Source organism: Pseudomonas gingeri (assembly GCF_013385425.1).
Classification (GTDB): Bacteria; Pseudomonadota; Gammaproteobacteria; order Pseudomonadales; family Pseudomonadaceae; genus Aquipseudomonas; species Aquipseudomonas gingeri_D.
Genome location: NZ_JACAQA010000028.1, coordinates 112,524 through 169,794, shown reverse-complemented (window position 1 = coordinate 169,794; position 57,271 = coordinate 112,524). Strand labels below are relative to the sequence as shown.

53 protein-coding genes (1 of these 53 running past the window's edge) are annotated in these 57,271 nt (G+C 59.2%); 36 read left to right on the top strand and 17 right to left on the bottom strand.

What is annotated here, in order from left to right; genetic code table 11:
* Positions 1-377 precede the first annotated feature (377 nt).
* The 9 genes from HX830_RS27040 (at position 378) to HX830_RS27000 (ending at position 9,674) form a co-directional block, all read left to right on the top strand.
* Positions 378-1,091: an FCD domain-containing protein gene (locus HX830_RS27040; protein WP_177103715.1), complete on the top strand. Its 714-nt coding sequence runs from the start codon at positions 378-380 to the stop codon at positions 1,089-1,091.
* Entirely contained in the window at positions 1,088-1,999 is a 912-nt protein-coding gene (locus HX830_RS27035; RefSeq protein WP_152739837.1) for a dihydrodipicolinate synthase family protein, read from the top strand. The genes HX830_RS27040 and HX830_RS27035 overlap by 4 nt, the downstream gene beginning before the upstream one ends.
* Positions 1,992-3,509 (top strand): aldehyde dehydrogenase, encoded by a 1,518-nt coding sequence (locus HX830_RS27030; RefSeq protein ID WP_177103713.1) that lies wholly within the window; start codon positions 1,992-1,994, stop codon positions 3,507-3,509. The genes HX830_RS27035 and HX830_RS27030 overlap by 8 nt, the downstream gene beginning before the upstream one ends.
* Complete coding sequence (locus HX830_RS27025) at positions 3,506-4,852, top strand: NAD(P)/FAD-dependent oxidoreductase (RefSeq protein WP_177103710.1); 1,347 nt, start codon at positions 3,506-3,508, stop codon at positions 4,850-4,852. The genes HX830_RS27030 and HX830_RS27025 overlap by 4 nt, the downstream gene beginning before the upstream one ends.
* Positions 4,853-4,924: 72 nt before the next feature.
* Entirely contained in the window at positions 4,925-5,773 is an 849-nt protein-coding gene (locus HX830_RS27020) for a glycine betaine ABC transporter substrate-binding protein (protein ID WP_152739840.1), read from the top strand.
* A 78-nt stretch (positions 5,774-5,851) separates the two neighbouring features.
* Positions 5,852-6,970 (top strand): quaternary amine ABC transporter ATP-binding protein, encoded by a 1,119-nt coding sequence (locus HX830_RS27015; RefSeq protein ID WP_152739841.1) that lies wholly within the window; start codon positions 5,852-5,854, stop codon positions 6,968-6,970.
* A complete protein-coding gene (locus HX830_RS27010; RefSeq protein WP_152739842.1) occupies positions 6,967-7,815 on the top strand; it encodes an ABC transporter permease in 849 nt (282 codons plus the stop codon). Before HX830_RS27015 ends, HX830_RS27010 begins: the two co-directional genes overlap by 4 nt.
* Positions 7,812-8,663: an ABC transporter permease gene (locus HX830_RS27005; protein WP_152739843.1), complete on the top strand. Its 852-nt coding sequence runs from the start codon at positions 7,812-7,814 to the stop codon at positions 8,661-8,663. Before HX830_RS27010 ends, HX830_RS27005 begins: the two co-directional genes overlap by 4 nt.
* A gap of 12 nt (positions 8,664-8,675) precedes the next feature.
* The gene (locus tag HX830_RS27000; protein WP_152739844.1) at positions 8,676-9,674 is read left to right on the top strand and encodes a 4-hydroxyproline epimerase; all 999 of its coding nucleotides are present in this window, start codon (positions 8,676-8,678) and stop codon (positions 9,672-9,674) included.
* Positions 9,675-9,746: 72 nt separating this feature from the next.
* On the opposite strand, the gene HX830_RS26995 is transcribed toward HX830_RS27000, so the two are convergent.
* Both HX830_RS26995 and HX830_RS26990 read right to left on the bottom strand, forming a co-directional pair.
* Positions 9,747-10,706: a sugar phosphate isomerase/epimerase family protein gene (locus HX830_RS26995; protein ID WP_152739845.1), complete on the bottom strand. Its 960-nt coding sequence runs from the start codon at positions 10,704-10,706 to the stop codon at positions 9,747-9,749.
* The gene (locus tag HX830_RS26990; protein WP_152739846.1) at positions 10,703-11,731 is read right to left on the bottom strand and encodes a Gfo/Idh/MocA family oxidoreductase; all 1,029 of its coding nucleotides are present in this window, start codon (positions 11,729-11,731) and stop codon (positions 10,703-10,705) included. The genes HX830_RS26995 and HX830_RS26990 overlap by 4 nt, the downstream gene beginning before the upstream one ends.
* Positions 11,732-11,928: 197 nt before the next feature.
* On the opposite strand from HX830_RS26990, the gene HX830_RS26985 reads away from it, so the two are divergent.
* Positions 11,929-12,954: a LacI family DNA-binding transcriptional regulator gene (locus tag HX830_RS26985; protein WP_152739847.1), complete on the top strand. Its 1,026-nt coding sequence runs from the start codon at positions 11,929-11,931 to the stop codon at positions 12,952-12,954.
* Between the two features lie 73 nt (positions 12,955-13,027).
* Here the strand turns inward: HX830_RS26985 and HX830_RS26980 are convergent, their stop codons facing one another.
* Entirely contained in the window at positions 13,028-13,846 is an 819-nt protein-coding gene (locus HX830_RS26980) for an SDR family oxidoreductase (RefSeq protein ID WP_152739848.1), read from the bottom strand.
* Positions 13,847-13,986: 140 nt separating this feature from the next.
* Between HX830_RS26980 and iolG (HX830_RS26975) the strand changes: the two genes are divergently transcribed.
* From iolG (HX830_RS26975) to HX830_RS26960, 4 genes are all read left to right on the top strand, one after another.
* Positions 13,987-14,997, top strand: a complete 1,011-nt coding sequence (gene iolG / locus HX830_RS26975) for an inositol 2-dehydrogenase (protein WP_152739849.1) — start codon at positions 13,987-13,989, stop codon at positions 14,995-14,997.
* Positions 14,998-15,107: 110 nt separating this feature from the next.
* The gene (locus HX830_RS26970) at positions 15,108-16,160 is read left to right on the top strand and encodes a sugar ABC transporter substrate-binding protein (protein WP_177103708.1); all 1,053 of its coding nucleotides are present in this window, start codon (positions 15,108-15,110) and stop codon (positions 16,158-16,160) included.
* A 21-nt stretch (positions 16,161-16,181) separates the two neighbouring features.
* Positions 16,182-17,681 carry a sugar ABC transporter ATP-binding protein gene (locus HX830_RS26965; protein WP_152739851.1) on the top strand — a complete coding sequence of 500 codons (1,500 nt, stop codon included), beginning with the start codon at positions 16,182-16,184 and terminating at the stop codon, positions 17,679-17,681.
* Positions 17,678-18,724: an ABC transporter permease gene (locus HX830_RS26960; RefSeq protein WP_152739852.1), complete on the top strand. Its 1,047-nt coding sequence runs from the start codon at positions 17,678-17,680 to the stop codon at positions 18,722-18,724. Before HX830_RS26965 ends, HX830_RS26960 begins: the two co-directional genes overlap by 4 nt.
* Positions 18,725-18,823: 99 nt before the next feature.
* On the opposite strand, the gene HX830_RS26955 is transcribed toward HX830_RS26960, so the two are convergent.
* The 4 genes from HX830_RS26955 to HX830_RS26940 all read right to left on the bottom strand — a co-directional run bounded on the left by HX830_RS26955 (position 18,824) and on the right by HX830_RS26940 (position 23,097).
* Positions 18,824-19,693, bottom strand: a complete 870-nt coding sequence (locus HX830_RS26955; RefSeq protein WP_177103706.1) for a MurR/RpiR family transcriptional regulator — start codon at positions 19,691-19,693, stop codon at positions 18,824-18,826.
* A gap of 159 nt (positions 19,694-19,852) precedes the next feature.
* Positions 19,853-20,842 carry a hydroxyacid dehydrogenase gene (locus HX830_RS26950; protein ID WP_152739853.1) on the bottom strand — a complete coding sequence of 330 codons (990 nt, stop codon included), beginning with the start codon at positions 20,840-20,842 and terminating at the stop codon, positions 19,853-19,855.
* Positions 20,842-21,654, bottom strand: a complete 813-nt coding sequence (locus tag HX830_RS26945; protein WP_152739854.1) for an HpcH/HpaI aldolase family protein — start codon at positions 21,652-21,654, stop codon at positions 20,842-20,844. Before HX830_RS26945 ends, HX830_RS26950 begins: the two co-directional genes overlap by 1 nt.
* A gap of 12 nt (positions 21,655-21,666) precedes the next feature.
* Positions 21,667-23,097, bottom strand: coding sequence for an NAD-dependent succinate-semialdehyde dehydrogenase (locus HX830_RS26940; protein WP_177103704.1), 1,431 nt, complete (start codon positions 23,095-23,097; stop codon positions 21,667-21,669).
* 260 nt (positions 23,098-23,357) lie between these two features.
* Here HX830_RS26940 and iolD point away from each other — a divergent pair, with 260 nt between their 5' ends.
* The 3 genes from iolD to HX830_RS26925 all read left to right on the top strand — a co-directional run bounded on the left by iolD (position 23,358) and on the right by HX830_RS26925 (position 27,656).
* The gene (iolD, locus tag HX830_RS26935) at positions 23,358-25,229 is read left to right on the top strand and encodes a 3D-(3,5/4)-trihydroxycyclohexane-1,2-dione acylhydrolase (decyclizing) (RefSeq protein ID WP_177103702.1); all 1,872 of its coding nucleotides are present in this window, start codon (positions 23,358-23,360) and stop codon (positions 25,227-25,229) included.
* Position 25,230: 1 nt separating this feature from the next.
* Positions 25,231-26,124: a myo-inosose-2 dehydratase gene (gene iolE, locus HX830_RS26930; RefSeq protein ID WP_177103700.1), complete on the top strand. Its 894-nt coding sequence runs from the start codon at positions 25,231-25,233 to the stop codon at positions 26,122-26,124.
* Positions 26,125-26,294: 170 nt separating this feature from the next.
* The gene (locus HX830_RS26925) at positions 26,295-27,656 is read left to right on the top strand and encodes a carbohydrate porin (RefSeq protein ID WP_152739983.1); all 1,362 of its coding nucleotides are present in this window, start codon (positions 26,295-26,297) and stop codon (positions 27,654-27,656) included.
* Between the two features lie 95 nt (positions 27,657-27,751).
* Here the strand turns inward: HX830_RS26925 and HX830_RS26920 are convergent, their stop codons facing one another.
* The gene (locus HX830_RS26920; RefSeq protein ID WP_177103698.1) at positions 27,752-28,696 is read right to left on the bottom strand and encodes a LysR family transcriptional regulator; all 945 of its coding nucleotides are present in this window, start codon (positions 28,694-28,696) and stop codon (positions 27,752-27,754) included.
* Positions 28,697-28,829: 133 nt separating this feature from the next.
* Between HX830_RS26920 and HX830_RS26915 the strand changes: the two genes are divergently transcribed.
* From HX830_RS26915 to HX830_RS26905, 3 genes are all read left to right on the top strand, one after another.
* Positions 28,830-30,329 carry a CoA-acylating methylmalonate-semialdehyde dehydrogenase gene (locus HX830_RS26915; RefSeq protein ID WP_152739859.1) on the top strand — a complete coding sequence of 500 codons (1,500 nt, stop codon included), beginning with the start codon at positions 28,830-28,832 and terminating at the stop codon, positions 30,327-30,329.
* A gap of 87 nt (positions 30,330-30,416) precedes the next feature.
* Positions 30,417-31,739, top strand: coding sequence for an MFS transporter (locus HX830_RS26910; RefSeq protein ID WP_177103696.1), 1,323 nt, complete (start codon positions 30,417-30,419; stop codon positions 31,737-31,739).
* Between the two features lie 341 nt (positions 31,740-32,080).
* Positions 32,081-32,737, top strand: a complete 657-nt coding sequence (locus HX830_RS26905; RefSeq protein WP_152739861.1) for a hypothetical protein — start codon at positions 32,081-32,083, stop codon at positions 32,735-32,737.
* Positions 32,738-32,914: 177 nt separating this feature from the next.
* Here the strand turns inward: HX830_RS26905 and HX830_RS26900 are convergent, their stop codons facing one another.
* Genes HX830_RS26900 through HX830_RS26890 form a run of 3 tightly spaced genes read right to left on the bottom strand, consistent with a single transcriptional unit; the run spans position 32,915 to position 35,886 of the window.
* Entirely contained in the window at positions 32,915-33,838 is a 924-nt protein-coding gene (locus HX830_RS26900) for a sugar ABC transporter substrate-binding protein (RefSeq protein ID WP_152739862.1), read from the bottom strand.
* A gap of 48 nt (positions 33,839-33,886) precedes the next feature.
* Complete coding sequence (locus HX830_RS26895) at positions 33,887-35,041, bottom strand: phytanoyl-CoA dioxygenase family protein (protein ID WP_152739863.1); 1,155 nt, start codon at positions 35,039-35,041, stop codon at positions 33,887-33,889.
* The gene (locus HX830_RS26890) at positions 35,038-35,886 is read right to left on the bottom strand and encodes an SDR family oxidoreductase (RefSeq protein ID WP_152739864.1); all 849 of its coding nucleotides are present in this window, start codon (positions 35,884-35,886) and stop codon (positions 35,038-35,040) included. The genes HX830_RS26895 and HX830_RS26890 overlap by 4 nt, the downstream gene beginning before the upstream one ends.
* Before the next feature lie 122 nt (positions 35,887-36,008).
* Between HX830_RS26890 and HX830_RS26885 the strand changes: the two genes are divergently transcribed.
* Complete coding sequence (locus tag HX830_RS26885; protein ID WP_152739865.1) at positions 36,009-37,034, top strand: LacI family DNA-binding transcriptional regulator; 1,026 nt, start codon at positions 36,009-36,011, stop codon at positions 37,032-37,034.
* Positions 37,035-37,060: 26 nt separating this feature from the next.
* Here the strand turns inward: HX830_RS26885 and HX830_RS26880 are convergent, their stop codons facing one another.
* From HX830_RS26880 to HX830_RS26870, 3 genes are read right to left on the bottom strand one after another with little or no spacing between them, the layout of a single operon-like run.
* Positions 37,061-38,128 carry a maleylacetate reductase gene (locus tag HX830_RS26880; RefSeq protein WP_177103694.1) on the bottom strand — a complete coding sequence of 356 codons (1,068 nt, stop codon included), beginning with the start codon at positions 38,126-38,128 and terminating at the stop codon, positions 37,061-37,063.
* Entirely contained in the window at positions 38,103-38,546 is a 444-nt protein-coding gene (locus HX830_RS26875) for a nuclear transport factor 2 family protein (protein WP_152739867.1), read from the bottom strand. Before HX830_RS26875 ends, HX830_RS26880 begins: the two co-directional genes overlap by 26 nt.
* A 31-nt stretch (positions 38,547-38,577) precedes the next feature.
* Positions 38,578-39,414 (bottom strand): dioxygenase family protein, encoded by an 837-nt coding sequence (locus tag HX830_RS26870; RefSeq protein WP_152739868.1) that lies wholly within the window; start codon positions 39,412-39,414, stop codon positions 38,578-38,580.
* A 170-nt stretch (positions 39,415-39,584) separates the two neighbouring features.
* On the opposite strand from HX830_RS26870, the gene HX830_RS26865 reads away from it, so the two are divergent.
* The 15 genes from HX830_RS26865 (at position 39,585) to HX830_RS26795 (ending at position 54,374) form a co-directional block, all read left to right on the top strand.
* Complete coding sequence (locus tag HX830_RS26865; RefSeq protein ID WP_152739869.1) at positions 39,585-40,499, top strand: LysR family transcriptional regulator; 915 nt, start codon at positions 39,585-39,587, stop codon at positions 40,497-40,499.
* 215 nt (positions 40,500-40,714) lie between these two features.
* Positions 40,715-42,052 carry a carbohydrate porin gene (locus tag HX830_RS26860; protein WP_152739870.1) on the top strand — a complete coding sequence of 446 codons (1,338 nt, stop codon included), beginning with the start codon at positions 40,715-40,717 and terminating at the stop codon, positions 42,050-42,052.
* 166 nt (positions 42,053-42,218) lie between these two features.
* Positions 42,219-43,652, top strand: coding sequence for a sugar porter family MFS transporter (locus tag HX830_RS26855; RefSeq protein WP_177103692.1), 1,434 nt, complete (start codon positions 42,219-42,221; stop codon positions 43,650-43,652).
* A 71-nt stretch (positions 43,653-43,723) separates the two neighbouring features.
* Positions 43,724-44,620 carry an intradiol ring-cleavage dioxygenase gene (locus HX830_RS26850; protein ID WP_152739872.1) on the top strand — a complete coding sequence of 299 codons (897 nt, stop codon included), beginning with the start codon at positions 43,724-43,726 and terminating at the stop codon, positions 44,618-44,620.
* Between the two features lie 40 nt (positions 44,621-44,660).
* On the top strand, positions 44,661-45,533 hold the full coding sequence (locus HX830_RS26845) for a sugar phosphate isomerase/epimerase family protein (RefSeq protein WP_152739873.1): 873 nt from the start codon (positions 44,661-44,663) through the stop codon (positions 45,531-45,533).
* Between the two features lie 67 nt (positions 45,534-45,600).
* Positions 45,601-46,596: an inositol 2-dehydrogenase gene (iolG, locus tag HX830_RS26840; RefSeq protein WP_152739874.1), complete on the top strand. Its 996-nt coding sequence runs from the start codon at positions 45,601-45,603 to the stop codon at positions 46,594-46,596.
* A gap of 50 nt (positions 46,597-46,646) precedes the next feature.
* Complete coding sequence (locus HX830_RS26835; RefSeq protein ID WP_152739875.1) at positions 46,647-47,738, top strand: Gfo/Idh/MocA family protein; 1,092 nt, start codon at positions 46,647-46,649, stop codon at positions 47,736-47,738.
* 109 nt (positions 47,739-47,847) lie between these two features.
* Positions 47,848-48,918, top strand: coding sequence for a multiple monosaccharide ABC transporter substrate-binding protein (gene chvE, locus HX830_RS26830; RefSeq protein ID WP_152739876.1), 1,071 nt, complete (start codon positions 47,848-47,850; stop codon positions 48,916-48,918).
* Positions 48,919-48,978: 60 nt separating this feature from the next.
* Complete coding sequence (mmsA, locus tag HX830_RS26825) at positions 48,979-50,514, top strand: multiple monosaccharide ABC transporter ATP-binding protein (RefSeq protein WP_177103690.1); 1,536 nt, start codon at positions 48,979-48,981, stop codon at positions 50,512-50,514.
* The gene (gene mmsB / locus HX830_RS26820; protein ID WP_177103687.1) at positions 50,511-51,704 is read left to right on the top strand and encodes a multiple monosaccharide ABC transporter permease; all 1,194 of its coding nucleotides are present in this window, start codon (positions 50,511-50,513) and stop codon (positions 51,702-51,704) included. Before mmsA ends, mmsB begins: the two co-directional genes overlap by 4 nt.
* 36 nt (positions 51,705-51,740) lie before the next feature.
* The gene (locus tag HX830_RS26815; protein WP_152739879.1) at positions 51,741-52,043 is read left to right on the top strand and encodes a Dabb family protein; all 303 of its coding nucleotides are present in this window, start codon (positions 51,741-51,743) and stop codon (positions 52,041-52,043) included.
* 840 nt (positions 52,044-52,883) lie between these two features.
* Positions 52,884-53,258, top strand: a complete 375-nt coding sequence (locus tag HX830_RS26810) for a sigma-70 family RNA polymerase sigma factor (RefSeq protein WP_218171411.1) — start codon at positions 52,884-52,886, stop codon at positions 53,256-53,258.
* Between the two features lie 12 nt (positions 53,259-53,270).
* The gene (locus HX830_RS26805; RefSeq protein WP_152739881.1) at positions 53,271-53,585 is read left to right on the top strand and encodes a hypothetical protein; all 315 of its coding nucleotides are present in this window, start codon (positions 53,271-53,273) and stop codon (positions 53,583-53,585) included.
* A complete protein-coding gene (locus HX830_RS26800; RefSeq protein WP_152739882.1) occupies positions 53,582-53,878 on the top strand; it encodes a 4Fe-4S dicluster domain-containing protein in 297 nt (98 codons plus the stop codon). Before HX830_RS26805 ends, HX830_RS26800 begins: the two co-directional genes overlap by 4 nt.
* 289 nt (positions 53,879-54,167) lie before the next feature.
* On the top strand, positions 54,168-54,374 hold the full coding sequence (locus tag HX830_RS26795) for a hypothetical protein (protein ID WP_152739883.1): 207 nt from the start codon (positions 54,168-54,170) through the stop codon (positions 54,372-54,374).
* 1,362 nt (positions 54,375-55,736) lie between these two features.
* Here the strand turns inward: HX830_RS26795 and HX830_RS26790 are convergent.
* The 3 genes in view from HX830_RS26790 to HX830_RS26780 are tightly spaced (at most 54 nt apart) and all read right to left on the bottom strand, a layout consistent with a single transcriptional unit that may run on beyond the window.
* Positions 55,737-56,195 (bottom strand): hypothetical protein, encoded by a 459-nt coding sequence (locus HX830_RS26790; protein WP_177103685.1) that lies wholly within the window; start codon positions 56,193-56,195, stop codon positions 55,737-55,739.
* Between the two features lie 54 nt (positions 56,196-56,249).
* Positions 56,250-57,245 (bottom strand): FAD:protein FMN transferase, encoded by a 996-nt coding sequence (locus tag HX830_RS26785; RefSeq protein WP_177103719.1) that lies wholly within the window; start codon positions 57,243-57,245, stop codon positions 56,250-56,252.
* A protein-coding gene (locus HX830_RS26780; protein WP_152739884.1) for a PepSY domain-containing protein crosses the window boundary here: on the bottom strand, positions 57,235-57,271 show its 3' end. The gene runs 2,144 nt beyond the window's last position; the window shows 37 of its 2,181 coding nt (coding positions 2,145-2,181); its start codon lies off the right edge, out of view; its stop codon occupies positions 57,235-57,237. Before HX830_RS26780 ends, HX830_RS26785 begins: the two co-directional genes overlap by 11 nt.

Here is a 57,271-nt window from a genome sequence, read left to right as displayed (position 1 = left end):
CAGTTTTACATTGGCGATGACAGGTGGGCGCGGTCCTTGCGCGTTCAAAGGCATGTCGCAAACGCTGCCTGGCGTGTCGTATGGGGCCAACCGCGGCTCCACGAAAGTGCGCTTGGCAATAAGCTCTATTATCGAATGGTCTAGGAAAAAGCGTTCCAAAAACGACTCGATCCTTTCCTGTAACCGACGCTGTCGTTTTTTGAGGTTTATTATAACTTAATGAATTTAAAGGATAAGTTTCTATAAAGTACAAATTTATTATGTGTTTTCTATGTATACAACAAAAATACAATCTATTGACCGCCTCTAAAACCCATGCGAGTCTCGACTCATCGGTCAGCCGCGCCTGACCCCAAAACTACCTCAGGAGGTCGTTTGTGAAAAACGGCAAAACTTGTCTCTACGAAGACCTGAAACGGCAAATTCTGACAATGGAACTGGATCCCGACGAAGCGCTGGATGAAGTCATTCTCAGCGAACGTTATGGCTTGTCCCGAACGCCCGTCCGCGAAGTCTTCCGCCGCTTGGCCGGTGAAGGTTATGTCGATATTCGGGAAAACCGCGGTGCTCGGGTGATTCCAATGAATCACTCGACCCTGCGTAATTTCTTCCTGGTTGCACCGATGATGTATGCGGCCATCGGCCGCCTGGCGGTGCAAAATTTCAAGCCGCGTCAACTGATTGATCTGAAGGACACCCAGCACCGGTTCCGCCTGGCCACCACGTCAAGGGAGGCATTGGCCATGGTCGTCGAGAACAATCGTTTTCACGCGATCATGGGCGAAATGGCCGGCAACCAATATCTCCAACCCAGTTTGGAACGATTGCTCATTGATCACTCGCGAATCGGCAATACATTTTTCCGACCTCAAAACGAGGACATGGAAGAACGTCTTGAGCTGTCTGCGGGGCACCATGATTTATTTATCGAGGCCCTTGAGCGTCGTGATGAAGGCGCCGTCGTTGATCTGGTGTTTGAACATTGGGAGCTGTCCCGAGAAAACATGGAAATTTTTATCGCCCCGCAAGGCATCAAGGCGGACGCGCTCGTTGATCTTCCACGCAATTCATTTCCGGAGAAATCGTCTTGAAATTTGAAGGTATTTATACGCCAGCGATCACGCCTTACAAGCCGGATGGGGAAATAGACTGGAGTGTCTACTCGCAAGTCTTGGAGTCGCTGATCGAGGCGAAGGTCCACGGCATTATTATCGGCGGGTCGACTGGCGAATATTATGCGCAGACTTCAGAAGAGCGCACCGAGCTGGCCGCTTACGCAAAAGACCTCATCGGCACGCGGGTGCAACTGATCATTAGTACCGGGGCCATTCGCACTGAAGAGGCGGTTCAGTACGCGAAGGATGCCAAAGCCATCCAAGCAGACGCCATTCTCGTCACTTCTCCGCCGTACGCGCTGCCGACTTCTCAGGAAAACGCGATACACGCACTGACTGTCGATCGCGCCGCCGATTTGCCGATCATGCTTTACAACTACCCCGGTCGCATGTGCGTGTCGATGGACGAAGATTACCTCACCCGTGTGAGCCAATCGAAAAACGTGGTGGCGATCAAGGAAAGCTCCGGCGACATGGGCCGTGTTCATCTGCTGGCGCGCAAATTCCCGCAGATTGCCATGTCCTGTGGGTGGGACGATCAAGCACTGGAGTTTTTTGCATGGGGCGCCAGAAGCTGGGTGTGTGCCGGGTCTAACTTCCTGCCCAGGGAACATGTGGCACTTTATCAAGCCTGTGTGATCGAGAAAGACTTCGACAAAGGCCGCCAGATCATGTCGGCGATGATGCCGCTGATGAATGCATTGGATGCCGGCAAGTTCGTGCAGTCGATCAAGTATGGTTGCGAGCTTGACGGGCTGAACGTCGGTGACGTGCGTTTGCCGCTTCAGCCTCTCGATACAGAAGAAAAGCAAAAGCTTAAATCGGTCATCGCCGAGTTGAAACGCAACGTAGCAAGCATCGCTTCAGGAGCCAGCCATGGGTGATCTTCTGAGCAAGGCCGAATATGCCGCCATCGCCAAGGCTATTTCGTTCCCTGCCAACGCCTTCATCAATGGCGCGTTCAAACCTGCGATTTCTGGCAAGACGTTCGCCACGACCAATCCGGCGACCGGTGAGTGCCTGACCAATGTCGCCGCCTGCGCGTCGGCAGATGTCGATGATGCGGTGAGTAACGCCAAAGAGGCATTTGCGGACGGGCGCTGGAGATCGATTTCTCCCCGGGAGCGAAAAGCCGTTCTCCTGAAATTCGCCAATCTGCTTGAACACCATCAACACGAACTCGCCGTGCTTGAGAGCCTCGACAGTGGCAAGCCCGTCAGTGAATGTCAGTTGGTCGATGTTCCGGACACGATTCACACCCTGCGCTGGCACGCGGAGTTGATCGACAAGATTTATGACAACACCGCTCCAGTGGGCAATGACGCACTGACCCTGGTTGTTCGCGAGCCGATTGGCGTGGTCGGCTGCGTGCTGCCCTGGAACTTCCCGCTGTTGATGCTGGCCTGGAAAATCGGCCCGGCGCTGGCCGCGGGTTGCTCGGTTATCGTCAAACCCGCGGAGCAGACCACGCTGACGACATTGCGGGTCGCGCAGCTCGCTTTTGAGGCCGGTGTTCCCGCCGGTGTGCTCAACATTGTCACGGGTACCGGCAAGGATGTCGGCGAGCCCATTGGCTTGCATCACGACGTCGACATGGTCAGCTTCACTGGCTCGACCGCCACCGGTCGGCGGTTCCTGCATTACGCGGCCGATTCGAATTTGAAACGTATCGTCCTCGAGTGCGGGGGGAAAAATCCGGCCGTGGTGATGGACGATGCGCAAGACCTGGATCTGGTTGCCCAGCATGTCGTCAACGGCGCGTTCTGGAACATGGGCGAGAACTGTTCCGCGACCTCGCGTCTGCTTGTCCACGTATCGGTGAAGGATGAGCTGCTGCAGCGCATGGGGGCCTACATCCGCGAATGGAAAATGGGCGATCCCCTTGATCCGCAGAACCGTGTCGGAGCACTGGTCAGTCCCGAGCATTTCGCCAAAGTGAAGTCGTACCTCGAGCATGCCACCGCTGGAAAACTAGAGGTTGTGTACGGCGGCGGCACTGAAGAGGGTGCCTTTGTCGAGCCGACAGTGATTGACGGTGTCGATCGCCAGAGCCGCTTGTTCCAGGAAGAGATCTTTGGCCCGATTCTTTCGGTCACCACGTTCAGCACGATCGCCGAAGCGATTGCCCTGGCCAATGACACGGTCTATGGCCTGGCCGCGTCGGTTTACACCGGCAGCCTGCGACGCGCAATCAAACTGTCGCGAGAGATTCGCGCCGGAATCGTCACCGTGAACTGCTTTGGCGAGGGCGATGCGTCCACGCCTTTTGGTGGCTACAAGGCGTCGGGGTTCGGCGGTCGGGACAAATCGATTTTTGCTCACGATCAATACACCGAAATCAAAACCATCTGGATCGATGTGTCTGATCGGTCGGATGAAGAGACCGAAAAATGAGCACCCACACCATCAAGCGCCTTCCGGTCGATACCGGGGTTTCAGGGTGGGAGGCGATCTCCACACGCACTGCGCCTGTCCGCATGCTTGATGGAACCGTGACGGCGGATTGGCTGATTATTGGTGCCGGTTTTGCCGGCCTCTCCGCCGCTCGTCGACTGTCACAACTGCATCCCGGCGATAGCATCGCGGTCGTGGATGCCCATGAAGTCGCGAAGGGCCCGGCAGGCAGAAACTCGGGGTTCATGATCGATGTGCCTCACAGTCTTTCATCCGGGGAGTATTCGGTGGCGGGTGAGTCTGCCAGCGCATTGGAAATCGCCCAGAACCGCTTTGCTATCGCTTTTGCAGCTGACGCGGCACGTGAATACGGAATGTCCGCGCAGACTTTTGATCCGTCTGGAAAGATCAATGCTGCGGCCACGGAGCGGGGCGTGAAGCTCAATGATAACTATGCCCAGTCGCTTAAAAGCATTGGCGAGCAATACCAACTACTTGATGCCGAACAGATGCAGGCGATCACCGGCTCACGTTATTACCACAGTGGGCTTTACACGCCTGGCGCGGTAATGATTCAGCCCGCTCAATATATTAGGGATCTGGCCTTTGGCCTGGATAAGTACATCAGTTTTTATGAGCGTTCACCGATTATTGAGCTGTCCAGGTCGGGAAATAGTTGGCGGGCGAAATCTCACCGTGGGGTGATCAGCGCGCCCAAGGTCATTCTCGCCGTCAATGGCCATATCGAGGACTTTGGCCATTTTCAAGGTCGCCTGTTGCATGTGTTTACCTATGCATCGATGACCGCGGCTTATAGTCATGAAGAGTTTGGACGCCCCGTCAGCGGTAGGGACCAATGGGCGTTGTTGCCCGCCGACCCCATGGGCGCGACCGTTCGGAAAATAACTTCACAGGGTCTTTCACGCATTGTGATCCGGACAAAGTTCACCTATGACCCGAGCATTCAGGTGACATCCAAGCGTGTGGCGGCCGTCGCTGAAGAACAGCGGCACTCCCTGGATGCGCGGTTTCCCGAGTTGAAATCGACACCGCTGGAATTTAGTTGGGCTGGACGTCTCTGTTTGAGCCGCAATAGCGCCCCTGCCTTTGGCGAAATAGAAGAAAACCTGTATTCAGCCTGCTGCGAGAACGGCTTGGGAACGGTGAAGAGCACCCTGGCGGGTGTGCTGGCCGCCGACTTGGCCACCGGTACGAATTCCAGAATGTTAGAAAGTTTTAGTCAAGCGCCGGGGCCAAGTAGGCTGCCACCCAAGTTACTCACAAAGCTGGGTGTTAATTCAGTCATTCATTGGCAGGCGCTGAGAGCAGGGCGAGAGAGCTAAAGGGTTCCAAACAACCGGCTTTTATTTCATAAAAGCCTAATCTCTAGTTTTAACCGTAGATCGGAGTACGCCATGAAAAAGATTTGGAAGGCATTCTGCGCTGTCGCTGTGGCTGGCGTTATGTGTTTGCCCGTTCACGCCGAAGAAAAAAACATCACCATGGGGACGATGACTTGGGAGGATTTGACGCCGATTACGGGAATTACCAAGAAGGTACTGGAAGATTCTGGCTACACCGTGAAAGTTGTGGAGTTTGCCGAGTGGGGCATCGCCTACGCTGCGTTAAGTAAAGGCGATGTTCAGGTCCTGGCGTCGCAGACGGACTATGCAGCGAACGATTACTGGAACAAAAACAAGAACAAGATCGAAAAAATATCGCCCGTCTCCTTCGGTCTTTACCAAGGCCTGGCGGTACCCAGCTATGTGGACATTGATTCCATTGACCAGCTGAATGCCAATTCGGAAAAACTCGGCGGCAAGATTATCGGCATTGAGCCAGGCTCAGGGCTGATGAGCGATGCCAACAATGTGGTTAAGGCCTATGACCTCAAGCTCAAGTTGGTCGAGGGCAGTACCACCGCCATGACCGCGGCGTTGAAATCGGCCGTCGACCGTAAAGAGTGGGTGGCCGTAACGGTTTGGGATCCGTCCTGGATGACCAAGAAATTCAATCTTAAATTCCTGAAAGATCCCAAAGGCATTTTCCCGCCGTTGCAGGGCTACTACTGGATTGGCCACAAGGGCTTTGCCGAAGGCAACCCCCGTGTCCGCGAACTGATGGCCAGCGTGTATGTACCCATTGCGGATATCACCGCGATGAATGCTGAAGTCAAGGACGGCAAGACCATGGAGCAGGCGGTCAAGGATTGGACCGATAGCCACACCGAGTTGCTCAAACGTTGGGAAAACATCAAGAACTGATTGCAACCTTTGTTTTATTGCCACTGCCGCTCTTTGATTCATTAGAGAAGCCAGAAAACTGGTTCACGGGTTACGAAAATGACAACGGCCAAAATAGACACCAACGAAGTGCTGATAGATTGCCAGTCAGTCTGGAAAATCTTCGGTAAAGCCGCACCTGCCGCGATGAATGCTGTCGTTCAGCAGGGGCTCACCAAGACCCAGATCCTGCAAAACTACGGCTGCGTGGTCGGCGTCTCCGACGTCAGTCTTCAGGTTCGCCGCGGCGAAATCTTTTGCATCATGGGCTTGTCCGGCAGTGGCAAATCCACCCTGATCAGGCTACTCAACAAGCTGATCACTCCGAGCTCAGGGACGGTCCTGGTTAAAGGCAAGGATCTGTCAGCCCTTAGCGCGGCACAGCTTCGTGAGGTGAGGGCACGTCATATCGGCATGGTCTTTCAGAGCGTCGCGTTGTTGCCCAATCGAACCGTGTTGGAGAACACCGCTTTCGGCTTGGAAGTACAAGGCGTGGGCAAGGCAGAGCGTTACAAGGTGGCCGAACAGGCGTTGGCCAAGGTCGGGTTGAGCGATTGGTCCGCGCGTTATCCCAGCGAGCTGTCTGGCGGTATGCAGCAGCGTGTGGGGTTGGCACGAGCCATCACCGCCGATCCCGAAGTGATCTTGATGGATGAACCGTTCAGCGCGCTTGACCCGTTGATTCGCAGGCAGTTGCAGGATGAGTTTCGCCAACTGACCAAGGAGCTGGGCAAGTCCGCCGTGTTTATCACCCACGACCTGGACGAGGCGATCCGCATCGGTGATCGCATCGCGATCATGAAGGACGGCGTGATCATCCAGGTGGGTACTGCCGAGGAGATCGTTCTCAAACCGGCTGACGACTACGTTGCGGAGTTTGTGGCGGGCATTTCCAGGCTGCATCTGGTCAGGGCTCATTCGGTTATGACACCTGTAGAGGCGTACACGGTGGCGAACCCTGGTTGCGACATCTCCAGGCTCAGCAAAACCTCTCTCGGCGCCGATATCAACGAGCTCATCGGATTGACGATGAAGTCCGAGCGCGATGCGCTTGCGGTCGTTGATAACTGTGCAGTGGTCGGGATCATTACGCCGCGCGATCTGCTGCGTGGCGTTCAAGGCATTCCGAATGAGTTCGCGGCTTCGTCCACAGCGACTGTTCTGGAGGCATCGACATGAGCATCCCGGACTTTTCCAATCAGTTCGACGCGGTCGTCGACTCGAGTCTGGAATGGCTATCGGATCACGGCGAGTTTTTGTTCGACACCGTCAACGCACTGCTGGCGGGCATTTACAAAAGCGTGCTCTGGTGTATTGCCTATCCGCCGTATTACCTCATCGCGATTGCCATTGCGTTGATAGGCTGGCGGGTGGTCGGTGTTCGGTTCGCGCTGCTCGCGGGTTTGGCGCTGTTGTTTTGCAACGTGATCGGCTTGTGGCCGGAGACGGTCAGCACCCTCGCCCTGGTGCTGACGGCCACCGTGCTCGCGCTGTTGGTCGCGATTCCATTGGGCGTGCTGGCCGGCCTTGCACCGTCAGTGGATCGCGTTGTCGACCCGGTGCTGGATCTGATCCAGACCATGCCTCCCTACATCTATCTATTGCCGGCCATCGCCTTGCTCGGCTACGGCCCGGCCACGGCGCTGTTGGCCACCTTTATCGTGGCCGTTCCGCCGGCCATACGCCTGACCTCCCTGGGGATTCGCATGACACCACGGGAGTTTATCGAGTTGGGGGAGGCCAGTGGCGTCACCGCTTGGCAGATGTTCTTCAAGATCCGCTTGCCATTCGCCAAGCCAAGCATCATGGCCGGGGTGAATCAGAGCTTGATGATGGCATTCGGCATGGTGGTGATTGCCGGCATCGTCGGCTCCGGTGGCCTGGGTGAGTCGATTTACGCAGCGGTTCGCACCCTGGATATTGCCAAATCGATCAATGCGGCCATCGCCATTGTCATTCTGACCATGATTCTGGATCGGTTGGCGCAGCACGCTGCACGCTCGCGGATGGGAGAAAGCCAATGACTACGCCTGACATTCAATTTTCCCCGGGCGAGTTCCTGGCGCCTGCAGTTGACTGGTTGAACACCCATCTGCACGGTTTGTTCAAAGGTATAAGCCAGGTCATCGAGGCGGTGCTGGGGGCGGTAGAGGCCACGTTACTGGGTCCCCACCCGTATCTGTTCATCGGTATCGTCGTTGTCGGCGCGTTCTTTTTGGCCAGCAAACGCATCGCTGTATTCGCGGCGTTGATGTTGGCTTTTTGCTTGTTCTCCGGCCTCTGGGTCGCCTCCATGCAGACCATTGCCCTGGTCTCGGTTGCGGTTCTGATATCGGTGGCCATTGCCTTTCCACTCGGAGTGCTGGCCGCCCGGGCGAAGCGGGTGGATGAAGCGTTCCTGCCGATCCTCAACATCATGCAGACGGTACCGCCATGGGTTTACCTGATTCCCGCGGTGATGCTGTTCAGCTTGGGGCGGGTACCGGCCATTATCGCGACCATTGTTTATGGCATTCCGCCGATGCTCAGGCTGACAACCCTGGCGTTCAAGCAGTTGCCAAAAGATTTGCTTGAGTTGGGGCAGGCGTCCGGGGCTTCGCCCAGGGACATCCTGTTCAAGATTGAGCTGCCGACGGCCACGCCAACGCTGTTGGTCGGTCTCAACCAATGCATCCTCATGTCCTTGGCAATGGTGGTACTGGCAGGCCTGGTAGGGGCCGGCGGTCTCGGCGCGGAAGTGACGCGAGGTCTCTCGAGGATGGAGATGGGCCTGGGGCTGCGTGCCGGCCTGGCGATTGTCGCCGTTGCGCTGCTGCTGGATCGTCTGTCACGCGGCGCCTTGCAGCGTCACTCCCCAGGCAAGCTTCTTTGAAAGGGTTCCAGTATGAGACGCAGCTTTTTTTGCATTGACTCACATGCCTGCGGCAATCCGGTTCGAGTGGTGGCCGGCGGTGGCCCGCTGTTGCCGTTGGTCTCGATGGCCGAGCGCCGGGAGATTTTTGTTCGCGAGCATGACTGGGTGCGAACCGCGTTGATGTTTGAGCCCAGGGGGCACGACATCATGTCGGGCGTCATCATCTATCCGTCCGTGCGTGATGACTGTGACTTTGGCGCATTGTTTATCGAGGTCAGCGGCTGCCTGCCCATGTGCGGCGCGGGCACCATCGGTTTGTCTACCGTGGTGATCGAGGAAGGCCTGATCACACCGCGCGAACCTGGCAAGCTGGCCATCGAGACGCCGGCGGGGCGCGTCGATGTCGACTACAGCATGAACGGCGAATCTGTTGACTCCATTCGCTTGTTCAACGTTGCCAGTTATTTGCACAGTGCCGATGTGGTGGTGGAGGTGCTTGGGGTCGGTGAGCTCGTTGTCGACATCGCTTACGGTGGCAATTTCTATGCGGTCGTCGAGCCACAGGAAAACTGGGCCGGCTTGCGCGGATTGAGCACGGCGGAGATCGTCAACCTCAGTCAGAAACTGCGTGCGGCCCTGGCCGGCGTCAGTGCCCCGGTGCACCCTGAGAACAGCCGGATCAGTGGCGTCCATCATGTTATCTGGTGTGACGACGAGCACAGCACGGCAGCCGATGGGCGCGCTGCGGTGTTCTATGGTGACAAGGCCATTGATCGCTCACCCGGTGGCACGGGGACGTCCGCGCGGATGGCCCAGCTGTTTGGCAAAGGCCGGTTGAAAGTGGGCGATACATTCCGCAATGAAAGTTTGATCGGGACGGTCTTCGAAGGGAAGGTCGAAGCATCGGTCAAGGTCGGGACGTTCGATGGTATCCGACCGAGTATCGGTGGCTGGGCGCAGATTACCGGGCACAACACTATTTTTGTCGACGATAAAGACCCTCTACGTCATGGCTTTCAGCTTGCTTGATCGGTAAAGCGCTGGTGCCGGGAACAAGGGCTTTTTCGTGTCTGGTCGACGGTATTATTTTCTCGGCCAGGGTCAGATGGCCTGGGGTTTGAAGTCGCCGGCGGCAACCGGCATCACGCCCTTGAGCAGGGCCACGGATTTTTCCAGGCCCTCAAGGCTGTTGAGCAGCACGTCCTCGTGTTCAACCGACAGCCAGCCATCGTAGCCGGCCATTTTCAGGCGGTAGCAGAACTGCCGCCACCATTGCTCGCCGTGGCCGAAACCCAGGGTGATGTAGGACCAGCTGCGCGCCGGGATATCCATCAGCGAGCCGTTTTCCAGAAGTGAATCAACGGCCTGCAGTGGGGCGTTGAGCAAGGTGTCCTTGGCGTGCACGTGATAGATCGCCTCGCCCAGTGCCTCGGCAGCCACCAACGGGTCGGCGCCCATCCAGAACAAGTGCGAAGGGTCGAGGTTGGCGCCGATCACCGGGCCGATGGCCTCGCGCAATTTCAGCAGCGCCCGCACGTTGTACACACACTGGTTGCCATGCAACTCCAGGGCGATGCGCTCCACTCCATGTGCCTGGGCCAGGTCGGCGATTTCGCTCCAGAATGGCAGCAGCCGCTCTTCCCATTGGTAGCGCAGAATGGTCTGGGTCTCCGGCGGCCAGGACGCCACCACCCAGTTGGGCATGCGGTCGCCGGCCTGGCCTTCGGGCAAACCGGACATCGCGCAGACAGTCTTGATCCCCAGTTCACCTGCCACGCGAATGGTGTCCTTCAGGCACTGGCCCTGTTCCGGTTGGGTGGGATGCAGTGGGTTGCCGTTGGCGTTGAGGGAAATGATTTCCAGGTTGTGTTCTTCAAAAGCGCGCTTGAATTCGCGCCGATTCGCGGCACTGTCGAGCATCTGCGCCAGGTTGAAATGTGGTGCGGTGGACCAGCCGCCGGTGTTCACTTCAAGGCCAGAGACCCCCAGTCGTTCTGCGTGCCTGAGCACGTCCCGAAAGGGCAGCGCGCCCAGGCTGTCGGTGACAAATCCCAGTTTCATGACAAGGCTCCTTCGCGTGACAAGTACAGGGCGGGGGTGTCTAGGGCGCGCAAGCTGACGCGGCGGCCTTCACTCAAGGCCTGAATCCCTGCCTGGGCGACCAGGGCGGCGCAGTAGCCATCCCAGGTATTGGCGGCGTGGGCCGGGAACACACCGGTATTGACGAACGCCAGGAACGCCTTGTCTTGCAGGCGGTAGGCCTCGGCGAAGCGCGGGCGCCAGTCAGCGGCATAGCGCTCTGCGGCCTGCCTCTGGGTGTTGACCCGGGTGTGAACGGGGCCGGCCAGTTGCACCGAACCTTGCTCGCCCACCAACTCGCCGCGTACGTCGTAGCCGTAATGGGCGTTGTTGTTGATTTCGATGTTCACCAAGTGGCCGTCGCGAGTTTCCAGCACCATGAACACCGGGGCGCCCACGCCGAGAGTCGACCGCCGCGCGGGTTGGAACACCGAAATGGCGCTGTACTCGGTGTCGAGCACATGGCGCACCACGTCGAATTCATGGGGTGCGGAATTGCTGATTGCCATCTGCCCGCTGAAGTTGGCTGGCGCTTCGACGTTGCGATGGAAGTTGTGCATCATCACCGCGCGGCCGATAACACCGTCCTGCAAGGCGCTTTTCATTTCCCGGTAAGCCGGGTCAAAGCGGCGCATAAAGCCCAGTTGCACGAACTGGCGGCCCAGGGATGTCTCCTTGTCGATCACGGCCAGGCATTCTTCCGGACTTTGCGACAGTGGCTTTTCACACAGGGCGGGCTTGCCGGCATTGATCGCGGCCATCGACAGTACGGCATGGGTCTCGTCGGGGCTGGCAATGATGATCGCATCCACATCGGCCCGCGCCAGGGTCTGCATCGGGTCGCTGGAAACGTCTGCGGCGCCGTAACGCTCGGCGATTTCCCGGGCGCGTTCCGGGGACGCGTCACAGATCACCTGCAAGGTGGCGCCCGGCAGGTCCTGGGCGATGATACGGGCGTGATCCGCCCCCATGATGCCGGCGCCGATGACGGCAATTCGTATGCTCATGATGTGGGGCGATCCTTGCAAAGTTTGTTTTGGTTGTTGTGGGGCGATTATCTGCAGCGCGAAATCATCCTTCAACGACTACCATCGCCTGTTTCTGATGTGATTCCAATCAAATGAGCCTGATGCTGGATCTGGATATAAACGGCGTATCTTGGTTATCTTTGATTGGAATTCCATCATTGTCAGGAGTGACTGGTATGGCTCGTGAAGCACTGGGACATGTATGGAAGGGGCCTACCGTCAACGAGATAGCCAGGATCGCAAGGGTGGGGCCAGCCACGGTCGACCGGGTGCTGAACAACCGTCCCGGGGTGCGCGACGGCACCCGCCTGAAAGTGCTGGCGGCGCTGGACAAGCTCAAGCGGGACCTGGCCGATGGCAAGGGGACGTTGCACATCAGCCTGTTCTGCGACTCGGGGGAAACCTTCAATGCCACCCTGGCCAGCGCCGAGGCGCAGGTGAACAGCTCTACGCCAGGGGTCGTGGTGCACGGTCATTATGTGCCGACCAATCAGGTCGACCCCGGCGCGTTTGCCGATCAGGTCCAGGCGCAGGGCGCGTCGGCCGATGGCGTGATTGTGGTGTCACGCGAACACCCGGCGATCAATCGGGCCATTCGCAAGCTTTGCAGTCTGGGCATTCCGGTGGTCTGCCTGACTACCGACCTTCCCAATTCGGGGCGCAGCGCCTATGTGGGAAACGACCAATACGCGGCAGGCAGTGTCGCCGGCCTGTTGATCGGCAATGCCCTGCCCAAGGAACCTGCCAAGATACTGCTGGTGACCAGTGTGCCGTTTCGCTGCCAGCAAGAGCGGGAGATGGGCTTCAGGCGGGTGCTTCGCGGCGAGTTTGCCTACCTCAAGATCGATGAGCGGGTGATGTCTGATGATCGCCCGCAAACCACCCGCGATCAGCTCACGCGCTATTTCAACAAGCATGGTTATCCGGCGGCCATCTACAACGTTGCGGGCGCCAACCGAGGGGTTGCCCAGGCCATCGATAGTCTTGCGGCGGAACAGCGGCCCATGTTCGTCGGCCACGAACTAACCGTTCACACGCGTGCGATGCTGGAGGCAGGTGTCATGAATTACGTGATTTCCCACGATTTCGTGGGCGAGACCGCAGCGGCGGTGCGCTGGATAAAAGGGTCGACCGAAGGCGTGGCGGCAGTGCCGGCCCCGACACCCATTCTGGTCCACACCAAGTTCAATTGCGCTGGTTGAGGCTACCCGTCACGGCGGCGGAACGATATGGGGTCGGCTTGGCCGGAACGGGTATTGACTCATCGCGCGTCGCTTAGAGAGCCAGCTTCGCTTCGGGCGTGGGCGGCCCGTACTGGTAAGCGCCCCACACCGACTGGTCGAAGTTGACCACCGATCCGGTCATCATCCCCGACTCTTCGCAGCCCAGGAACGCCACTGCTTTGGCCACTTCCTCAGGGGCGAGCAGACGTCCGAACGGTTGTTGCGCCGCGACTTCGGCCAGCCAATTATCTTCGGCACCGTGGAATTCACGCTGGATACGATCTTCGCCATCGGACGCCATCCAGCCGATGTTCAGCTGGTTCACGCGAATCCGGTTGCGCATGGCGGCGAACGCCGTATTGCGGGTCAGGGTGGCTAGCGCCGCCTTGGAACCGCAGTACGAGGCATTGAAGGGTTGGCCCGCGTGGGCAACGATCGAACCGATGTTAATGATTGAGCCTTCGATGTCGTCGCGGATCATGCGCTTGATCACTTCCTGCATCAGGAAGAACGGTGCTCGGGTGTTCACCGCGAACATGCGGTCGAACAAGTCTTCATCGGTGCTCAGGATGTCCCCGCGCTCGGTCAGGCCTGCTGCGTTGACCAGCACATCGATGCGCTGAAAGATCTCGTCTGCGGTTTTGATGACGTTGCGGCAATCGGCCACCTTTGCGAGGTCGGCCTGGACGAAATGCACCGCGCAACCTGTTTGCTCGCGAATGCTGCGGGCGACGGCCTCACCTTTAGTGGTGCTACGGCCGCAGGTCACGATACCGGCAGCGCCTTCGTTAGCCAGATGCTTGGCGACGGCAGCCCCCAGCCCCTGAGTCCCGCCGGTCACGACAACGATCTTGCCTTCAAATCGTTTCATCTGAAATTCTCCTCTGCAATGAAAATTGCGTTTTTTGTTGGTATGGAATTTATATTGACATCGATGTGAGGATGCAAGATATTTCGCTTCACTCAAGAACAAAAAACAGATGCAGAGATGCATCACGTCAGGAGAAACCTATGCTACGCATTGCCGTTTTGGGTTGTGGTCGTATCGGCCAGATGCACGCTGATAACGTTGCCAAACACCCCCGAGCTCAATTGGTCGCTGTCTATGACGTTCATCGCCCTTCGGCCGAAAAGGTCGCGCTGGCGCTTGGCGTTCCTGCTGCACAAACGGCCGAGGAAATCTTCTCCTCCTCGGAAGTGGACGCGGTACTGATTGCCACCGCCACCCCTACCCACGCGGATTACATCGAGAAAGCCATCGCCGCGGGCAAGGCTGTGCTGTGCGAAAAACCTATCGATTTGAGCCTTGAGCGGGTAAATGCCTGTGCCGCGAAAATCGGTAACACCCGGCTGCCGATCCAGATCGGTTTCAACCGCCGTTACGACCCAGGTCACAGTGCCGCTCGTACTGCCTTGCTCAACGGCGAAATCGGCGACCTGCACCAGGTCATCATTACCTCCCGTGACCCAGGCCTGCCACCGCGTGCCTATCTGGAAGCGGCGGGTGGCCTGTTCCGCGACATGACCATCCATGACTTCGACCTTGCCCGCTTCATGCTCGGCGAAGAGCCGACCGAAGTCTTTGCGCTGGCCAATGCGCTGGTCGATCCGGCGTTGGGTGCAGAGCTCAATGAAGTGGACAGCGCGATGTTCATCCTGCGCACCGACTCGGGCAAGCAATGCATCATCAACAATTCGCGCGCCGCGGTGTATGGCTACGACCAGCGCGTAGAGCTGTTGGGCAACAAGGGCATGCTGATTTCCGATAACCGCAAGCCCCATGAACTGCGCCGCTTCACCAGCACCACGGTGGAAACCAGCGAGCCTTACCAGTTCTTCTTCCTGGAGCGCTACCACGAGGCGTTCATGGCTGAGATCGACGGCTTTGTCGACTGCGTGGAGAAAGGCGCTGCACCGCTGGCCAGCTTCGAGGACGGTCGCAAGGCGTTGATCCTTGCTGAAGCGGCGTATCTCTCGTTGCACGAGCGTCGCTTGGTGCGAGTGGCCGAAATATCGGATTGATCAGGACGTCAGTCTGCGTTCACTTTCACGATAAAACGCTGGCGATGCCAACCGGGAAAACCGGGTGCGCGTCGCGGCGGCTTCCAATAACAATAAAGAGTAGGAAGAATATGAAATTGTCCACGAAGCATAAGCACGCGGTATCTACACTGGTCGCCAGTGCATTGGTACTGGCCATGGGGGTAGGCACGAGCCAAGCCCAAAGCAATCCTGAAGTCAGGGTAGGTTTTACCCCGAAATTCCTCAAAGACGACTTCCAGACGCTGATGCTGGACCTTTCCAAGAAGGCGTTCCAGGCCAAAGGGTTCACGCTGTTGGGCGCCCCTGATCCGAACGGCGATGTGACCGCCCAGGTGGATGCCTTGCAAAACCTGATTGCCAACGGCGCCAACGCCATTGTCTTTGCCCCGATCGACGCCGCTGGCATTGTGCCGGTGATCAAGCAGGCCAATGCCGCGAATGTGCTGGTGTTCTCCATCGACGATGTGCCATCGGGGGGCAAAGTCACCGCTTCGATCCGTGCCGATAACGTCGATGCCGGTGCCCAGGCGGCCAAGGAAATGGTCAACCGCCTGAGCAGCAAAAAGTGCTGGGCGGCCCACACCTGCACGGTTCTTGAGTTGCAAGGCGGGTTGACCACGCCCAATGGCCTGGATCGCTCCAAAGGCTTCGCGCAGACAATGCAAGGGCTGGCGCCCGCGGTGAAACTGATCCAGCGGCCCACCGACTGGACGGCCGACATGGCTGCCGATGCCACCCAGAACGTCTTGACCCAGGTTCCTTCCCTGAGCGGCATTTTCATGGCTTCCGAGTTGATGGCCACGGCGGTCAACGCGCAGGTCAATGCCGCCGGCAAAGGCGCGTCGGTGGGTAGCCCTGATTCGATTATTCGCATCGCCGTGGATGGCACCCCTCAGGGCCTGCAGTTGATCCGCGGCAAGGCACTGGATGCGACGATCTCGCAGCCGCTCAATGCCTATGCGACGAAAACCGCCGAGTTGATCGACCTGGTCTCCAAGGGTGGCAAGATCGAAATCGGGCCGCGTGACGATGGCCAAATCGTTGATACCCCCGTAGGGCCTCAGTATCAGCTCAAGGCCACGTTGGTGACGTTGGCCAACGTGGAGTCGCCCCAGTTGTGGGCCAACATGGTCAACAAGTAAGCCGCACACAGGGTTGAAACCATGAATCTGAATAGCAACGACGCCCCGCGCGCCATCGTCGAAATGCGCAATATCGCCAAGACCTTTGGCTCTACCCGCGCTTTGCGCGGGGTGGACTTCACTCTCATGCGCGGAGAAGTCCATGCGCTGCTGGGGCGTAATGGCGCAGGAAAAAGCACGCTGGTTTCCACGATGAGCGGGTTCACGCCCGCGGACTCGGGCACGATCAGAATCGCCGGTACCCAGGTCACGGCCAACGCCCAGAATTACGCGGCAAAAATCCGCGAGGGCATCGCCCATGTGCAGCAGACGCCGCAGCTGTTCAACCTGCTGACGGTGGCCGAAAACCTGTTTCTGGAAAACCCCAGGGTCCGCGGCAAGTTCGGCACGGTCAGCCGTGCCCGCACGCTGGCATTGGCCGAGGAACTGCTGAATAACTGGGCCATCGACATTCGTGCCGATGCGCTTGTAGGCGAGTTGGACGCAGGCACCCGGCAATTGCTGGAAATCATCAAGGCGCTCAGCCGTGGTGTGCCGGTGATGATTCTCGACGAGCCAACCGCGGCACTGAGCAACGCCGAGAAAAAGATCCTCTTCGAACAGGTGCGGGCACTCAAGGCCCAAGGGGTGTCGTTCATCTATATTTCCCATCACCTGGATGAGATTTTCGAGATCGCCGACGTCGTTACCATTCTTCGTGACGGCCAGGTCGTGCGCGAGCGTGAGCCTGTGGGCGGCCTCGATGTGGACACCATCGCTGATTTGATGATGGGCAAGAAGACGCTACGCAGCATTCGCGAAGACTACACCCGCGAGCGGCAGCCGAGCCTGATCCAGGCCAAGGGCATTCGTATCGGTCCTCGCTCGGAAAATGTCATCGATTTTGAAGTGCGCGCCGGTGAGATTGTCGCCCTGGCCGGGCCGGTTGGTGGCGGCAAGGAGGCGTTGGCGATGATTCTGGCAGGCCAGCGCAAACCCGAGCAGGGACACATCAGTAATCCACGCGGTCCATTGCCCAAGATCGGGCTGGTGCCCACCGACCGGCATGTGAGCGGGTACGTGGGGCTGCTGGGGGTGCGCGAAAACGTGGTGATCGGTGGGCTGGACATCTTGTCCAACCGCTTCGGCTTTATCAGCAAGCAGGGCGAAACCGAACACGTCGAGCGGTTGGCGCAACAGACCCACGTAGTTGCCTCGACCCTCGAGCAGCCTGTCAGCCAACTGAGCGGCGGCAACCAGCAGAAGGTCGTCTTTGCCCGAGCGCTGTGCCGCAGCCCTGACATCGTCGTGGCGCTGAGCCCCACGCGCGGTGTTGACGTCGGTGCCAAGGAGCAACTCTATGCGCTGCTCCGGAACCTGGCTCGCGAGGGGCTGGGTGTCGTGGTGGTGTCGGACGAAGAAGATGAAATCGCCCAGTTGGCGAATCGAGTCGTCATCGTCTTTGACGACGAGGTCAAAGACCAGCTCGTGGGCGACTACACAATAAAAGATCTGGTATTACGGATGGAAGGTGTCCTATGAGCACAGATATGGTTAGCAACTCCAAACTCACAAAGCCGGCCGAAGGCCGTTCCAGGTTGGCGGCATTCGGCACGTCTTTTGTTGCCGACGGTTATACGATGTACCCCGTCATCCTGCTGTTGGTGATCATCGGTGCGATCGTCGCGCCGCGCTTCGCGACCGCCACCAACCTGGTGAACATTCTCGAGCAGATCAGTGTGCTGGGGCTGACCACCATTGGCCTGACATTCGTGGTCCTCATCGGTCGTCTGGATCTGTCGCTGGAAGGCGTGGTCGGTTTCGCCCCGATGTTTGCCGCCGTGACGCTGGTGCCTGCCGCGGTCGGCGGATTGGGCCTGGAACTGCCGGCGTGGATGGGCCTGGTGGTGGCGCTCGGGGTCGCCGGTGCGATCGGCTGGTTCAACGGTTTCATGGTGGTCAAGGTCGGACTGAACCCGTTCATTTCGACTTTGGGTCTGCTGGTACTGCTGCGCGGCGGCGTATTGATCATCTCCAATGGTCGCTCGATCTATTCTCCAGGCAAGGCACTGACGTTCCTGGGCTCGGAAAAAGTCCTTGGCGTTCCGTTGTCGGTGCTGGTGTTTATTGCCATCGCGGCGGTGGTTGGGGTGATCTTCAAATACCATCGCTACGGCCGGGCGCTGTACGCCATTGGCGGTAATGAAGAAGCGGCCAGGGCAGCGGGTATCAATGTCGATAAAGTCATCTGGTCGGCGTTTATCTTTGCCGCACTGCTGGCCGGGCTGGCCGGGGTGATGATGACCGGACGCCTGGATTCGGCGGTCACCACCCAGGGGCAGGGCATCATCTTCTCGGCGTTCGCGGCGGCGGTGATCGGTGGGGTGAGCCTTGGGGGAGGGCGGGGGACCATCGTCGGTGTGGTTAGCGGCGTGTTGCTGATTGGCGTCATCAATAACTTGCTGACCCTGGCCCAGGTGCCTTCGTTTTATGTACAGGCTTCCACGGGGGCGGTGATCATCATTGCCGCCGTACTGACCACCATCGCCAGCCGGCGCTCCAACGGAGTCAAGACAAGGACTTGATGGTTTAACCTACGCAAAAGCCCCTGCCATGCAGCCTGCTTCATTCAGGTTTCAGGGCAGGGGCTCTCTTGCTAACGGCGAGACCAAACCGATGGCTGGTCACGCCTCTGTGACGGTGGGAATGCGCGGTGGGACGGATTTTTTCAGGCGTGATGCGACCGCCACGGTCAGCGCCTGGACCAGGCACATGGGCGCCGCCAGCGAGCGGGAGAAGGTGTAGTCCGGCTCGGGCACGGCGAACAGCACCGAGGCGCTCTTGGCGATGGGCGACAAGGTGCTGTCGGAGATGGCCACGATCGGCACACCCGCCGCTTTGGCTTCCTCGGCGACGTTGACCACCTCCGTCGCGTAGAAGCGGAAAGACACGGCAATCAGCAGATCCTGCGGGCGCATCGTGCGGGCAATGTGCGTGGCCAGCCCACCGCCAGCGTCCAGCAGCAGGCAGCGCTTGCCCAGCATGGTGAGGCCATAGCGCAATAGCTCAACCACCGGCGAGGAGCGCAGTTGGCCGATAAGATAGACGGTGTCGGCTTTTTCGATCAGGTCTACTGCGTCGGACAGATCCGCAGTGGGGGTGCGTTCCAGCATGTCCTGCAGTGAAGCGATATCGCGCAGCACCAGCTCGTGCAGGAAACCATATTCAGAGGTGTCCTGGCGGTTCTGCAATTCGCTGCTCAGCGCCCGCAGGCGTGCTTCGAACCCTGGGGCGGCCGTTTCCAGGCGGCGCTGAAACAGCACCTGGAGATCTTTGAAACCCGTGTAACCCAATGCCTGCGCGAAGCGTACGAAGCTGGATGCGTGAATATTGCAGCGCTCGGCAATGTTGTTGACCGAATGCACGGCCACTTCATTTGGATTCTGCGTCAGGTATACGGAAATGCGCTGATAGGTCTTGCTCATCTGATCATGACGTTCATGGATCAGGCGAATCAGATCTTCATAATCCCTGGGTGGATCGATGGGGTGCATGTGTTGCCTCATTCCTGGTTCGTACACGGCGCTCACATTATAGCGTGCGCCCTGAAATTCAAGTGCGGCAACCTGTTTGCCCACAACGACGAACGCCCGGCAGCAGCACCGGGCGAGTCGCAAGCAGGTCTCGTCGAGGAAGCCGGATTTCCCGTTGCGTCAGGCCGACGAGGGCGGCTGGAGCGGGTCGAGGTGAGCACTATTGATGACCAGTGTCGGGTCCACCGTGCCGGCGAGGAAGTTCATCGCGTTCTCGATGGACGAGATTGCCATGCGTTCGCTGCACTCAGCGGTCAGGCCGGCGATGTGAGGGGACAGGATCGCGGTATCTTGAGTGAGCAGGACCGATTGCCGTGTCGGTGGCTCATCGTCGAATACGTCCACGCCCGCGGCCCCCACGTGGCCGCTGGCCAGTCCCTCGGCCAGGGCCTGTTCACAGACCACCCCACCACGCGCGGTGTTGGCGATGATGACCCCTGGTTTCATGAGCGCAAACTCTTGTGGGCCAAGTGTCGGCCGCTCGCCCCGTGGCGTATGGACCGAGATGAAGTCAGCCCATGCCAAGCCTTCTTCCAGCGATATCGGGCGCACGGGCCCCTCAGGCCAGCCGGCGCGCTCCAGGAACGGATCGAAGGCACGTACTTGCATGTTGAATCCGCTGGACATGTTTGCCAGGTGACGGCCGATGCGCCCGTAACCGATGATCAACAGGTTCTTGCCGGAAATCTCCTGCTGTTCCAGGCCATTGCGCCACCCCCAATCGCCGATCTTGCGCACCGAGCGATCGGCTCGGACGGCGCGTTTGGCGCCCGCCAGCAATTGCATCATGGCGTGCTCGGCCACGGAGATGGAGTTCACGTCACCGACCACGGTCAGACCGATCCCCCGGGCGTTCAACGCCTGCAGGTCGACCGAGTCGTAGCCAACCCCGTGCCGTGACACCACCTTGAGCTTTTTGGCTTTGGCGATGGTAGCCGCCGACAACGGTTGAGTGCGGATCACCAGGGCGTCGGCCTCGCCAATCAGTTGCGCGCAGGATGCTTCGGAAACTTCCTCGACATAATCTACGATCACCCCGCGCCGCTCGTACTCTTTGAGTAATGCCACGCCGGTAGGATGGAGTTTTCCAGCGACCAGAAGACGAGCCATCAGTAGCCCTCCTTTTTAACGTTCTGTTCGGTTTGCCCGGCTGTCAGCTTGCGCCAGGAGGCCACGGATTGCGCACTGGCCGCGGCCAGCAACCGGGTGTCGCCCGAAACGGTGGTCATGTCAAAGCCCCATTCAACGGCCCGCGCGGCATATTCAGCCGTGCCGCAGTGCAACGCGGCTTTCTTGCCGTGACGCTTGCAGGTGGCGAGGATGGTTTTGATGGCCTCGATGACCTCGGGTTCTTCGCGATCAAACGCAGGTGTCAACTCGCCCCGCGAGAGCGAAAAGGCCAGGTCGGCCGGCCCCACGTAGATACCGTCGAGCCCTGGAGTGGAGACGATTTCCTCAAGGTTGCCCATGGCCTCGGCGGTCTCGATCATGGCGAAGGCGAGGATTTCGCCGTTGGCCTCGGCGGCGTAGTTCGCACCGGCGGGGTAGGCGGCACGGGTAGGGCCGAAGCTGCGCTCGCCCAGCGGCGGATAACGCATGTAGCGTACGAACTGTTCGGCCTGGGCGCGGCTGTTGATCATCGGGCAGATGATGCCGTAGGCCCCGGCATCCAGGATTTTCATGATCCAGCTGGGATCCAGCCATGGCACTCGGGCCATGATCACTGCGTCGGAGGCGCGCATCGCCTGGAACATACCGAGCACGTCCTTGTAGTCCACCGCTCCGTGCTGGATGTCGATGGAGATGGCATCGTAATCCTGGGCCGCCATGATCTCGGCGCTGAAACTGCAAGGAAGCGACAACCAGCCATGCAGCACAGGTTTTCCTTGAGCCCAGATCTGGTGCAATTTATTTTTTTTCATTTAGGGCCTCTCTTAGAAAACCAGTTGAGCAAGCTTGGTATCGAGGTAGTCGGCGATGCCTTCGCTGCCGCCTTCGCGACCCATGCCGGAGTGGTTGGTGCCGCCAAAGGGGGCTTCCGCAGCGGCGAGGGCAAAGCTGTTGATGCCGACCATGCCGGCGTTCAAGGCCGCCACGGTGCGCCGTGCGCGGTCAGGTGAGCGGGTGAAGGCGTAAGCCGACAGGCCCATGTTCGAGGCATTGGCGCGGGCGAATACTTCTTCCTCGGTGGAGAAGCGGCTGATGGCGGCAATGGGGCCGAAGTTTTCTTCGCTAAATACACGCATGTCATCACGCACATCCACCAGCACGGTGGGCTCGAAGAAAAAACCGCTCTGCAGATGGGTAGGGCGCTTGCCGCCGTGGACGACTTTGGCACCGTCGTTCACAGCCGCGGCGACAATGGATTCGATCTCGTCCAGGCGGCTGGCATTGATCAGCGGGCCCATACCGGTGTCGGCTTGCAGCCCGTCGCCGAGCTTGATCATGGCCGTGCGGCTGACGAAGCCCTGGACGAAGGCGTCGTACAGGCTGTCATGCACGAAAATCCGGTCGGGCGTGACGCAGACCTGGCCGCAGTTGGCGAATTTGGTCCCGACCGTCAGGTCCAGGGCAGCTTCGATGTCGGCATCCTCGAAGATGATCAGCGGTGCGTTGCCGCCCAGCTCCATCGAGACCTTTTTCACCGTGTCAGCCGCATCGCGAATCATCTGCTGGCCGATGCGGGTGGAGCCGGTAAGGGAGACTTTGCGTACCCGTGAATCGGCCATGATGGGGGCGTAGGTATTGCCCGTCGAACCAATGACCAGGTTCACCGCGCCATCGGGCAGGCCGCCGGCCCGCAGGCAGTCGACCATCACCATGGCCACGCCCGGGGTCTGCGATGACGGGCGCAGCACCACCGGGCAGCCGGCCGCCAGTGCCGGGGCCAGTTTGCGGGCCGGCAACGCCGCCGGAAAATTCCAGGCTGAAAAAGCCCCGACAACCCCGACGGGCTCGTGGGTGATCTCAAAGCGTCCGCCCGGCACGCGACTGTCGACGATGCGCCCATAGATGCGTCGGGCTTCTTCCGCGCACCAACGAAACTGTTCACAGGCGAGCATCCATTCACGCCCGGCCTGCGCGATGGGTTTGCCCGTCTCCACGCAGATCATGCGTGCCGCCTCATCGCTGCGCCTGATCATTTCGTCGGCGGCTTTATGCAGCGCCTCAGCGCGACCAAAACCGCCCAGTTCACGCATTTTTGCCAGGGCGCCGTGGGCCGCGTCGAGTGCTTCGCGGGTTTCGGCCGACGTCGCCATGGGTACACGTCCCAGAGGCCGCTCGGTGACCGGTGAGATGACCTCGGCGCTCGCGGAGCCGGGGATCCAGCGCCCATTGATGAAAAGTCCGTATTGTTCGTACATGGTTTTTATTCGACTTTGCTGGTTTCGTGGTACGCCCCTCAGTAAGGGACCCGTGTTGCCAAACAGGATGAACGAGGTTGAGCGCAGCGCTTGCAGCGTCCCCTCGTTCATTGACCCCGGCGGCGCCGATGCAGCCCTGGAAAAGATTCCAGCATCGGTATTCCCTGTTGAATATCTATTTGCAATAATCATTGCGAAATGATCATATTGTCAATATGTATTCCTAAAACAACAATGGCAGTGCTTCCGGAGGAAATAAAATGACCCGCAAAACTGTGCGCATGACCATGGCGCAAGCCCTGGTTCGCTATCTTTGCAATCAGTTCACCGAGATCGACGGGCAGCGCGTACCGCTGTTCGCTGGTGTATTCGGGATCTTTGGGCACGGCAACGTAACCTGTCTTTCGGAGGCACTGGAGACGGTCCAGGACGTGTTGCCCACATGGCGGGGGCAGAACGAGCAATCGATGGCGCTGGCGGCCATCGGCTTCGCCAAAGCCAAGCGCCGGCGCCAGATCATGGTGGCGGCGACGTCCATCGGCCCGGGCGCGCTGAACATGGTGACCGCCGCGGGTGTAGCGATGGCCAACCGGCTACCGGTCTTGCTGATTGCCGGCGATACCTTCGCCAGCCGTCTGCCCGACCCGGTCCTTCAGCAGGTCGAACACTTCAACGATCCGTCGCTGACCGCCAATGACTGCTTTAAAGCCGTGGTGCGTTACTGGGACCGCATCGTGTTGCCGGAGCAACTCTTGCAATCCCTGCCGCAGGCCGTGGCAGCCTTGCTCGACCCGGCCGATTGCGGGCCGGCCTTCATCGGCCTGGCGCAGGACACCCAGGAGATCGCCTACGATTACCCTGAGGTGTTCTTCGAACCCAAGGTGTGGAAGATCCCTCGCCCGCGCGCTGATCGCGACGCTATTGCTGCCGCGGCGGCATTGCTGAAAACCGCCAAGCGTCCCTTGATCATCTCCGGTGGCGGCGTGCGTTACTCCGGTGCCGAGGAGGCGTTGGCGGAGTTCGCGGCCAAACGTGGTATTCCCGTGGTCGAAACCATCGCCGGCAAGGGCGCACTGACCCATGACCATCCGGTGCATGCCGGCCCGATCGGGATCGTGGGGTCGACCTCGGCCAACAGCCTGGCGAAAGAGGCGGATGTGATCCTGGCCATCGGCACGCGGTTGCAGGATTTCACCACCGGCTCGTGGACCGCCTTTGCCCATGACGCGCAGTTCATCTCGATCAACGCCGCGCGCTACGACGCGATCAAGCATCGTGCGCTCTCGGTCGTCGGTGATGCGCTGGAAAGCGTTGGCGAGCTGGATGCCGCCTTGGGAGGCTACAAGGCTGATGCCCAATTGATGGCGCGTGCCCGTGCGCTGTTCGTTGAATGGAATGCGCTGCTCGACCACTACCAGCAGGCCAGTGACGCACCGGTGCCGTCCTATGCCCAGGTGGTTGGGGTGTTGAACAAGGTCGCGGCTCCGGGCGATACCTTGATTGCCGCGGCTGGCGGTACGCCGGGCGAAGTCACCAAGGGCTGGCGGGTGAAGAACCCGCACACCTTCGATTGCGAGTTTGGTTTCTCCTGCATGGGCTACGAGATCGCCGCCGGCTGGGGCTGCGCCATGGCGCAGGACGGTCCGGGCGCCGCCGGTGGCACGCCGATCGTGATGCTCGGCGACGGCACCTACATGATGATGAACTCAGATATCTACTCCGCGGCTCTTACCGGTCACAAGATGATCGTGGTGGTCTGCGACAACGGCGGTTATGCCGTTATCAATCGCCTGCAACAGGCCAAGGGCGTACCGGGCTTCAATAACCTACTTACCGATTGTCGAATCCAGAATCGTCATGATCCGTTGCACGTCGACTTCGTCAAACATGCCGAATCCATGGGCGCCAAGGCGCGTCACGTGGTTGATCTTGCAGAGCTCGAGCAAGCCATGATCTGGGCCCGGGGCAACGAGGGCGTGACCTTGATTTCCATCGTCTCCGACGCCTGGAAGTGGGTGCCTGGTGATGCTGATTGGGATGTGGGTGTCCCCGAGGTCTCGACCTTTGAAAGTGTCCGCGCTGCTCGTGCCGCGCAGGAAAAAATTCGTGAAGCTCAACGGTTGGGTGTGTGAGATGAAAGCAAAACTTGGTATTGCGCCAATTGCCTGGTGGAACGACGACCTCGAAGAACTTTCCGATGACGTCAGCCTCGAAGAGTGCCTGCGCCAGGCCTCCGTGGCCGGTTTCACCGGCATGGAAACCGGGCGTCGTTTTCCGATGAACATGACGGAGCTGGGTCCGATCCTGTCGCGCTATGGCATGTCGGTGTGTGGCGGCTGGTTCTCGGGACTGCTGCTGGACGGCGACCTCGAGGCGGAAAAAGATCGTATCTCGCAGCAGTTGGACTTCTTTGTTGCGGCGCAGGCGCCGTGCCTGGTGTATGGCGAGACCGCCAGTTCGATCCAGGGCGTGCGCAGCGCGCCGCTGGTGACAAAACCGAAAATTTCCGAGGTCGAGATGGCCGCCTATGGCCGCAAGGTTTCCGACTTTGCCGACTGGTGCGCCAGGCAGGGCATGCCGCTGGCGTACCACCACCACATGGGCGCCGTGGTCGAAACAGAGGCGGAATTGGACCTGCTGATGAAGCATTCCACGGTTGCGTTGCTGTTCGACGCGGGACATATGTCTTTCGCCGGCGGTGACTTGCTGCGCGTGATCGAAAACCACCATGCGCGGATTATCCACGTGCACACCAAGGATGTTCGTAGTCCGGTGGTGAACGGCCTCAATCGCACTCGGGAGAGCTTCCTCGATGCGGTGATCCAGGGCGCGTTCACTGTGCCAGGTGACGGCAGTCTGGACTTCGAAGCCCTCGTCAAGGCCCTGGCCAGCAAGGGTTACGAAGGCTGGTTCGTGGTGGAGGCCGAACAGGATCCTCGCCTCAACCCGCCACTGGAAATGGCCCGCAAAGGCCACGCCGAATTGCTCAGGGTCATGACGGCGGCGGGTTATCAAGTCGTGAAGTAAGCGTTGCCAATCCGCCACTTGCAGCGGGTGGCGGATCGCTTGCGAACAAACACCTCATTTTTCAACAGGGACATTTCAATGTCTCCAGGAGCGTGCATCTCTAAAAAGACCGATCCGACAGTCATTCAATAAATCAGGCATGAAAATAACAATAATCTGGAGTGCAGTTGATGTTGAAATCCCTAGTCAAGCGGGACCCCTTCGTTCGTCCAAAAATCAGCCTTGCGCTTTGTCTGGTCAGCGGCTTCGGTGTGCAAGTAGCATCGGCTGCCGATACCTTCGACCCGTCGCAATACGCATTGGGCGATTGGGGCGGAGTGCGTTCCGGGCTATACCAGAAAGGCTATGACTTTTCCGTCGAATATGTGGGCGAAGCCGCCGCCAACCTGCGTGGTGGATACGATAAAGACCATACGGCACGTTATGCCGATCAACTGGCGCTGGGGACCAAGCTCGACCTGCAGAAAATTGCCGGTTGGGACGACGCTTTATTCCAGCTGACTGTCACCGAACGCAGTGGCCGCAACCTGGCCAATGATCGCATCAGCGATCCCCGCGCCGGGATGCTCAGTACGCCTCAGGAAGTCTATGGCCGTGGCCAGACCTGGCGGTTGACGCAGATGTGGTTGAGCAAAGGGCTGCTGGATGGTGCGCTGAACGTCAAGGCGGGTCGGTTTGGTGAAGGGGAGGACTTCAATACCTTCCCTTGTGACTTCCAGAACAACGCTTTCTGTGGTCCACAGGCCGCTAACTGGGCGGGATCGGTCTGGTACAACTGGCCGGTCTCGCAATGGGGGTTGCGCGTGAAGTACGCGCTGTCGTCTGAAGTCTACGCGCAGATTGGCGCCTTCGAAGTCAATCCATCGAACCTTGAGGTCGGCAACGGCTTCAAGCTCAGCGGCAGTGGCAGCAAAGGCGCACTCATACCGGCGGAAGTGGTCTGGTCGCCTAAGGTCAATGGGCTGCCGGGCGAATACCGGTTGGGTGGTTACTACAGCTCGGCCAAGGCCGATGATGTCTACGAGGGCGCGGATGGGCAGCCGCAGCCGGTGTCAGGTGGCGCTTTCCGCCGCCGTAGCAACAAACACGGGGCCTGGGTGGTGGCCCAGCAACAACTCACCAGCCGTGGTGGGGACCCGGCGCGGGGGCTGAGTGTGTTCTTCAACGCCACGGTGCACGATAAGGCGACCAACCTGGTGGACAATTTCCTCCAAGCGGGCTTCGTCTATAAGGGGTTTTTCGACACTCGGCCAAACGATGACTTTGGTGTTGGCGTAGCCAGGATCCACGTCAACGAAAATGTGACCAAAGAGGCACAGCTGACCAATGAATTGGCAGGCATCAATGATTATGACAACCCCGCCTACATGCCCGTGCGCCACAGCGAATGGGACGCCGAGATTCACTATGGGTTTGCCTTGGCGCCGTGGTTTACCATCCGTCCCAACCTTCAGTATGTCGTTCACCCAGGAGGCGTGGATGAAGTGGACAACGCCCTGATTGCGGGGGTGAAGTTCATCACCAAGTTCTGACATCTGCCATTTGCGTCGAAGTGACAATATGTGCGCGTTTGGCCCTGTGGAGCCGGGCTTGGTCCGGTTCCACAGGTGCCCAATCGCCGACGCGATCACGCGGTTTGAAATCCGCCTGACAGCTTCTGCTTCAAATAACTGACCAATGCCGTCACCGATTTAGGGACATGGGGCGAGTAGGGGCGAATGAGATAAATCTCGTCGGCGAAGGCCCCCGTCAACGTCCAGTCCTTGAGCACCTGCACCAGCTTGCCGCTGGCAAGCGCGGCATGGGCGCTGAAGTCAGGTAGCAGGGCAATGCCCAGATGGCTGAGCGCCGAGTCGCGCAACGCTTCGCTGTTGTTGGTGGCAAAGCTGCCGGCGATGGGCACCGTGATGCGTTCTACATTTTTTGCGCCTCGTTTGGTTCGTTCGAAGGTCCAGGCGGGTTGATCAGTGCCGCGCGGGTAATAAAGACAATTGTGGGTGGGGAGCTCTCCAGGCTCTCGGGGTTCACCCTCGCGCTGCAGGTATTGCCGGGTGGCGACGAGTACGGAAGCGGTGTCGCAGAGTTTCCAGGCCACGTGTGTTTCCGGCACCTGGAAACCATGCCTGACTGCCAGGTCATATCCCTCGGCGGCCAGTGAACTCAGGGCATCGGAAACATCCAGTTGAATGCGCACCTGCGGATACTGCTGGAGGAATTCAGCGAGGTGAGGCACCAGTTGCTGCCGGGCGAAGGCAACGGGCGCGGTCAGGCGCACCAGGCCGCGGATTTCCCCGGCCGAGTCCCGCACCGAGGAAAAACTGCGGGCAATGTGCTCATAGGCGCTGCGCACTTCGCGGGTCAATGACAGCCCGGCATCGGTAAGCCGCACGCTGCGTGTGGTGCGGGTCACCAGACGCGTGCCGGTGGCCTTTTCAAGATCGCTGATGCGTTGGCTGACTGCGGATTTACTGACACCCAGGCGTGCCGCGGCCGCAGTATAGGTGCCTTGTTCCTCTAGCACCGATAGCCAGTGGATATGGCTCCAGAGTCCTTCGATTTCAGATTTTTCCACGAGTTTATTGTTCTCATAAATGCACAATCAGTTCTGGATTCTGCTCTGGTTTGGAACAAACTGAAAGCCTATCGTGAGTTTCACCGCTGGCTTGCAACGCTGCCAGCCCAACTCTCAACCTGGATCAACTGCCATGACCACCTCGATCGAGCATTTCATCAATGATCAACGCGTTTCCCGCGATGATCGCTATCAGGACGTCTACAACCCTGCCACGGGTGAGGTGACTGGGCGCGTTGCGCTGGCGAGCCGCCAGACCGTTTCCGAAGCTGTCGAGGCGGCCAAGACCGCGTTCCCCGCCTGGAGCGATACTCCACCCATCCGCCGTGCGCGGGTGCTATTTCAGTATCTGCACCTGCTGCGCATGCGCAAGGACGATCTGGCACGCATTATCGTCGCTGAGCACGGCAAGGTCTTCACTGACGCCCAGGGTGAAGTGGACCGTGGCATCGATATTCTGGAATTCGCCTGTGGTATTCCGAACCTGCTCAAAGGTGATCATTCCGACCAGGTATCCCGAGGCATGGATAACTGGACCATGCGCCAGCCTCTGGGTGTTGTCGCCGGCATCACGCCCTTCAACTTCCCGGTGATGGTGCCCATGTGGATGTACCCGGTCGCCATCGCTGCCGGTAATACCTTCATTCTCAAACCGAGCCCGACTGATCCGAGCGCGGCCCTGTTCATGGCTGAGCTGCTTCGCGAAGCCGGGCTGCCCAAAGGTGTATTCAACGTTGTTCAGGGCGACAAGGAATCGGTTGATGCACTGATCGAGCACCCCGACGTCAAGGCGATCAGCTTCGTGGGCTCCACGCCCATTGCCCAATACATCTATGAAACCGGTGCACGCCACGGTAAACGTGTGCAAGGCCTGGGCGGCGCGAAAAACCATATGGTCGTCATGCCCGATGCGGATATCGAGCGTACTGTCGATGCGCTGATCGGTGCCGCGTTTGGCAGCGCCGGCGAACGTTGCATGGCCATCTCGGTGGCGGTCCTGGTCGGTGACGTGGCGGACCAGGTGGTCGCGGCACTGACCCGGCGCGGTCGTGAGTTGAACATCACCGACGGCCGCGACCTGAAGGCGGAGATGGGACCGATCGTTTCGCGGGCCGCCCGTGAGCGAATCAGCGGTTACATCGCTCAAGGCGTGGAGGCGGGTGCGCAGTTGCTGCTCGATGGTCGTGACTTTGTACCGGCCGAGCCAGGCCTGGAGAACGGGTTCTGGTTGGGGGCGACACTGTTCGACCATGTCACCGCCGAGATGAGCATCTACCGCGAAGAGATCTTTGGCCCGGTCCTGGCCTGCGTGCGCGTACCTGACTTCGCCGCAGCGTTGAAACTGGTCAACGAGCATGAGTTTGGCAATGGCGTCAGTTGTTTCACCCGCGATGGTAATGTCGCCCGCGAATTTGCCCGTCGTATCGACGTGGGCATGGTCGGCATCAACGTGCCAATTCCGGTGCCGATGGCCTGGCATGGTTTCGGCGGCTGGAAGAAAAGCCTGTTCGGTGACATGCATGCCTATGGGGAGGAGGGCGTGCGCTTCTACACCAAGCAGAAATCGATCATGCAGCGCTGGTCGGAGAGCATTGAGCAGGGGGCCGAGTTCGCGATGCCTGTCTCCAAATAACCTGAGTTTCAAGCTTTACCGCCTGCGCCGGGAGTGGGCTTTGCCCTTCTCGGCGCAGGGTAAAACAAGAATAAAAAAGGACGTGCCATGAGCGCTGACATTGAAAAACAAGTGACGAACAAAATCTTCTGGCGGCTGTTGCCGTTGCTGATTTTGCTCTACATCGTTTCGTATCTCGACCGTGTCAACGTCGGTTTCGCGGCGCTGACCATGAACGCCGATATCGGTCTGAGCAGCGCGGTCTTTGGATGGGGGGCCGGGTTGTTTTTCATTGGCTATTGCCTGTTCGAAGTGCCCAGCAACCTGATGATGATCAGGGTCGGTGCGCGGCGCTGGATTGCCCGTATCCTTTTTACCTGGGGGCTGATTGCCACCTGCATGGTGTTTGTCGAGGGGCCCAGAAGCTTCCTGACACTGAGGTTTTTGCTGGGGGTGGCGGAAGCCGGATTCTTCCCTGCGGTCATTCTTTACCTGACCTTGTGGTTCCCGGTACGTTATCGAGCCCGCATTATCTCGACCTTCATGTTGTCGATCCCGATTTCCCTGGCAGTCGGCGCGCCGATTTCAACCTTGCTGCTGGAGCTCGATGGCCTCCTGGGCCTCAAGGGCTGGCAGTGGTTGTATATCGTCGAGGGGACCCCGGGCATTCTGTTGGTGGGTGTGGTGCTCAAGTACCTACCGGATTCGCCACGGCAGGTGCATTGGTTGAATGATACGCAGCGTGAATGGCTGGCCCGTGAACTGGCAAACGATATCAAGGCCAATCCCCCCAGGCTCGATAGTAAGAATTCACTGTGGGAGGTGTTTCGCAGTCCCGCCATCCTGGTGTTGTGCACCCTGTATTTTTGCGTTGCCGCAACCAATCTCGGGCTTTCGATGTTTTTGCCGCAGATCATCAAACAGCAAGGCTACAACGGCATGGCGATTGGTTTCGTCGCGGCCATTCCTTATGTCGTGGGCTGCATCGGCATGGTCACCATCGGCCTGCTTTCCGACCGTCTCAACAAACGCAAACGGTTCCTGATCATCGCGCTGCTGTTCCTGGCCGGTGGCCTGGCAATGGCGGGGTGGATGCCCGGCAACTATCTGGCAATCCTCGGCATGTGTGCCGCAACCATTGGCATGATGGGCTTCAAAGGACCGTTCTGGCCGTTGCCGTCGCTGTACCTGAGTGGCAGCAGCGCGGCAGCCGGTATCGCATTGATCAACTCCGTGGGCAACCTCGGTGGTTTCTTCGGCCCCGGGCTGGTCGGCATGGCCAAGGACATGACGGGTAATTTCGAGAGCGGGCTCTACCTGCTGGCGGGGCTGGCGCTGTGCGCCTTGTTTCTGACCGTTGTTTTTGTCTCGGACCCTGATGAAGTCGCGCGACAGAAGGCCTCTGCCGAGTTGGTCTTGCCCAAGCCGTGAGTGTGGCGGCGATGCGGGTGGAGAAATACCCAATAAGCGCGGTGTAGGCCTCATTTGGCGGTCAGGTCAGCGCCGGCCAGCCCCGCAGATATGGGCAACAGGACTCTGAAATATTTACTGGATCACCGCGCTGAGCAGCTATTTGATCTAACCTCTTGATGCCACCGTATGAGGACAGCTCTACCACGCTCGGTCTTCTTAGCGTTGCGGTTCCTACCGAAGGTGGGCAAATCTGTCTAATAGAATCGGCTGCTTGACGGGTTGCATTTGTTTTTACTCCGAGCGGTTTAACGTGGATGGGTTATTGCAATGATGCCGGTTAACGATCAAGGAGATTTCAGATGCCTCAAGTAAAAGCAATCGGCAGTCACGCGGTGGCATTGGTAAAGGATGACGTTGTTTTTGAGGACGTCTCAATATTTTTTATTATTGCCCACGGCATAAAAGTTGAAGGAAAGTTTATCAGTAATTTCAGTATTTACTTTCCATGGGGGGTTGATAATTTTGGCTGGTATGACACGGACAATGGGTTCCCCTTGCAAGAGATCTATAGAAATCTGCGTCAAGGTCGGCCGCAGGGGCTAACACCGAACCTGAGTTTAAAGTCGGAGCTGGCACCGACTCAAAGTCCACTCGACATCTTATTGTCAGGCATCTTGCCGACAAAGACATCTGTTCGTGCCTCATGGGAAGAACCCTTGCTGACAAGAACGATCTGTGAAGTACCTAATATTAATTTGACGCCAAAGGATCTCACACCGGTTTTTTGCGAAAAAATGTTGTTGAAGTATTATCTGGATGGTGGGACGGAGGACGTCGGTATTGTCTGCCTTAAAAAAGATGAAAAATTAGATGACGTATTAAGGCTTCTCGGCGTAGCGCTGAAAATGGACAAGTACTCGGACGTGTTGGCGATTTGCCTGTGTTGTAGTGTGGCGTCTGGCGACGAGGGCAATGCCCACAACAGAGCAGATGGTTATGTCCAGGTTCTTGATTAAACACGATCAGCGCCATGGCAGCCCCCCGCCCAAATGGCAACCAAACCTTGCGAGAGCCAATCGGACCCCGGCGGCTTGCTGCTTTGTGGCGCGCGGCCAGATCGGCACGTAGTTGTGGTGTGCCGATGGCGCTCATGCGGGGGCAACTTTGCCTGTCGGTCGTTGAGTTTCAGTCGTTCAAGGGCTGAGGAAGTCCTGATAGTTGGCCTTGGTAATGAGCTGATAAGGAATGGTCAACTGTGCTGTATAGGGTTCTTTGCGGACCATCTTCAGTGCTAAATCAATGGATCCGACGGCCTGGCGTTTGTTGTCCTGGTAGACGGTTACCACCAGTTGATCCCTCTTGATTGCATCGAGGCCGGCGGGGCCGCCATCGCTGCCACCCACCAGGATGTCCTTGCCCGGGCGCATGCCGGCTTGTTTGATGGCCATCGCCGCGCCAATGGCCATTTCGTCGGCATTGGCGGCCACGGCATCTATTTTTTTCCCCGACAGAATCCAGTTATTCATCAGGTCCATGGCCTTGCCACGCTGCCATTCGGCGCTTTGCTCCTCGACCACGTGGATGTCCGGATAGCTTTTAAGCACTTCCTTTACACCCTGGGTACGGCTGTGGGTGGCGTCGTTGGAGAGCAGGCCGAGCATGATCGCCAGATTGCCTTTGCCGCCCATTTTTTCCGCCAGGTAGCGCATTTGTATTTCGCCGGCCTTGATTTCATCCGAGCCCACATAGCCGACGCCGGGTGGCAGTTCAGCCAGGTCGGGGCGGCGGTTGACATAGACCAGGGGGACACTGGCCTTGCGCGCCTGGTCGGTTATTTTTTGTGTGGCGGCGGTATCCACCGGATTGACAATGATCGCGTCCATGCTCTGGGCGGTGAAGTTCTGTACCTGATTGAGCTGGCGTACCACATCGCCCTGGGCGTCTTCGAATTGCAGGGTGACGCCGGGCAGTTCCTTGGCGTGGGCGGCCATGTAGTCGCGCATCTGCGCCAGGAATACATCATCGACCTGGGCAATGCTGACGCCGATACGGATATCGGCCAGTGCCAGCGGTGTGAAGACAATGGCAAGCAGGAAGGTCAGAAGTCGTTTTTTCATGGTCGCACTCCGGTTTTGTTGTTGTTTTTGGATCGTTTGGAAACAGGGTCAGGCCTGGCGTTTGGCATGCATTTGCGCCACGCGCTCGGCAAAGGTCGCGTAGGGCCAGCGTTCGTTCAGCGCTTGCCACATCAGTTGTTGCCCGGTCTGCGGGGCCAGGCCGTGCAGGGGTGGGTCGGTGTCGAGGTTGCTGGGAAAGGAATAACCGTCGGCGCAGCTGGCGATCACCGCAGCCAGTCCGGGTGCGTCTAGTACTTGATCCGCCCACTGCTGCAGCAAGCAGGGGTAGAGCGCGAGCATCATGCGTTCGCGGTTCACAGTTTCCATGGGCTTGCCGAAGGCCGAGGAAATCTGCAGCAGGTTGGCCATGCGTTGGCGATCCGGCGTGAGGTTGCTACCAGCGGCGTGGAACAGCGCGGGATTGAAGAACAGCAGGTCACCCTTGCTCAGCGGCAGTTGCACCGCCTGCTTTTGGAAGTAGTCGATGAACTCGGCGCGGCGCCAGGCCAGGTAACCCAGCGCGTACTGTTGGGAAAACGGCAACAGCAGGGTCGGGCCGGTGTCCAGCGGCATGTCGGAGTGGGCCACGGCGCCCTGCAATGTCAGGTACTGGGACAGCACCTGCAAGGGCAGAGGAAAACGCTCGACTTCAGCGACCGTCTGGAACCCCAGGTGGTAATCACGGTGGGGTTGCTGGGCCTGTCCACCGGGGTGCACCACGTTGACCTGGGCGGTGACCTGGAAGTGCGGACCCAGCCAGGCTTCGGCAATCAGCCCCAGCAGTGGGTTGGCGTAGTACTCGATGAAGGACGATGGCGAGTGCAGGGCGGCCTTCTGCAATGAATTCCAGATACGTCCGTTGCTGCCGGCCTTGGCGAAGTGGTCGCTAGCCACGCCCTGGGCGGCCTCCTCGGCGAAGATCGCCTCGAATACCCGGCTGTGGCGATCAACCACCCCCAGGTCGCTATAGCCCTGGCGCACCACCATGACCCCCGGGCCGTCGCGAAACAGCCGGTGCAACTCGTTCAGCAGCGCGTGGCGGTCAGCGTTGCGCAAGGCCTGCGCCTGATAGATCGGCACATTGCCCTGCACCTCGCTGCAGTGGGGGTAGTCCTCGGGGCGGGCCTGTTGTTCGCACAGCCGGGCGAAGTCGTGCAGTTGCACGGAGTCGGCCCGGACAAAGGCTGACAGGGGCTGATTCATCGGGTGTTCTCCGGCAAGCTCAAGGGCTGCCCCGGGCGCGGCGCGCTGTCGTCGCCGCAGCCGATCACGCCTTGCTCCAGATCGATCACCGTGCCGGTCATCATCCCCGACTCGCGGGACAGCAGGAACGCGACGCTTTGGGCGACCTCCTCGGGCTTGAGCAGGCGGCCGAAGGGCTGGGCGTGCTCGGCCTTCGCCAACCAGCCGTCTTGGGCACCATGGTAGCGGCGCTGGATCTCATCCTCGTGGGGGGTGTCCATCCAGCCGATATTCAGGCCATTGACCCGGATGCGGTTGCGCAGGGCGCTGAAGGCGACGTTTTTGGTCAGGATCGCCAGCGCGCCCTTGGAGGCCGAGTAGGCTGTCAGGTAGGACTGGCCGCCGTGGCCGACGATGCTCTGGATATTGACGATGGCGCCTTCCACGCCCTGGCTGATCATCAGCTTCAGCGCTTCCTGCATGAGGAAGAACGGCGCTCGTACGTTGACTGCGAAGAGGCGATCGAACAGTTCCGGAGCCGTGTCCAGGATGCTCCCGCGATCCGACATGCCGGCGCAGTTGACCAGCCCGTGCAGGGTACCGAAGTGGGTGCGGGCGGCATCGATGACCGCGCGGCAGTCGTCGATCTGCTCCAGGTCGGCCTGGACAAAGAACGCCTGGCAATCCAGTTCCGCCAATTGGCGCACCTGTGCCTGACCCTGTTCGGGGCGTCGCCCGCAAATGATCAGGCCGGCCGCACCGCGGCGGGCCAGGGTGTGGGCCACCGCGGCACCGAGGCCCTGCGTGCTGCCGGTGACGACAAAGTACTGGCCATTGAACGAGGTGGCGAGGTTGCTTTCAGACATGCGCTTCTCCTGGTTTTTGTTGTTATCAAGGTACCGGCTCGACGCTCGGCGAAATTGAGACTAGCATCGTGCTGACCTCGATAACGCCCGAAAAGACCTCAAAAAAACCTCAGGCTGAAACCATGATCGAACGCGCCAAACACTTCTCCATCAAGCAACTGGCCACCCAGGCGGGGGTCAGCAAGGCTACGGTCGATCGCGTACTGCACCAGCGTGGCAGCGTGCATTATCAGACCCAGCGCCGTATCGAGCAGGCCTTGATTGAGCTCGAAGCCCAGGAAAAGAACGGCCTGGCGGTGGGGCGCACCTTTCATATCGATGTGATCATGCACACGCCGCGCCGCTTCAGTGCGGCGGTGCGGGCGGCGATCATCACCCAACTGGCGAGCCTGGCGCCGTTTCGCATTGCCCCACGTTTTCACCTGTTCGAAGAAATCGAACCCCAGGCGATGCACGACCAGTTGTTGCGCTGCCTCGATATGGGCAGTCAGGGCGTGGTGCTCAAGGCCGCCGACGAGCCGGCGGTGAACCTGGCGGTCAAGCAGTTGGCCGCGGCCGGGATTCCGGTGGTGACCCTGGTGACCGACCTGCCCCACAGCGAGCGCATCGGCTATGTCGGCATGGACAACCGCACCGCCGGACAGACCGCCGCGTACCTGTTGTCACGCTGGCTGGGGCCGCAGTCGCAGGAGGTGGCGGTGGTGATCGGCAGCGAGCTGTTTCGCGGGGAGGAAGAGCGCGAAATGGGCTTTCGCATGTGGCTGCGTGGCCGCGCCGCGCATTTGCGCGTGCTGGACATCAGCGGTGGCTACGGGGTGTACGAACGCACCCTTGAACGAGTGACCGAGGCGCTGAGGCAGCATCCCGACCTCAAGGCGGTCTACAGCGTGGGGGGCGGTAACCGGGCGATCGTCGATGCGTTCGCGGCATCGGCGCGGCCGCTGGAGGTGTTTATCGGCCACGACCTGGATGAGGAAAATCGCCAGTTGCTGGCCGAGGAAAAAATCGCCGCGATCATCGACCACAATCTGCAGATCGATGCTCGCCATGTGTTCCTGCACATCCTGCAATTTCATCGGCTGTGGAAGGACGGGCCGATCGCACCCTCCCAGGTGCAGATCGTCACGCCGTTCAACCTGCCTTACTGAGCGGCATCCGTGCAGTCCATGTTGTCTTACTGTGGACGAACGCCATCGAACGCATCCTGCAGCAGTTGGCGAATCGCTGCTGCCTCGATGGGCCGTGGGTTCCAGTAAGGATTGGCGAGGGCAATGTCCGTGGCGCGATCCAGGTCGGCCTCGGTCAGGCCCAGATCCTTGAGGCGTGTCGGCGCCCCCAGGGAGCTGGAGAGGTCGAACAGGGCGGCCGCGGGGCTGCAATCGTCGACGTTCAGCGCCCGGCAGATACGCGACAAGCCTGGCGCCGCGGACTGGTTGTAGGCGATGGCGTGGGGAAGCACGATCGTATGGGTCTGCGCATGCGGCAGGTTGAAGCTGCCGCCCAGGGTGTGACAAAGCTTGTGATGCAGGGCCATGCCGACGTTGCCGAGCACGGTGCCGCACAGCCACGCGCCATAGAGGCAATCGCCGCGGGCATCGAGGTCGGTCGGGTTGCGATGGATGCGTTTCATGCCTTCGGCCAGGGCCCTGATGCCTTCTTCGGCCATCAACGACATGACCGGATTGCCATCCTGGGCGTACAAGCCTTCGGCCGCGTGGGCGATAGCGTTCATGCCGCTGGTGATCGACATCTCGAGGGGCAGGCTGACGCTGAGCTCCGGGTCGTAGATCACCGTCTTGGGCAGCACCCGCGGATCCTTGCCGGTACGCTTGAGGCCGTTCTCGGTCAGGCCGAAGACCGGGGTCATCTCGGAGCCGGCGTAAGTGGTCGGGATGGCCAGGATCGGCAGCCCGGAGTCCATGGCGATGGCTTTGCCCAGCCCGGTGGTTGAACCGCCACCGATGGCCACGGCGCAGTCGGCTCCCAGTTTGCGTGCGACTTCACGGGCTTCCCGTGCCGTCTCGATAGGAACGTGCATGACCGCCTTGTCGAAAATATCGGCGGCCCGGCTGCCGAGCAATCGAACGATGTTTTCCGCCTGGGCGCGTTGTTCCGGCGTGCAGAGGACCAGCGCCCGCTTGGCGCCTAATCGATCGATTTCCGCCTCCAGTTGCTGCAGCGAGCCTTTGCCAAAAATGACGCGCGACGGCTGACCGTTATAGATGAAGGGGGGCGTTGACATTGGGCAGGTCTCCTGGGGTGGATGCAGGTGCTGGACGCTGGACGATAGGCGTGGGTTGATAGGCAAGTAGCTGCCAATGCGCTGCCGTCTTGAGCCAGACGCTGAGGGTTCGGTTATTGAGGGTTTTGGCCACGCCGTGGGAAACGATATCGGCGGACATTTCGCCAAAGACCAGGGCGGTATCGCCGACAGTGCGCACTTCCTGCACGACATGTTCTATTCGGTGATAGAGATAAAGACCGTTGCGACATTTATTCAAGTAACTGGCCAGCGTGTCCCGGACACCATTGGAGTGCACATAAACCAACTCGTTATGGGCCAAACGCTGGAAAGCTTCGAGGTCGCCTTGTTGCATCGCCTGGTAGCGTTGTTGTTCTAATGAGCTGATTAAAGCGATAAGGGACACGTTGTCGTTCATGCTGACCTCGAAACGGGAAATAACCATGCGCTTAGCTGACCGCATCCTTCGCCAGGACGAAATCGAAGGCCAAGCTATAAAACGGATCGCGACTCAGTGTGCCGGCCGGGGTCATGCCGGCGTCCTGTCGTTGCCATTCGGTAATGAGTGAAGAGCGCACACCAAACACCGCATCTGAATCCAGATAGGGGTCACCCTCGCGAAATACCTGGGTGGTCAAGCGTTGATAGCCGGCGGCGCTGACGGTGAATTCCAGGTGGGCCGGCCGCCAGGCATGGCGGTTGAGAGCGCTGAGCAGCTGGCCGACAGGGCCGTCATGGGGGATACGTTGGCTGTTCGGTATCGCCGTGCAGAAGTGGTATTGGCCACGTTCATCGGCCTGTAGCAGGGCGCGTTCGGCCAGGCTGGCGCCAGCGGCCAGACTGATTTCCAGGGCCGCGTAGGGGATGGGATTGCCCTTGGCATCACGGACGGAGCCATGCACGTAGCCTTTCGGGCCATCCAGTTCCCCGCTGAGGTCGGCGCCCAGGTCGTGGACGCTGGGCTCGTGCTCGGGCAACACGTGGAACGCCGCGGCCTCGGTGCAGCCGGCGGGTTTCTTGTCGTTCTGTGCGAGCACCAGGGTCGATAGCCCGAGGACGTGGGATAACAGCACAAACTCCTGGTGGTCGGCCGAACAGGTTTTGCCGACCTGGCTGAGAAAGTCGATGCCGCTCTGCCACTCTTTTTCCGTCAGTTTGATATCACGGGCAAAGGCGTGCAGGTGTTGCACCAGGCTGGTCATGACGGCGCACAGGCGCGCATCGGCCGTACCACTGTTATTGGCCAACACCGCCTGGGTGATGGTCATTTCGTCCAAATTGCGCATCTCGACTCCCTGAACTTTTCCGGCCCATCGGCACCGCGGCATTTTTTGCGATGTCGGTAACTTCACTTCTCAGGCCACTGCGCCGCACGTTATAGTTCCGCTGGATGTAAGAAAAGTCCGTTTCTGGAATTCTTTATTTCATATGTGAAAAAATAAGAAGGGAGCACACCTTGGATCGACTGACCGAACTGGAGCTTTTTGTCTTGACCGCGGAAGTCGGCACCTTGAGCAAAGCCGCGGAAATACTGGGCTTGTCCAATGCCGCCGCGAGCCGGCACCTGGTGGCGCTGGAGCAGCGTCTCAATGTCCGTCTGATCGACCGCAATACCCGGCGCCTGGCCTTGACCCACTCGGGCCATCAGTTCTACACCAGCTGCAAAAGCCTGCTGGGGGAATTGAAGGAGGCCGAAGCGTCACTCAGCGAGTCGTTGGTCCAGCCGGTCGGCACGCTGACCATTACCGGCTCGATCTCGTTCTGCATGTTGCACATTGCCCCGCTGATCCCGGCCTTTCGGAAAATGTACCCACACATCACCGTGAAGGTGCTGGGTGAGAACCGCTATTTCGACATCATCGACAGCGAAATCGACCTGGCGATCAGAACCCGCGAGTACGAGCCCGACTCCAATATCACCATTCGCCGCCTGGCCGAAACGCGCCGGGTGTTGGCGGCGTCGCCCGGTTATCTGCAACGCAAGGGCACGCCGAAAACCATCGCGGATCTTTCTCAGCATGACCTGTTGATCTACAGCCATGCCAACCAGCCACGGGTGATGCGTTTTACCAAAGGTGCGGAGGAGGTGGCCCTGAAGGTCGAGCCGATACTGGAAACCAACGATGGGCAGATTGTCCGCGCCGCCGCCCTGGCTGGCGGCGGTATCCTGGTGCAGCCCAAATACATCATCAACGCCGATCTGGTGGCCGGGCGCTTGATTCCAGTGTTGGATGATTGGGATCTACCGAGGTTGACCATCAATATGGCCTTTCAAAGCCGTCGTTATATGCCTGCGAAGTTGCGCGTCTTCATCGACTTTTTGCTGGCCGACTTTAACCAACATGAGTACGAACGCTACTGGACACGCTAAGGCGGTTTTCCGCTGGGCGGAATTCACATTTATAGTTTTGCTGGGTATTCACTGCAACTTTCAGGTCCTATGATCCGTGGCGCTGGTGCTGGAGGACTTTTATGTTCGACACGGCCCCGGCTTCCTTTGAACGATTATTAAGTTGGCATTATTGAGCCCGGCTTCAATTCGCCTGCGCGTTAACAACAAGACTAACAATAAGGAAACGTCACGCCATGAAAAACTTTGCCAAGTGCACGGTTGCGGTCAGCTTTTGCCTGCTGATTCCCGGTTTTGCCTGTGCCGCCGATGAAGCCTTTGCCCAGGACTCCCGCTGGATGACCGGTGACTGGGGTGGGCAGCGCAGCAAGTGGCTGGACCAGGGTGTCGATATCGAGTTGGGCTACACCGGAGAAATGGCCGCCAATGTTCACGGTGGCTATGACAAAAACGTCACCGCCCGCTGGACCGAGCAATACGCCGTCGGCTTCAAGGCCGACCTGCAAAAAATCCTCGATTGGGAAAACACTCAGTTTCAATTCACGGTCACAGAGCGCGATGGGCGCAACCTGACCAACGATCGGGTGGCCGATCCGCGAGTCGGCGCTTATTCGTCGTCGCAGGAAGTGTATGGCCGGGGGCAGACCTGGCGGTTGACCCAGATGTGGATGAGTAAGGCCTGGCTTGATGGCGCCCTGGACATCAAGGCCGGTCGCTTCGACGAAGGCTCGGATTTCAACAGCTTCCCCTGCGACTTTCAGAGCACGCCATTTTGCGGTGCTCAGGCGGCCAACTGGATCGGCGACATCTGGTACAACTGGCCCGTCAGCCAATGGGCCCTGCGCACCCGGTATCAGTTCACCCCTGAGGTGTACGCACAGATCGGCGTCTTTGAGCAAAACCCTTCCTATCTGGAGAGTGATAACGGCTTCAAGCTCAGCGGCAGCGGCACCAAGGGCGCGGTGATCCCCATTGAGGTGGTCTGGAGTCCGAAGGTCAACGGGCTGGCGGGTGAATATCGGCTCGGCTATTACAAGAGCACGGCGAAGGCCGACGATGTACTGGATGACGTCAACGGTAACCCGCAGCCCCTCAGTGGCGATGCCTTCCAGCAGCATTCCAGCCGGCATGGCTACTGGCTGGTCGCCCAGCAACAACTGACCGCCCGGGATGGCGACAGCCGCCGCGGCCTGTCGGTATTTGCCAACCTCACCGCCCACGACAAGGCCACCAGTCGCGTCGACCATTTCATCCAGGCGGGGATCGTCTACAAGGGCGTTTTCGACAGTCGTCCCCTGGACGACCTGGGTGTCGGAATCGCCGAGGTCCATACCAACCCCGCCTATCGTGAGCGAGCCCAGTTGCAGAACCAGCAAAACGGTATCAGCGACTACGACAATCCGGGCTATCTGCCGGTGCAGTACAACGAAATCAGCAGCGAGATTTACTACGGCGTGCATGTCAGCAATTGGCTGACCGTACGCCCGAACCTGCAATACGTGAAAAACCCTGGCGGCGTACGTGAGATCGATGCGGCGCTGATTGCCGGCCTGAAGGTGCAGGCCAAGTTCTAGAGCCTCGGACGGCTATCACCGCGGACAAAGCGAGCGCCGCCAGCCGGTGGCGCAGTTTTCCACCCAGCGGAAAACACATTTGCCATCCAGGCATTTGTTTTCCGATTCAATCGCAGTAGTCTCACTTCCACTGAGCGTACACATAATTTCAATAAAGGTTGACCTCATGTCGAATCACCACACTGCCGGTAGTGCATCGTCGAAAATTCTCTGGCGTATCGCTGCCATCACCACCATGGGCTCGCTGGGGTTCGGTTATGACACCGGGGTCATCTCTGGCGCGCTGCCGTTCATGGCGCTCGATGCCGGTCACGGCGGACTGGGCTTGAGCCCGGTCTCCGAGGGCCTGGTGGCCTCGGCGCTGATTTTCGGCGGCGCCTTTGGTGCGCTGTTCGCCGGGCAACTGTCCGACCGCTATGGTCGCCTGGTGGTGCTCAAGGCCCTGGCCATGCTCTTTGCCGTGGGCGCCTTGGGCACCGCGGTCGCGCCGACGCTGTGGGCCATGGTTGCCACCCGCTTCGTGTTGGGCATTGCGGTTGGCGGCGCATCCTCTACCGTGCCGGTACTGATCGCCGAGCTGGCGGCACTACGGCACCGTGGACGGTTGGTCTGCCAGAGCGAATTGATGATCGTCTCCGGGCAGTGCCTGGCCTATATCGCCAGCGCCGGCCTGGCGCATCTGTTCGACAGCCCGTCGATCTGGCGCTACATGCTGGCGATCGCGCTGATACCCGCCGTGCTGCTGTATATCGGCATGCACTTCGTGCCCACCTCGCCACGCTGGCTGGTCAGCAAAGGGCGCATCGCCGAGGCGAAAACCACGCTGACTGGCATTCGCGATACCTCCCTGGAAGTGGACCGTGAGTTGCAGGCCATCATCGCCCAATGTGCGGTGGAGCAGCGCCACGCCAGTGTCCTCAGCACACTCAAGGAGCCTTGGTTGCTGAAGTTGCTGGCCATTGGCATCGGCCTGGGCTTTGTCATCCAGTTCACCGGCGTCAATGCCTTCATGTATTACACGCCGATGATTCTCAAGGAAACCGGCATGGGCACCAACGCGGCCCTGATCGCGACCATTGGCAATGGCCTGGTGTCGGTCATCGCCACGTTGATCGGGATGTGGCTGATCAATCGCATGGGCCGCCGTTCCATGCTGCTGATGGGGCTGACCGTGGTGGTCATGGCGCAGATCTTCCTTGGCCTGGTGATCAACTTCATGCCGCACTCGCTGCTGCAAAGCTACCTGGCTTTGTCCGGTGTCCTGGCGTTCCTGTTCTTCATGCAAATGTGCATCGGCCCGGTGTACTGGCTATTGATGTCGGAGCTGTTTCCGACCCATGTCCGGGGTTTGATGAATGGTATTTCCGTCAGTGTGTTCTGGGTGTTCAACGCCATTGTCGCCTTCCTTTTCCCGGTCCTGCTGAGCACGTTGGGGGGCATGACCTTCTTCCTCTTCGCGGTGATCAATATCGGTTCGATCATCTTCTGCACCCTCTGGCTGCCAGAGACCAAGGGACTGACCCTGGAAGAGATCGAACAGCACATGAAACAGCGTTTGAGCGGCCGCCCATGGCGGGCCGGCGAAGCCACCGCGTACTGACCGCCGACCCGGCGTTCGGCTTTGAAACCTGCACGCCGGCTTTCAAGAATAACGATCAAGGACATCAGCTCATGACTGCGCACCTGGATACCGCCACGCCTATTGGTGGACTCTTCGAGGAACAACGCTCCGCCGAAATCGTCAACGCCCGGATCAGCGCCGATGCCGATCCGCGCCTGCACGAGGTCATGGCGGTGCTGACCCGGCATCTGCATGCGGCGATCAAGGAAATCGAGCCGACCCACGACGAATGGTTCAAGGCCATCGAATTTCTCACCCGGACCGGGCAGATGTGCACCGACTGGCGCCAGGAATACATCCTGCTGTCGGACGTGCTCGGGGCCACCATGTTGGTGGATGCGATCAACCACCGTCGGCCCCAGGGCGCCACGCCCAATACCATCCTTGGCCCGTTCTATGTCGCCGATGCGCCTCGTTACGCGAATGGCGCGAACATCTGCCTGGACGGCAAAGGCCAGCCGACCCTGGTCAGCGGTCGGGTGCTGGACACCGCCGGAAAGCCGATTGCCGGGGCGACGCTGGACATCTGGCAGACCAACGACGATGGCTTCTACGACGTGCAGCAAAAAGGCCTGCAACCGGACTACAACCTGCGCGGGTTGTTCACCACGGATGCCGACGGCTGCTATGCCTTTCGCACGGTCAAGCCGCGGCATTACCCGATTCCCGCCGACGGCCCGGTGGGCAAGTTGCTGGGGCAGCTGGGGCGGCATCCGAACCGCGCCGCGCACCTGCACTTTATCGTCACGGCCCGCGGTTACGACCAGGTCATCACGCACATCTTCACCCCCGACTGCCCGTACCTGCACGAGGACACGGTGTTCGGCGTGAAGAAAGAACTGATTGCCGAGTTCACCACGCAAACCGATGCGGCCACGGCCGAACGCTACGACTTGCCGGTACCGTTTTTGGCCGTCAATTGGGACTTTGTCCTGGCCCCGGCCTGATTGATCGACCCTTCGTTCCCTTATTGGATGAGTGACTGTCATGCCCGATAAATCTATTGAACTGCTTGCCGCTTACTGGACCCTCGCGGGTGACACTTACCCTGGCGCGCCCAGCGAGATCAGCCCGTTCTCGCTGCAGGCCCGGGCCGAAGCGGCGGCCAAGGCCGGCTGGCGCGGCATGGGCTTCGTGCATGCCGACCTTGTGCACAATGTCGCCAAGCTGGGTATTGCCACGGTCCGCAATATTCTCCAGGACAATGGCATCAAGCATGTGGAAGTCGAATTTCTCGTCGACTGGCACCTGGACGGTGCCCCGCGTGCGGCCTCCGACAAGATCCGCGATGAATTGCTGGAAATCGGTGGGGAACTGGGCGCCCGCAGCCTGAAGGTGGCCGGCGGTTTGTTCGAGGAAGGGCCGCCGGATGTACCGCGCATGCGCGAAACCTTTGCCATCCTCTGCGATCGTGCCCAACCCTTTGGCGTCAATGTGGTCATCGAATTCCTGCCATTTTCCAGCGTGAACACCATCGACCGGGCGATTGCCGTGGCCCAGGACGTACGCCCCAACGGTGGCTTGCTGGTGGACACCTGGCACGTGGCGCGCGGCGGCATGAGCTTCGATGAAATCGCCAAGCTGCCGCTGGAGCTGATCAAGTCGATCGAGCTGGATGATGCCAACCACGCCATCGTCGAGTCGCTGTTCAACGACTCGACCCACCACCGCAAGTGCTGCGGCGAGGGCGAACTGGATGTTCCGGCGTTTATCCAACAGGTGGTCAATGTCGGTTACCGGGGACCGTGGGGCGTCGAGCTGATCAGCGCCGAGTTGCGCAAGCTGCCCCTTGAGGTGGCCGCCAAGAAAGCCTTTGACACAACGATTGCACAGTTCGAGCACATCAGGTTCCAGGCTTGATAGCTGGCTGCACAGTGACGTTTTTTACCGCTAAAACAACGAATAATTGAGTTCAGGAGATATGAATATGGTGGGTATCGCAGTGCTGGGCGCAGGTCGTATCGGCAAGATCCACGCCGCCAACGTGGCGGCCAGCAAGTTCGCCAAACTGGTCGTCGTCGCCGACCCGTTCGCCGACGCCGCGGGCAAATTGGCCGATGAACTCGGTGCCGAGGCCATGACCGACTGTGAGGCGGCGATTGATCGGGCCGATGTTCACGCGATCGTGATTGGCACCCCGACGCACACCCATATCAACCTGATGCTGCGCGCGGTGCGCCAGGGCAAGGCGGTGCTGTGCGAGAAGCCCATCGACCTGGACATGGCCAAGAGCCTGGCGGCCGTGGAGGAGGTCGAGCGGCTGAACGGACGGGTGATGCTGGCCTTCAATCGCCGCTTCGAAACCACCTTTGCCGAAATGCGTGCGGCCATCGACGCCGGCGATATCGGTGAGGTTCGCCAGGTGATCATCACCAGCCGCGACCCGGGCCTGGCGCCGGAGGATTACATCCAGCATTCCGGCGGTATTTTCCGCGACATGACCATCCACGACCTGGACATCGGCCGCTGGCTGCTGGGTGAGGAACCGGTCGAACTGAGCGCCATCGGCAGCCGCCTGATCGACCCGGCCATGATGGAAAAGTACGACGACTACGACACCGCGATGGTGCAGATGCAAACCGCCTCCGGCAAACAGTGCCACATCAACAACTGCCGTAACGCGGTCTACGGTTACGACCAGCGCATCGAAGTATTTGGCTCCAAGGGCATGCTGCAGATGGACAACCTGCGTCCGACCACCATTCGCCGCTGGAGCCAGGACGTCACCGACGCCCGCGAACCGCTGCTGAACTTCTTCCTCGAGCGCTATCAGCAAGCCTACAAGTCCGAACTGGATGCCTATATCGACGCACTGGCGCATAACAAACCTATGCCGACCACCGTGCAGGATGGGCTCAAGGCGCTGCAGCTGGCCGATGCCGCCGTGGAGTCGGTCAAGACCGGACGCGCCGTCAGACTCTGACGCAGGCTGAGTGGTTTGGATTTTTGGACAAGTACACCAGGAGAATCGTTATGTCCTACAAGCTTGAGCAGGGTATCCGCATCGGCGTGGCCTGCCTGGGGATTACTCACCCGCACACCTCGGGCCGGGTCAAGGCCTTCCAGCGCATGGCCGACGTGGAGTTTCTCGGCGCCTATGACGACAGCCCGTTGCTCGATCCGTTCTGTGATGCACTGGGCCTGCAGGCCCGCAGCAAGGCAGAGATCCTGGCCGACCCGAATGTGCACGTGGTGCTGGTGCATCCCAAGAGCTACCTGATGGCCGACTGGGCGATCGAAGCGCTGCAGGCCGGCAAGGCCGTGCTCTGCGAGAAGCCGGCGGGCCGTGGCACCCAGGACACCCGGCGCATCGTCGAGGCCGTCGAACGCACCGGCGGCTTGTTCCAGGTCGGCTACTGCTGGCGTTACGCGCCGTCGGTGGAAAAGATGCAGCAGGTGCTCAAGAGCGGCGAAATCGGCAAGGTCTTGCAGGTTCGCGCGCACGCCGGTTGCTCCCACGATGAGGCCGATACCAACCATATGAAGCAGCCCGGCGACCGAGGCGGGGCGTTTTATGTGATTGGTTGCCATACCATCGACCGGATCCTGCTGCACTTCGGCAAACCCAAATCGGTCAACGCACGGATCACCAAATTTGCCGGACAGATGAGTGACTCGGCCCGCGAGGACGCGGTGGGCGCGGTGCTCAACTACGACGACAAGCTGGTCACCATCGACTTTATGTCCTGGGACCCGATGCCCTGGACCGAGAGCTGGGACATCACCGCCTATGGCACCCATGGGGTGATGCATTCCACGCCGATGCCAGCTTCGTACAAGCTCTACCACGACGGCAAGAACGGCCACCAGCAAGGTTGGACGCACTGGAACGAGAACAGCTTCCCGGAGATCTGGGCGGTGCGCAAGACCGTCTACTCCCCGGAAATCGCCGAGATCGGCAACCCGGTGTATTTCGATCGCGAGGCCGCCGCGTTCGTCACCTCGTTGCGCACCGGTAGCGCCTCGACGGTGCCGGCCACCCAGGCCCATGACATCAACGTCATCCTCGAAGCGCTGTTCGAGTCCGCCGATGCGAACGGCCAGGAAGTCCAGCTGGCGTTGTAGATAACCCGCAGTCCCGATAGGCGAGGAGACCCGTTCGGCTCAGTCGTTTTGAGCCGAAAGGGACTCTGCGTCCCTGAGAAATGACAACAACAATAAAGAAGAGGGCGTTATGCACACGATTATCAAGGTTGCCGCAGCGGTATTGTTGGGGTTGGCGATCAGCGCCTGCTCCAAGCAGGAGACCAGCAGCAAAGGCACTATCGGCATTGCCATGCCGTCGAAAACCGAAGCCCGCTGGGTGTCCGATGGCAGCAATATCGTCGACTCGTTGAAGAAGCTTGGCTACGACACCGACCTGCAATACGCCCAGTACGAGGCGCCGACCCAGCTGTCGCAGATCGAGAACATGATGGTCAAGGGCATCAAGGGCCTGATCGTCGCGCCCATCGACGGGACGACCATGACCGCCGTGCTCAAGCAGGCCAAGGAAAAAGGCATCAAGGTCATCTCCTATGACCGGCTGATCCGCAACTCCAAGGACTTCGATTACTACGTCACCTTCGACAACTACCGCACCGGCGTGCTGCAGGGCCAGTCGATCGTCGACTCGCTGGCGCTCAAGCAGGGCAAGGGCCCGTTCAACCTGGAGATCTTCGCCGGCTCCACCGATGACAACAACGCCCATGTGGTCTATGCCGGCGTGATGTCCCAGCTCAAGCCCTACATCGACAGCGGCAAGCTGGTGATCCGCAGTGGCCAGCAAGCCATCGATAAGGTCGCCACCCCGAACTGGGACGGTGCCCAGGCCCAGGCGCGCATGGATAACCTGCTCAGCGCCTTCTATGGTACGGCCCACCTCGACGCGGTACTGGCGATGAACGATCAGATCGCCACCGGTGTCGTGTCATCCCTGCGCGGTGTGGGTTATGGCAGTGGCAAGCTGGCCATGCCGATCGTCACCGGCCAGGATGCGGAAATCTCCAGCATCAAGTCGATCATTCGCGGCGACCAGTCTTCGACCATCTTCAAGGATACCCGGGCTCTGGCCGGCGCGGCGGCACAGATGATGGACGCGACGTTGAGCGGCAAGGCGGTAAGCGTCAATGACACCACGTCCTACGACAACGGCTCGATGATCGTGCCCACTCAGTTGCTGACCCCACAACTGGTCGATGGCAAGAACTGGCAGAAAGTCCTGGTCGACGACACCAAGTTCTACACCCCTGAGCAGTTGCGCTAGTCGCTTGTGATTGTGCCGGCGGCTGCGCGGTTCGGCAGCCCGCCTGGCAGGAGAGAGAAAATGAGCAAAACGATTCTCGACATGCGTGACATCCGCAAGTGCTTTGGCCCGGTCAAGGCGCTCAGCGGGGTCAACCTCCAGGTTGGCGATGGGGAAATCCATGCGATTTGCGGTGAAAACGGTGCCGGCAAATCGACCTTGATGAAAATCCTCAGTGGCGTGTATCCCCACGGCAGCTACGACGGCGACATCGTCTTCGACGGCGTGCCGCGGACCTTCCACGGCCTGCGCGACAGCGAGGCGTTGGGGATCTGCATCATTCACCAGGAACTGGCGCTGGTGCCGATGTTGTCGATTACCGAAAACCTGTTTCTGGGCAACGAGATCTCCCGGCACGGGGTGATCGACTGGGACGAGGCGCACCTGCGGGCCCGCGAGCTGCTGGCTCGGGTTGGCCTCGACGCCCGGCCGCAGACGCTGGTGGGCAACCTCGGCATCGGCCAGCAACAGATGGTGGAAATCGCCAAGGCGCTGGCCAAGGATGTGCGCTTGCTGATCCTCGACGAGCCGACCGCGAGTCTCAACGAAAGGGACAGCGACACCTTGCTCAAGCTGATGCTCGAACTCAAGGGCCGTGGCATCACCTCGATCATCATTTCCCACAAACTCAACGAGATCGGCCGGGTCGCCGATGAGATCACCGTGATCCGTGACGGCAGCACCGTCGACGTCATCGATTGCCGTGTCGAGAAGATCGACGAGGGTCGCGTGGTTCGTTCCATGGTCGGCCGCGAGTTGTCGGACCGCTACCCGTCGCGGGTGGCCGAGATCGGTGAGACCTTGTTCGAGGTCGAGGACTGGTCGGTCGGCGACCCGGAGCGTCCAGGCCGCGATCGTATCCGCAATATCAATTTTCATGTACGCCGGGGCGAAGTGGTGGGGATCGCCGGGTTGATGGGCGCTGGCCGCACCGAGTTTGCCATGAGTGTATTCGGGCGTTCCTATGGCGTGAACATCCGCGGCAAGGCGCGTATCGAAGGGCGCGAAGTCGACCTTGGTACGGTGCGCAAGGCCATCGATCAAGGCCTGGCCTACGCTACCGAAGACCGCAAGGGCGCCGGCCTGGTGCTGGGGGAGAGCATCACCCGCAATACCTCCATGGCCAACCTGGCCGCCGTTTCCAAGCGCTGGATCATGAACGAACTGGGCGAGACGGCGGTGGCCGTCGATTACCGCGCGCGCCTGCGGATTCGCTGCCCGGACGTGAGCCAATCGGTGGAGAAACTTTCCGGTGGCAACCAGCAGAAAGTCGTGTTGGGCAAGTGGCTGTTCTCCGATCCCAAGGTACTGATCCTCGACGAGCCCACCCGCGGTATCGATGTGGGGGCCAAGTACGAGATCTATGGGGTGGTCAATCAAGTGGTCAGCGAAGGTCGTGGCGTGGTCATGATTTCCTCGGAAATGCCGGAGTTGCTCGGCACCTGTGACCGTATCTATGTGATGAACGAAGGACGCTTTGTCGGCGAGTTTCCGATCGCCGAGGCATCGCAGGAAAAAATCATGCACGCAATCATGAAAAACGAGGTGATCCAGTGAGCGAAGTCAGCATGCCTCTCGCATCCAACAAACCCAATGCCCTGACATCCTTCAAGCGTGGCGCCCGTGAATACGGTCTGTTGGCCTCGCTGATCGTCATCATGGTGTTCTTCCAGATGGCCACCGGCGGGGCATTGATGCAGCCGCTGAACCTGACCAACCTGCTGCTGCAGAACAGCTACATCGTGGTGATGGCGCTGGGTATGTTGATGGTGATCGTCTGCGGGCATATCGACCTGTCGGTCGGTTCGGTGGTCGGCGTGATCGGTTCGATCGCGGCGGTGTTGATGGTCCAATATCGCCTGGATTTCTTCAGTGTGACCCTGATCTGCCTGCTCTGTGGTGGGCTGATCGGCGCCGCGCAAGGCTACTGGGTAGCTGTCTGGGGCATGCCCTCGTTCATCGTCACCCTGGCCGGTATGTTGATCTTTCGCGGCGCTACTATTGCCATCTCCCAAGGGCAGTCGATAGGGCCGTTTCCGCCGGCGTTCTCGGCGATCAGTTCGGGCTTCATCCCCGACGTCTTCGCCAATGAAAACCTGCGCATTACCTCCTTGCTGCTGGGTATCGCGGTGGCCGTGGCCTTCTGGGTGGTTGAATATCGCAGTCGCGCGCGCACCCTGAAAAGCGGCGGCAGCGCTGCGCCTCTGGCCCTGTTTGCATTGAAGAACGGCGTGGTGGCGGCCCTTATTGTGTACTTCTGCTACCTGCTCTCGACCTACCGCGGCATCCCCACAGTGCTGGTGATCATGAGCGTGCTGATCGGGGTGTACACCTTCGTCATGAACCGCACCGTGATCGGTCGTTGGATCTACGCGGTAGGCGGCAATCTCAAGGCGGCCAGGCTGTCGGGTATCAACACGGCGCGGGTGACCTTCTTCGCCTTCGTCAACATGGGCGTACTGGCCGCCGTGGCCGGACTGATCTTCGTCGCCCGCCTCAACAGCGCGACACCGCGTGGCGGCACCGGCTTTGAACTGGACGTCATTGCGGCCGTGTTCATCGGCGGCGCGTCGGCCTCCGGCGGCGTCGGCAAGGTGGTGGGCGTGGTCATTGGCGCGTTCATCATGGGTGTATTGAACAACGGCATGTCGATCATGGGCATCGGCATTGACTACCAACAAATGATCAAGGGCGCTGTGCTGCTCGCGGCGGTATTCGTAGATGTCTATCAGAAAAGCAAGGGTTGATATGTCAGGCCGGGATGACACCGCACGGAGACCGCGATGATCAAACATATTGTGATGTGGAACCTTGCGGGGGAGACGCCGGAGAGCAACCGCCAGGCGTGCCAGTTTCTCAAGGAACGCTTCGAAGGGTTGGCCGGATTGATTCCGGGGCTGCTGAAGATCGAGGTCGGTGTCGATATCAGCCGGATCGATTATGCCTGTGACGTAGTGCTCTATACCGAGTTCGCGTCCGCTGAAGCGCTTGAGGCTTATGCCACGCATCCTGAGCACCTGAGGGTACGCAATGACTTGGGCAACTCACGGATCGCCAGGCATCAGGTGGATTACGTCGTCCAGTAGTGGCAAGCGTCCGACTCAGCTGATTCGGACGCGTCAATCAATGCTCTCAGCGCTTTCACAAAAGCGTTACTCAATCGAGTGGCGCTTTTGTTTATGCATTTTTATCTATGCTGTTTGCCGAGTTGAGTGATCAGTTGGACGGTGGACTGCATGACCCCCTCTCGGTATTGCACCGTAATCAACAACTGTTGCAGATGCCTCAGAAAGCTGGCTTCTAACCGATTATTTTCCGGATAGCCTTGGCGGGCGGCTATTCGTGGCAAACCCGCAGGGTAAGGCATGCCAGACACTCGAGTCTATATCATTACCTAGGTGCCATCACCGTAGACGCTTCTGTAGCTCTGCTCTGAGAGGCTGGCTTTTTTGCAGGACAACTGGGGGGCTTGCCGCTGCTCATGGCCACTTCGGCCAGGCGCAGTTTTACAATGATTGGTTCGGGCGGGAAGCTTTTTGCGTGGCCTCTTGTGTTGCGCCTTTCCCGGGTTGAATTCTCTTCTTCAACCTGGACTCGAAACAACCAGTCACGAACGTTGCTCGACCCTCGACCGGTGCAGTCGGTTGCACCCGACTTGAAGCGGACCTTCGATTTTTCGAATCGGCCACAATATTTGCGTTTCTGAAACGTCTTCAGGCGTATTGAGCCACTTAATTGCGCACACGATGACCGAACGATACAGAGACATCACTGCAACCGTGGTGCGTGAGCGCGCCAGGCTCGCCAATTTTATCCGGCGTCGAATACGGGATCCGGGCGACGCCGAGGACATCCTGCAGGATGTATTCCATGAATTCGTGCAGGCGTACCGACTTCCAGCTCCGATCGAGTAGGCGAGTGCGTGGCTGTTTCGCGTCGCACGAAACCGCATCATCGATAGCTTTCGCAAGAAGAAAGAGCAGCCGCTGCCAGAACTGTCTGGCGACGAGGATGACCCTGGCAGTGAGTATCGCTTGGACCTTGCCCTGCCTGCACGAGACGGTGGTCCCGAGGCCGCCTATGCGCGAGCGCTTTTGCTCAAGGCATTACAGGATGCGTTCGAGGAGTTGCCGCCGAATCAACGTGAGGTATTCATTGCGCACGAGCTAGAGGGGCAGTCCTTCAAGGATATGGCGGTGGAAACCGGTGTCACGCTCAATACGCTGCTTGCGCGCAAACGCTACGCAGTTCTGCATCTGCGCAAGCGGCTGCGGGCTATTTACGACGAACTGGGATTTTAGAGGAGTTGACGGATGAAATTTCGAATCAGATTGGTGGGTAAGGCGTTCCTGGTGGTGTTGGCTATAGGCGTGCTCGGCTGGGTGGTCATGGTTCTATGGAATTGGGTGATGCCGGGGCTATTCGTCGGAGCCCGGGAGATCGACTTCGCACATGCGTTGGGCTTGCTGCTGTTGAGCCGAATTCTGTTTGGCGGATTTCGCGGACACGGCGGCCGGCGCGAACGACGTCACTGGCGCAAATGGGAATCCATGACGCCCGAAGAGCGGGAGCAATTTCAGACGACCTGCCGATCGGACCGGGGTCGGCACGTGGGAGATCGAACATGACCGAGAAATCAAAGACCAATTGCAAACAGCAGCCGGGCGTGATTGCGCCAATCGTCGACCTGAAGCGTTGTGAAGGTAAGGGCGATTGTCTCGAGGTCTGTCCCGAGAATGTGTTTGAGATTCGGCGCATCGACGAGGTCGACTACCTTGACCTCGGCTTGATGCACCGTCTCAAACTACGAGTGCATGGAATGAAAGTCGCGTACACGCCTAACGCGGATGCCTGCCGGTCGTGCGGCCTTTGCGTGACGGCATGTCCCGAAAGCGCGATCAAGCTCGCCAGAACAGCATAGCTGTCGCACGTTCACCTCTGATGAAGGAAGGAGAACTCTGGCCGGTAGATACTCGCGTTCTTTGCATACCGGGCTGATATACAGGAACGTCTCCCGAGTTTATGGATAATGCCGCGACACCATTCGTCGCCTCTAAAAACCTGGCGCGCAATGCACGACCCTCTCTGGCTTGCGGCTTGCAGAGGAGGGGCGTAGCAGCCCCGGAACGACGTAATTCTGACGCGGCAGCAATCCAATCAATGCTTCAGGACTCCAGCGATACGCTTGGTCAGTCACCGGGAGATGTACCGTGTCAACTCTCAATGAAATCGCAGCGAACCACGCGAGAATGGCCAAGGCAAAGGAAGAAGAGTCGACCGGACTGAGTGAGCTACACCTCCAGATAGTGTGTAGCTTCGAAATCCCATCCAGTGATGCTCAACAGCATATTCCGCTGCACCTCATCTCTGGAGCGCAGGACAATCAGCTCGGGCAAGCAGCCAGCGGCTTGCTCTGACTGCGCCAGGCGGAGCCAGTCGCCGGCTTGATCGAGCTGATCATTGAGATTGTTCGTCAGACCATTCGAAAATGGGGGAATGGAGTGTTTGTATGAGCATCAATTTAATAAATCGCAGCTTATCAGACTGATGCGGGTATTGTGGTTCCCCCCAGTCGTGGTCCAAATAAGAGGAAATAAAGTCTCTGTGCTCTAACGCCGCACAATGAATGGGCATTGACAAAAATGGCCATCATGTCCGGAGGTTCTATGCCAAAGGGTGTCGAGATTGTTGGGCTTAAACCTGGTTTTTTAGAAATACCCTCCACTAAGTCCTGGGAAAATTAGAGCGAGCCGTTGACGCGCATTGATGAGGTGTGTCTAAATGTCTGCATATGGAAAATTGCAGGAATGGCTCGTTGGTTTTATAGCCCTTTCATGCACAGGGAATTGTGAGGTGATGATGTTGTTAAGCTGTGGTTCTTGCGCCTTTAATACCCCGCACTTATCCTGTTCGAGGCGCATTGTTCGCCTCGAACTTCGAATTAATCGTCGGTCCGCTAAAGTTACGCTGATGGGTTCGGCCAATATTGTTTGAGTCGAACGGTGGCTGTTCTCGAGTTGTTTTTTCTTGCCCGTTATTTCACGATTTTATGTGGCTTATAATAGGGGTGTGTATGGAAGCATAATCCTGGTAATCGCTAGTTTATTAGGTATGGTTGAAAAGTGATATTTCCTGGTCGGCGCGCTCAGCAGGCACCTGTCAGGAGTAATGAATTAAAAAACTCACATCAATATAGGGAAATATATGAAGCGTTTATTTTTGTTGCCTCTCATGGCTTTGCTGCCTCTATCGTTTCAAGCATCGGCCTGCTTGACAATTAAGGATACCTACTCTGGAACTATTCCCGCTAATGGGATGGTGATTGCTTACGGCCCTTTCACGATTGGCCCGACCTGTACCACGGCTAACATAGCCTCCACTGTCACGGCTTCTGGCACAGGGAGTGCCCCGCAGTTATACATTGACAAGCAGACTGGGGGGAGTTGGGTGCAGGTTGCGGGTAATACCGGTACTACCGCCTCGTATTTGGGGGCGGTAGGCACGTACCGAGTAAGGCAAGTTAATAACACGGCCGCCACAAAAACTTATGGCGGTACGACTTCTTACGGTCACTAGTTTTAGTGCGTTTGTAAAGGCGCGTCAGGTGTAAGGCGTGACGCGCCTTTATCATTGATTAGGCTCGCTAATTTTCTGAAAGAGTGCAATAAGGGCAGGTATTCTACTCGGGGACCATTTCCCACACCTCTTCGAAGATCTTCCGCGGCTCTACCATGAAAACCGTCACGTCCTGAACATCCTCGAAGGTGCAACCTGCCGGCTTACCGAGGCTTCATGGCAGACAAGACGATTGATTCAATCAGAGGCTGAGTGGCGACGTCTCTCTGCCCGTCTGGTGTATTCCATGAGTTGTAGAGGACCGGGCCAGCATCGCTCATCAAAATATCGCCATCCTTCAGAATCCTGAACGCCCAGATTTCTGGCCATGCCTCTTTTCCCTGCTCATCCAGCGTGTGTTTGCGCAGCACCACGCGAGCGAATGTCCCGTTCCCCTCATTTGCATAGACCAGGTTGGCCCTGACCAGGCCAAAGTGGCCTTCAATCTGGAAGTAGCTCCCCGAGGGAATGGAAAAACTCACGCCAAACCGGCTCTCCGTGAATTTGAAAAGACCGGAAAGACGGTTTCGCAACCCATCGGTGTGTCTGTTGACTTGCTCGATGTCCTGGACGACATGACCGATTCCGCTGAGGGATTCTTCGGTATAGGCAGAAAACAACATGGCCCGGCTCCTTGGATGATTGGAACCGCATTATGCCGCTCAGTCGGCGCCTTATTAATGTCCTGGCTCATTGGAAAGGCTTGACGCAGGTGAGGTCGAAAAGAAGGCGACTTTTCCAGCAGAAACGTATATCTGCTTGAAGTCCTGCCCGTCGCGTAACACGAACAAGGCATCCATGCCGCGCTCCTGAGCCAGGCGCGGACCTTCGTTTTCGCCCAGCACCATCAGGGCCGTGGCCCAGGCGTCGGCGAGCAGGCCGGTGGGCGCCACTACGGTGACGGCAGCAAGCTTGTTGCTCAGCGGTGCGCCGGTCGCCGGGTCCATGGTGTGGGCGTAGGATCGACCGGCCACATCGACCCACCGTCGGTAGTCGCCGGAGGTTGCAATGGCGGCGTCGCTGAGCTCCATCACCCCCATCACTTCACGTACGCCTCGGTTGGGCTTTTCCAGGGCCACGGCCCAGGCCCTGCCGTCGGGTTTGGCGCCACGGGCGCGCATTTCGCCGTCGATACCCACCAGGTACTGTGTGATACCAACGTCTTCCAGGCTGCGGGCCAGTTCATCCACGCCGAAACCCTTGGCGATACCGTTCAAATCAAGGTTGAGCGCGGCGCGCTTGCGCACCTGATTGCGTCGTGTATCGACCACCAGGGCCGCGCTGGCCGACAGGCGGGCCGGTGGCGGGCTGGTCGCGGACGGCGGTTGTGTGACCGTCTGTTCGCCTGGGCCGAATCCCCAGGCCTGCACCCGATCACCAACGGCGATGTCAAAGGCGCCATTGGATTGCTGGTTGATTCGCAGTGCCGCGGACAACACCCCGATCATCTCCCTGGGTACCGGCACCCATTCCTGTTCGGGGGCGGCATTGAGGCGATTGAGGTCGGAGTCGGCCTTCCAGGTCGACATCTGCTGGTCCACCCGGCCCACGGCGTGCGCCAGGTCCTGGCCAATGGCATCGGTATCGATCCCTGCCTCGGCGTAGAACAAGGCGGTGTAGCGGGTCCCCATGGTTTCGCCACTCAAACTGTAGCGTTGCAGCTCAGTAGACATCTTCACGGTAGCGTCCTTGGGCTTTC

Bases quoted from the DNA above. Each gene is read 5' to 3' on its own strand.
- HX830_RS26850 (WP_152739872.1), top strand. From the start codon at position 43,724: ATGACTGCGCACCTGGATACCGCCACGCCTATTGGTGGACTCTTCGAG.
- HX830_RS26950 (WP_152739853.1), bottom strand. From the start codon at position 20,842: ATGGCTCGTCTTCTGGTCGCTGGAAAACTCCATCCTACCGGCGTGGCA.
- mmsA (WP_177103690.1), top strand. From the start codon at position 48,979: ATGAGCAAAACGATTCTCGACATGCGTGACATCCGCAAGTGCTTTGGC.
- HX830_RS26790 (WP_177103685.1), bottom strand. From the start codon at position 56,195: ATGTTGTTTTCTGCCTATACCGAAGAATCCCTCAGCGGAATCGGTCAT.
- HX830_RS26905 (WP_152739861.1), top strand. From the start codon at position 32,081: ATGCCTCAAGTAAAAGCAATCGGCAGTCACGCGGTGGCATTGGTAAAG.
- HX830_RS27000 (WP_152739844.1), top strand. From the start codon at position 8,676: ATGAGACGCAGCTTTTTTTGCATTGACTCACATGCCTGCGGCAATCCG.
- HX830_RS26805 (WP_152739881.1), top strand. From the start codon at position 53,271: ATGAAATTTCGAATCAGATTGGTGGGTAAGGCGTTCCTGGTGGTGTTG.
- HX830_RS26970 (WP_177103708.1), top strand. From the start codon at position 15,108: ATGAAATTGTCCACGAAGCATAAGCACGCGGTATCTACACTGGTCGCC.
- HX830_RS26955 (WP_177103706.1), bottom strand. From the start codon at position 19,693: ATGCACCCCATCGATCCACCCAGGGATTATGAAGATCTGATTCGCCTG.
- HX830_RS27005 (WP_152739843.1), top strand. From the start codon at position 7,812: ATGACTACGCCTGACATTCAATTTTCCCCGGGCGAGTTCCTGGCGCCT.
- HX830_RS26885 (WP_152739865.1), top strand. From the start codon at position 36,009: ATGATCGAACGCGCCAAACACTTCTCCATCAAGCAACTGGCCACCCAG.
- HX830_RS26860 (WP_152739870.1), top strand. From the start codon at position 40,715: ATGAAAAACTTTGCCAAGTGCACGGTTGCGGTCAGCTTTTGCCTGCTG.
- HX830_RS26815 (WP_152739879.1), top strand. From the start codon at position 51,741: ATGATCAAACATATTGTGATGTGGAACCTTGCGGGGGAGACGCCGGAG.
- HX830_RS26980 (WP_152739848.1), bottom strand. From the start codon at position 13,846: ATGAAACGATTTGAAGGCAAGATCGTTGTCGTGACCGGCGGGACTCAG.
- HX830_RS26985 (WP_152739847.1), top strand. From the start codon at position 11,929: ATGGCTCGTGAAGCACTGGGACATGTATGGAAGGGGCCTACCGTCAAC.
- HX830_RS26915 (WP_152739859.1), top strand. From the start codon at position 28,830: ATGACCACCTCGATCGAGCATTTCATCAATGATCAACGCGTTTCCCGC.
- HX830_RS26900 (WP_152739862.1), bottom strand. From the start codon at position 33,838: ATGAAAAAACGACTTCTGACCTTCCTGCTTGCCATTGTCTTCACACCG.
- HX830_RS27030 (WP_177103713.1), top strand. From the start codon at position 1,992: ATGGGTGATCTTCTGAGCAAGGCCGAATATGCCGCCATCGCCAAGGCT.
- HX830_RS26990 (WP_152739846.1), bottom strand. From the start codon at position 11,731: ATGAGCATACGAATTGCCGTCATCGGCGCCGGCATCATGGGGGCGGAT.
- HX830_RS27010 (WP_152739842.1), top strand. From the start codon at position 6,967: ATGAGCATCCCGGACTTTTCCAATCAGTTCGACGCGGTCGTCGACTCG.
- HX830_RS26895 (WP_152739863.1), bottom strand. From the start codon at position 35,041: ATGAATCAGCCCCTGTCAGCCTTTGTCCGGGCCGACTCCGTGCAACTG.
- HX830_RS26855 (WP_177103692.1), top strand. From the start codon at position 42,219: ATGTCGAATCACCACACTGCCGGTAGTGCATCGTCGAAAATTCTCTGG.
- HX830_RS26870 (WP_152739868.1), bottom strand. From the start codon at position 39,414: ATGCGCAATTTGGACGAAATGACCATCACCCAGGCGGTGTTGGCCAAT.
- iolG (WP_152739849.1), top strand. From the start codon at position 13,987: ATGCTACGCATTGCCGTTTTGGGTTGTGGTCGTATCGGCCAGATGCAC.
- HX830_RS26940 (WP_177103704.1), bottom strand. From the start codon at position 23,097: ATGTACGAACAATACGGACTTTTCATCAATGGGCGCTGGATCCCCGGC.
- HX830_RS26925 (WP_152739983.1), top strand. From the start codon at position 26,295: ATGTTGAAATCCCTAGTCAAGCGGGACCCCTTCGTTCGTCCAAAAATC.
- HX830_RS26890 (WP_152739864.1), bottom strand. From the start codon at position 35,886: ATGTCTGAAAGCAACCTCGCCACCTCGTTCAATGGCCAGTACTTTGTC.
- HX830_RS26910 (WP_177103696.1), top strand. From the start codon at position 30,417: ATGAGCGCTGACATTGAAAAACAAGTGACGAACAAAATCTTCTGGCGG.
- chvE (WP_152739876.1), top strand. From the start codon at position 47,848: ATGCACACGATTATCAAGGTTGCCGCAGCGGTATTGTTGGGGTTGGCG.
- HX830_RS26960 (WP_152739852.1), top strand. From the start codon at position 17,678: ATGAGCACAGATATGGTTAGCAACTCCAAACTCACAAAGCCGGCCGAA.
- HX830_RS27020 (WP_152739840.1), top strand. From the start codon at position 4,925: ATGAAAAAGATTTGGAAGGCATTCTGCGCTGTCGCTGTGGCTGGCGTT.
- HX830_RS27025 (WP_177103710.1), top strand. From the start codon at position 3,506: ATGAGCACCCACACCATCAAGCGCCTTCCGGTCGATACCGGGGTTTCA.
- HX830_RS26880 (WP_177103694.1), bottom strand. From the start codon at position 38,128: ATGTCAACGCCCCCCTTCATCTATAACGGTCAGCCGTCGCGCGTCATT.
- iolG (WP_152739874.1), top strand. From the start codon at position 45,601: ATGGTGGGTATCGCAGTGCTGGGCGCAGGTCGTATCGGCAAGATCCAC.
- HX830_RS26875 (WP_152739867.1), bottom strand. From the start codon at position 38,546: ATGAACGACAACGTGTCCCTTATCGCTTTAATCAGCTCATTAGAACAA.
- iolE (WP_177103700.1), top strand. From the start codon at position 25,231: ATGAAAGCAAAACTTGGTATTGCGCCAATTGCCTGGTGGAACGACGAC.
- HX830_RS26835 (WP_152739875.1), top strand. From the start codon at position 46,647: ATGTCCTACAAGCTTGAGCAGGGTATCCGCATCGGCGTGGCCTGCCTG.
- iolD (WP_177103702.1), top strand. From the start codon at position 23,358: ATGACCCGCAAAACTGTGCGCATGACCATGGCGCAAGCCCTGGTTCGC.
- HX830_RS26785 (WP_177103719.1), bottom strand. From the start codon at position 57,245: ATGTCTACTGAGCTGCAACGCTACAGTTTGAGTGGCGAAACCATGGGG.
- HX830_RS26965 (WP_152739851.1), top strand. From the start codon at position 16,182: ATGAATCTGAATAGCAACGACGCCCCGCGCGCCATCGTCGAAATGCGC.
- HX830_RS26800 (WP_152739882.1), top strand. From the start codon at position 53,582: ATGACCGAGAAATCAAAGACCAATTGCAAACAGCAGCCGGGCGTGATT.
- HX830_RS26995 (WP_152739845.1), bottom strand. From the start codon at position 10,706: ATGAAACTGGGATTTGTCACCGACAGCCTGGGCGCGCTGCCCTTTCGG.
- HX830_RS26945 (WP_152739854.1), bottom strand. From the start codon at position 21,654: ATGAAAAAAAATAAATTGCACCAGATCTGGGCTCAAGGAAAACCTGTG.
- HX830_RS26845 (WP_152739873.1), top strand. From the start codon at position 44,661: ATGCCCGATAAATCTATTGAACTGCTTGCCGCTTACTGGACCCTCGCG.
- HX830_RS27015 (WP_152739841.1), top strand. From the start codon at position 5,852: ATGACAACGGCCAAAATAGACACCAACGAAGTGCTGATAGATTGCCAG.